This window comes from Lentzea sp. HUAS TT2 (assembly GCF_051853195.1).
Lineage (GTDB): Bacteria > Actinomycetota > Actinomycetes > Mycobacteriales > Pseudonocardiaceae > Lentzea.
In genome coordinates this window covers 5752360-5810030 of record NZ_CP196667.1, presented here as the reverse complement: position 1 = coordinate 5810030, position 57671 = coordinate 5752360, and the positions used below count along the sequence as shown (strand labels likewise).

The 57671-nt window shown below is 69.0% G+C and carries 47 protein-coding genes (2 of these 47 only partly in view); 24 read left to right on the top strand and 23 right to left on the bottom strand.

The genetic code is table 11. The annotated features are described in order from the left end of the window. On the bottom strand, positions 1–132 hold the 5' end (the start) of the coding sequence (locus tag ACSHWB_RS28355) for a glycosyltransferase family 4 protein (RefSeq protein WP_439656338.1). It extends 1200 nt beyond the left edge of the window; the window shows 132 of its 1332 coding nt (coding positions 1–132); it begins with the start codon at positions 130–132; the stop codon falls past the left edge of the window. Between the two features lie 277 nt (positions 133–409). Here ACSHWB_RS28355 and ACSHWB_RS28350 point away from each other — a divergent pair, with 277 nt between their 5' ends. From ACSHWB_RS28350 to ACSHWB_RS28340, 3 genes are read left to right on the top strand one after another with little or no spacing between them, the layout of a single operon-like run. After that, positions 410–2425, top strand: coding sequence for a glycosyltransferase (locus ACSHWB_RS28350; protein WP_439656337.1), 2016 nt, complete (start codon positions 410–412; stop codon positions 2423–2425). A 2-nt stretch (positions 2426–2427) separates the two neighbouring features. Further along, positions 2428–4251, top strand: a complete 1824-nt coding sequence (gene asnB, locus ACSHWB_RS28345; protein WP_439656336.1) for an asparagine synthase (glutamine-hydrolyzing) — start codon at positions 2428–2430, stop codon at positions 4249–4251. 48 nt (positions 4252–4299) lie between these two features. Next, positions 4300–5550 (top strand): MFS transporter, encoded by a 1251-nt coding sequence (locus tag ACSHWB_RS28340; RefSeq protein ID WP_439656335.1) that lies wholly within the window; start codon positions 4300–4302, stop codon positions 5548–5550. A 15-nt stretch (positions 5551–5565) separates the two neighbouring features. Here the strand turns inward: ACSHWB_RS28340 and ACSHWB_RS28335 are convergent, their stop codons facing one another. Further along, complete coding sequence (locus ACSHWB_RS28335; RefSeq protein WP_439656334.1) at positions 5566–6432, bottom strand: glycosyltransferase; 867 nt, start codon at positions 6430–6432, stop codon at positions 5566–5568. An 89-nt stretch (positions 6433–6521) separates the two neighbouring features. On the opposite strand from ACSHWB_RS28335, the gene ACSHWB_RS28330 reads away from it, so the two are divergent. From ACSHWB_RS28330 to ACSHWB_RS28320, 3 genes are read left to right on the top strand one after another with little or no spacing between them, the layout of a single operon-like run. Beyond that, positions 6522–7547, top strand: a complete 1026-nt coding sequence (locus ACSHWB_RS28330) for a glycosyltransferase (RefSeq protein WP_439656333.1) — start codon at positions 6522–6524, stop codon at positions 7545–7547. Beyond that, positions 7544–8998, top strand: a complete 1455-nt coding sequence (locus ACSHWB_RS28325; RefSeq protein WP_439656332.1) for a lipopolysaccharide biosynthesis protein — start codon at positions 7544–7546, stop codon at positions 8996–8998. Before ACSHWB_RS28330 ends, ACSHWB_RS28325 begins: the two co-directional genes overlap by 4 nt. Further along, positions 8995–10188, top strand: a complete 1194-nt coding sequence (locus tag ACSHWB_RS28320) for a rhamnosyltransferase WsaF family glycosyltransferase (protein WP_439656331.1) — start codon at positions 8995–8997, stop codon at positions 10186–10188. The genes ACSHWB_RS28325 and ACSHWB_RS28320 overlap by 4 nt, the downstream gene beginning before the upstream one ends. Here ACSHWB_RS28320 and ACSHWB_RS28315 read toward each other — a convergent pair. After that, on the bottom strand, positions 10181–11146 hold the full coding sequence (locus tag ACSHWB_RS28315; RefSeq protein WP_439656330.1) for a TolB family protein: 966 nt from the start codon (positions 11144–11146) through the stop codon (positions 10181–10183). The genes ACSHWB_RS28320 and ACSHWB_RS28315 overlap by 8 nt on opposite strands. Positions 11147–11283: 137 nt before the next feature. On the opposite strand from ACSHWB_RS28315, the gene ACSHWB_RS28310 reads away from it, so the two are divergent. Both ACSHWB_RS28310 and ACSHWB_RS28305 read left to right on the top strand, forming a co-directional pair. Beyond that, positions 11284–12147, top strand: coding sequence for a hypothetical protein (locus ACSHWB_RS28310; protein ID WP_439656329.1), 864 nt, complete (start codon positions 11284–11286; stop codon positions 12145–12147). Continuing rightward, complete coding sequence (locus tag ACSHWB_RS28305) at positions 12126–13454, top strand: O-antigen ligase family protein (RefSeq protein WP_439656328.1); 1329 nt, start codon at positions 12126–12128, stop codon at positions 13452–13454. Before ACSHWB_RS28310 ends, ACSHWB_RS28305 begins: the two co-directional genes overlap by 22 nt. Here the strand turns inward: ACSHWB_RS28305 and ACSHWB_RS28300 are convergent. After that, a complete protein-coding gene (locus tag ACSHWB_RS28300; RefSeq protein WP_439656327.1) occupies positions 13438–13614 on the bottom strand; it encodes a DUF397 domain-containing protein in 177 nt (58 codons plus the stop codon). The two genes, ACSHWB_RS28305 and ACSHWB_RS28300, sit on opposite strands and share 17 nt — an antisense overlap. Further along, positions 13589–14440, bottom strand: a complete 852-nt coding sequence (locus tag ACSHWB_RS28295) for a helix-turn-helix domain-containing protein (RefSeq protein ID WP_439656326.1) — start codon at positions 14438–14440, stop codon at positions 13589–13591. Before ACSHWB_RS28295 ends, ACSHWB_RS28300 begins: the two co-directional genes overlap by 26 nt. 178 nt (positions 14441–14618) lie before the next feature. Between ACSHWB_RS28295 and ACSHWB_RS28290 the strand changes: the two genes are divergently transcribed. Further along, positions 14619–15800: a DUF222 domain-containing protein gene (locus tag ACSHWB_RS28290; protein ID WP_439656325.1), complete on the top strand. Its 1182-nt coding sequence runs from the start codon at positions 14619–14621 to the stop codon at positions 15798–15800. A gap of 53 nt (positions 15801–15853) precedes the next feature. Here the strand turns inward: ACSHWB_RS28290 and ACSHWB_RS28285 are convergent, their stop codons facing one another. Further along, a complete protein-coding gene (locus ACSHWB_RS28285) occupies positions 15854–16804 on the bottom strand; it encodes an NADP-dependent oxidoreductase (RefSeq protein WP_439656324.1) in 951 nt (316 codons plus the stop codon). A 131-nt stretch (positions 16805–16935) separates the two neighbouring features. On the opposite strand from ACSHWB_RS28285, the gene ACSHWB_RS28280 reads away from it, so the two are divergent. Both ACSHWB_RS28280 and ACSHWB_RS28275 read left to right on the top strand, forming a co-directional pair. Beyond that, positions 16936–17784: a helix-turn-helix domain-containing protein gene (locus ACSHWB_RS28280; RefSeq protein WP_439656323.1), complete on the top strand. Its 849-nt coding sequence runs from the start codon at positions 16936–16938 to the stop codon at positions 17782–17784. 12 nt (positions 17785–17796) lie between these two features. Continuing rightward, complete coding sequence (locus ACSHWB_RS28275) at positions 17797–18543, top strand: maleylpyruvate isomerase family mycothiol-dependent enzyme (RefSeq protein ID WP_439656322.1); 747 nt, start codon at positions 17797–17799, stop codon at positions 18541–18543. A 4-nt stretch (positions 18544–18547) separates the two neighbouring features. On the opposite strand, the gene ACSHWB_RS28270 is transcribed toward ACSHWB_RS28275, so the two are convergent. From ACSHWB_RS28270 to ACSHWB_RS28225, 10 genes are all read right to left on the bottom strand, one after another. Next, entirely contained in the window at positions 18548–19435 is an 888-nt protein-coding gene (locus tag ACSHWB_RS28270; protein ID WP_439656321.1) for a hypothetical protein, read from the bottom strand. Positions 19436–19525: 90 nt separating this feature from the next. After that, positions 19526–20086 carry an acyltransferase gene (locus tag ACSHWB_RS28265; RefSeq protein WP_439656320.1) on the bottom strand — a complete coding sequence of 187 codons (561 nt, stop codon included), beginning with the start codon at positions 20084–20086 and terminating at the stop codon, positions 19526–19528. Continuing rightward, positions 20086–21165: a DegT/DnrJ/EryC1/StrS family aminotransferase gene (locus ACSHWB_RS28260; RefSeq protein ID WP_439656319.1), complete on the bottom strand. Its 1080-nt coding sequence runs from the start codon at positions 21163–21165 to the stop codon at positions 20086–20088. Before ACSHWB_RS28260 ends, ACSHWB_RS28265 begins: the two co-directional genes overlap by 1 nt. Next, a complete protein-coding gene (locus tag ACSHWB_RS28255) occupies positions 21162–21809 on the bottom strand; it encodes an acetyltransferase (protein ID WP_439656318.1) in 648 nt (215 codons plus the stop codon). The genes ACSHWB_RS28260 and ACSHWB_RS28255 overlap by 4 nt, the downstream gene beginning before the upstream one ends. A gap of 13 nt (positions 21810–21822) precedes the next feature. Continuing rightward, the gene (locus ACSHWB_RS28250; protein WP_439656317.1) at positions 21823–26526 is read right to left on the bottom strand and encodes a DUF4082 domain-containing protein; all 4704 of its coding nucleotides are present in this window, start codon (positions 26524–26526) and stop codon (positions 21823–21825) included. 220 nt (positions 26527–26746) lie between these two features. After that, entirely contained in the window at positions 26747–27871 is a 1125-nt protein-coding gene (locus tag ACSHWB_RS28245; protein WP_439656316.1) for a DegT/DnrJ/EryC1/StrS family aminotransferase, read from the bottom strand. A 217-nt stretch (positions 27872–28088) separates the two neighbouring features. Beyond that, positions 28089–29078: an NAD-dependent epimerase/dehydratase family protein gene (locus ACSHWB_RS28240; protein WP_439656315.1), complete on the bottom strand. Its 990-nt coding sequence runs from the start codon at positions 29076–29078 to the stop codon at positions 28089–28091. Next, positions 29078–30100, bottom strand: coding sequence for a Gfo/Idh/MocA family protein (locus ACSHWB_RS28235; protein ID WP_439656314.1), 1023 nt, complete (start codon positions 30098–30100; stop codon positions 29078–29080). Before ACSHWB_RS28235 ends, ACSHWB_RS28240 begins: the two co-directional genes overlap by 1 nt. Before the next feature lie 14 nt (positions 30101–30114). Further along, positions 30115–31623, bottom strand: coding sequence for a sugar transferase (locus ACSHWB_RS28230; RefSeq protein WP_439656313.1), 1509 nt, complete (start codon positions 31621–31623; stop codon positions 30115–30117). 377 nt (positions 31624–32000) lie between these two features. Then, entirely contained in the window at positions 32001–32216 is a 216-nt protein-coding gene (locus ACSHWB_RS28225) for an RNA-binding S4 domain-containing protein (RefSeq protein ID WP_439656312.1), read from the bottom strand. A gap of 90 nt (positions 32217–32306) precedes the next feature. Between ACSHWB_RS28225 and ACSHWB_RS28220 the strand changes: the two genes are divergently transcribed. Continuing rightward, a complete protein-coding gene (locus ACSHWB_RS28220; RefSeq protein WP_439656311.1) occupies positions 32307–32990 on the top strand; it encodes a DUF2306 domain-containing protein in 684 nt (227 codons plus the stop codon). Positions 32991–33269: 279 nt separating this feature from the next. On the opposite strand, the gene ACSHWB_RS28215 is transcribed toward ACSHWB_RS28220, so the two are convergent. Genes ACSHWB_RS28215 through ACSHWB_RS28205 form a run of 3 tightly spaced genes read right to left on the bottom strand, consistent with a single transcriptional unit; the run spans position 33270 to position 35635 of the window. After that, a complete protein-coding gene (locus tag ACSHWB_RS28215; RefSeq protein ID WP_439656310.1) occupies positions 33270–33686 on the bottom strand; it encodes an SLATT domain-containing protein in 417 nt (138 codons plus the stop codon). Next, on the bottom strand, positions 33683–34885 hold the full coding sequence (locus tag ACSHWB_RS28210; protein WP_439656309.1) for a DUF4231 domain-containing protein: 1203 nt from the start codon (positions 34883–34885) through the stop codon (positions 33683–33685). Before ACSHWB_RS28210 ends, ACSHWB_RS28215 begins: the two co-directional genes overlap by 4 nt. Before the next feature lie 54 nt (positions 34886–34939). After that, on the bottom strand, positions 34940–35635 hold the full coding sequence (locus ACSHWB_RS28205; protein WP_439656308.1) for a haloacid dehalogenase-like hydrolase: 696 nt from the start codon (positions 35633–35635) through the stop codon (positions 34940–34942). Between the two features lie 35 nt (positions 35636–35670). On the opposite strand from ACSHWB_RS28205, the gene ACSHWB_RS28200 reads away from it, so the two are divergent. From ACSHWB_RS28200 to ACSHWB_RS28185, 4 genes are all read left to right on the top strand, one after another. Beyond that, positions 35671–37056 carry an SDR family NAD(P)-dependent oxidoreductase gene (locus tag ACSHWB_RS28200; protein ID WP_439656307.1) on the top strand — a complete coding sequence of 462 codons (1386 nt, stop codon included), beginning with the start codon at positions 35671–35673 and terminating at the stop codon, positions 37054–37056. A 118-nt stretch (positions 37057–37174) separates the two neighbouring features. Continuing rightward, the gene (locus tag ACSHWB_RS28195; protein WP_439656306.1) at positions 37175–37837 is read left to right on the top strand and encodes a Ku protein; all 663 of its coding nucleotides are present in this window, start codon (positions 37175–37177) and stop codon (positions 37835–37837) included. A gap of 126 nt (positions 37838–37963) precedes the next feature. Then, positions 37964–40834 carry an AAA domain-containing protein gene (locus ACSHWB_RS28190; RefSeq protein ID WP_439656305.1) on the top strand — a complete coding sequence of 957 codons (2871 nt, stop codon included), beginning with the start codon at positions 37964–37966 and terminating at the stop codon, positions 40832–40834. A gap of 134 nt (positions 40835–40968) precedes the next feature. Beyond that, the gene (locus tag ACSHWB_RS28185) at positions 40969–41589 is read left to right on the top strand and encodes an LPXTG cell wall anchor domain-containing protein (RefSeq protein WP_439656304.1); all 621 of its coding nucleotides are present in this window, start codon (positions 40969–40971) and stop codon (positions 41587–41589) included. Between the two features lie 60 nt (positions 41590–41649). On the opposite strand, the gene ACSHWB_RS28180 is transcribed toward ACSHWB_RS28185, so the two are convergent. Further along, on the bottom strand, positions 41650–42399 hold the full coding sequence (locus ACSHWB_RS28180; protein WP_439656303.1) for a PIG-L family deacetylase: 750 nt from the start codon (positions 42397–42399) through the stop codon (positions 41650–41652). A 97-nt stretch (positions 42400–42496) separates the two neighbouring features. Here ACSHWB_RS28180 and ACSHWB_RS28175 point away from each other — a divergent pair, with 97 nt between their 5' ends. Beyond that, positions 42497–43729: a glycosyltransferase gene (locus tag ACSHWB_RS28175; protein ID WP_439656302.1), complete on the top strand. Its 1233-nt coding sequence runs from the start codon at positions 42497–42499 to the stop codon at positions 43727–43729. A 60-nt stretch (positions 43730–43789) separates the two neighbouring features. On the opposite strand, the gene ACSHWB_RS28170 is transcribed toward ACSHWB_RS28175, so the two are convergent. Beyond that, on the bottom strand, positions 43790–45583 hold the full coding sequence (locus ACSHWB_RS28170; protein ID WP_439656301.1) for a S8 family serine peptidase: 1794 nt from the start codon (positions 45581–45583) through the stop codon (positions 43790–43792). A gap of 182 nt (positions 45584–45765) precedes the next feature. Here ACSHWB_RS28170 and ACSHWB_RS28165 point away from each other — a divergent pair, with 182 nt between their 5' ends. Both ACSHWB_RS28165 and ACSHWB_RS28160 read left to right on the top strand, forming a co-directional pair. After that, on the top strand, positions 45766–46692 hold the full coding sequence (locus ACSHWB_RS28165) for a LuxR C-terminal-related transcriptional regulator (protein ID WP_439656300.1): 927 nt from the start codon (positions 45766–45768) through the stop codon (positions 46690–46692). Positions 46693–46768: 76 nt separating this feature from the next. Beyond that, on the top strand, positions 46769–47344 hold the full coding sequence (locus tag ACSHWB_RS28160; protein ID WP_439656299.1) for a hypothetical protein: 576 nt from the start codon (positions 46769–46771) through the stop codon (positions 47342–47344). A 55-nt stretch (positions 47345–47399) separates the two neighbouring features. On the opposite strand, the gene ACSHWB_RS28155 is transcribed toward ACSHWB_RS28160, so the two are convergent. Next, on the bottom strand, positions 47400–49277 hold the full coding sequence (locus ACSHWB_RS28155) for a S41 family peptidase (RefSeq protein ID WP_439656298.1): 1878 nt from the start codon (positions 49275–49277) through the stop codon (positions 47400–47402). 120 nt (positions 49278–49397) lie between these two features. On the opposite strand from ACSHWB_RS28155, the gene ACSHWB_RS28150 reads away from it, so the two are divergent. Both ACSHWB_RS28150 and ACSHWB_RS28145 read left to right on the top strand, forming a co-directional pair. Beyond that, the gene (locus ACSHWB_RS28150) at positions 49398–51791 is read left to right on the top strand and encodes a hypothetical protein (protein ID WP_439656297.1); all 2394 of its coding nucleotides are present in this window, start codon (positions 49398–49400) and stop codon (positions 51789–51791) included. 13 nt (positions 51792–51804) lie between these two features. After that, the gene (locus ACSHWB_RS28145; RefSeq protein ID WP_439656296.1) at positions 51805–52383 is read left to right on the top strand and encodes a superoxide dismutase family protein; all 579 of its coding nucleotides are present in this window, start codon (positions 51805–51807) and stop codon (positions 52381–52383) included. Here the strand turns inward: ACSHWB_RS28145 and ACSHWB_RS28140 are convergent. Further along, on the bottom strand, positions 52380–53492 hold the full coding sequence (locus ACSHWB_RS28140; RefSeq protein WP_439656295.1) for a helix-turn-helix domain-containing protein: 1113 nt from the start codon (positions 53490–53492) through the stop codon (positions 52380–52382). The two genes, ACSHWB_RS28145 and ACSHWB_RS28140, sit on opposite strands and share 4 nt — an antisense overlap. Positions 53493–53634: 142 nt before the next feature. Between ACSHWB_RS28140 and ACSHWB_RS28135 the strand changes: the two genes are divergently transcribed. The 3 genes from ACSHWB_RS28135 to ACSHWB_RS28125 form a co-directional block, all read left to right on the top strand. Beyond that, positions 53635–56244 (top strand): type 2 lanthipeptide synthetase LanM family protein, encoded by a 2610-nt coding sequence (locus ACSHWB_RS28135; protein WP_439656294.1) that lies wholly within the window; start codon positions 53635–53637, stop codon positions 56242–56244. Continuing rightward, entirely contained in the window at positions 56241–56429 is a 189-nt protein-coding gene (locus ACSHWB_RS28130) for a hypothetical protein (RefSeq protein WP_439656293.1), read from the top strand. Before ACSHWB_RS28135 ends, ACSHWB_RS28130 begins: the two co-directional genes overlap by 4 nt. Before the next feature lie 68 nt (positions 56430–56497). Further along, positions 56498–57671 carry the 5' portion of an AAA family ATPase gene (locus ACSHWB_RS28125; protein ID WP_439656292.1) on the top strand. 1703 nt of this gene lie beyond the right edge of the window, so only the first 1174 of its 2877 coding nucleotides appear in the window; it begins with the start codon at positions 56498–56500; the stop codon falls past the right edge of the window.

Here is a 57671-nt window from a genome sequence, read left to right as displayed (position 1 = left end):
CGGACCCTTGGGGCAGATCACCGAAACCTCGTACCCGGCGTTGGTGAGGGCACGGCATTCCAGCCACACCCGGCGGTCCAGCGGTACGGGGAGGTTCTGCACGATGATCAACACGTGAGGCGATGACGTCACGCTCTGGTTCTCGTTTCTGAGGGCAAAACGGTTACACATGGCGCGAATGCGGCGGTGTGTCCGTCGGCGTTCGCCCCGCATTTCGTCGTTCAGACGGGTGCATCGTGGTGCCGGCCCCGCGTCCTCATATCGGGCATATGGGGGCGCGGGGCCGGCATCACGAGGTGCCCTGCTGAGCGATGAAAGGCGCGGTGAAGGCCGACGGACACGCCGCCACGTAACGGAGGTTGCAAAGCACTCGATGTAGCGCGCAGAGGCCCAAATGCGAGGAGCGGTTGTGGAGCGGTCACCTGTCGCGGTGGTCATCGTCACTTACCAGAGCGAACAGGTCATCGCCGGATGCCTGGACTCGTTGCCGGACGACGTGAGGGTGATCGTCGTCGACAACGCCTCCACCGACGGAACTGTGGCGGCCGCCACTCGACCCGGCGTGGAAATCCTGCGCAGTCCGGTGAACGGCGGATACGCCGCCGGGGTGAATTTGGGGATCAAAGCCGCGGAAGGCCACGACGTACTGATCCTCAACGCCGACATCCGGTTGCACCCGGGAGCCGTGGAATCACTCCGCGCCGCGGGCAAACCGATCGTCGTACCGCGGCTCGTGGACGAATCGGGCGCGCTGTCGCACTCGCTGCGCCGCAAGCCCCGAGCCGCGGGAGCCCTCGCGGAGGCCGTGATCGGCGGCACCAGGGCCGGGCGGATCGGCCTGGGCGAGACCGTCACGGACGACAAGGCCTACCAGGGCGCACACCACGCCGACTGGGCGACGGGCTGCGCGTGGCTGGTCCAGCGCGAGGTCATCGAGAAGCACGGCCTTTTGGACGAACGGTACTTCCTCTATTCGGAGGAGACCGAGTACATGCTGCGCGCCGGCGGCGTCTGGTTCGAGCCGCGCGCGACGGTCACCCACATCGGCGGCGAGGTCTCCACGAACGCCCGCCTGTGGTCGATGCTCACCTCGAACAAGGTCCGCCTGCACCGCGAGCTGCACGGACGTTTCGCCGCACTCCTCATGTGGCTCGCCATGGTCGTTAACGAAGGGCTTCGCGCACGTTCGCCGAAGCACCGCACCGCGTTGAAGGGGCTTTTCCGCATGCGCCGCTGGCCGGAGGAAGTGGCCTCAGAGGGCCCCAGCTACCTGTGCTTCTCCGCACAGGACTGGTGGTACCACAACCGCGCCCACTCGGACTTCCAGCTCCTGCGCCGCGTCGCGAAGCACCGCAAGGTCCTGCTGGTCAACAGCATCGGCCTGCGGATGCCGTCGCCCGGCAAGAGCACGCAGTTCCTGCGCCGGATCTTCCGCAAGGCCAAGAGCGTCGCGATGCTCGTGCGGCAGCCGATCCCCGAGACGCCGAACTTCTACGTGATGACGCCCGCTCCCCTGCCGTTCTACGGCAAGCCGTGGCTGCGCAAGCTGAACTCGGTGCTCGTCCGCACGCAGGTGAGAGCGGTCTGCTTCTTCCTGCGGATGGGCACGCCCGTCGTGGTCGCCACGATCCCGACCGCGTGGGACGTCGTGCGGCCCATGAAGACCAAGGGCCTGATCTTCAACCGCTCCGACCGGCACTCGGCGTTCCCCGAAGCCGACCAGGGCACCATCGCCGCGCTGGAGAACCAGCTGCTGTCCAATTCGGACTCGGTCCTCTACGTGTCCAGGGCCCTGCAGGAAGAAGAGTCGAAGCTGACCGGCGACCGGGCGCACTTCCTCGACCACGGCGTCGACGTCGACCACTTCACCCGCCGCACCGAACTGCCCGCGGACATCGCGAGCGTGCCCGGCCCGCGCATCGGGTTCTTCGGCAGCCTCGACGACTACCTGGTGGACTTCGACCTGATCGAGAAGGTCGCGCAGGAGTTCCCCGACGCGTCGGTCGTGCTGATCGGCGACGCGACCTGCTCGATGGAGCGCTACGACTCCTACCCCAACGTGCACTGGCTGGACTTCCGGTCCTACGACCAGATCCCCGGCTACGGCTCGGGCTTCGACGTGGCGCTGATGCCGTGGCTGGACAACGACTGGATCAAGCACGCGAACCCGATCAAGATGAAGGAGTACCTGGCCCTGGGCCTGGCCGTCGTGTCGACGGACTTCCCCGAGGTCGAGCGCTACGGCGACGTCATCCGGATCGCCAAGGGCGAGGCCGACTTCATCGACCAGATCCGGCTCACGCTCAAGGACGGCGGCCTGAAGACCCCGGCCGAACGCCGCGCGGCCGTGCTGACCTCCTCCTGGGACTCCCGCGCCCGTGAGCTCATGCAGATCTCTGAAAAATCTTCTTCTGGGGAGCGCTAGACGTGTGCGGCATCGCAGGCATCAGGCGGTTCGACGGCGCACCCGTCGACCGTGAGCTGCTCGCCGAGATGGCGAAGCGGCTGCACCACCGCGGTCCCGACGACAGCGGGTTCTGGTCGGACGGCCCGATCGGCTTCGCTCACACCCGGCTGTCGATCATCGACCTGGCCGGGTCGCCGCAGCCGATGGCGGGAGCGTCCGGCACCACGCAGATCGCGTTCAACGGCGAGATCCTGAACTACCGGCAGCTACGCGAAGAGCTCAGCTACCCGTTCCGCACGAACGGCGACACCGAGGTCCTGCTGGCGCTGTACGAACAGCACGGGCCATCCGCGGTCGCCAAGCTGCGCGGCCAGTTCGCCTACGCGATCCACGACGCCCACACCGGCGAGACGCACCTGTTCCGCGACCGGCTCGGCATCCTGCCGCTCTACTACTACGCGGACTCGAAGATGTTCGCGTTCGCGTCCGAGATCAAGGCGTTGCTGCCCGCGATCGGGGCCGCCGAGGTCGACACCGAGTCGCTGCACGACTACCTGGCGCACCGGTCCGTCCCGGCGCCCCACACGCTCGTCCGAGGCGTCCACAAGGTGCCGCAGGGCCACCACCTGGTCGTCACCGCGAAGGGCGAGGTGCGCACCGAGGCGTACTGGGAGCTGCCGCGCGAGTCCGAGATCCGTCAGGTCACGCCCGAGGAGGCGGTCCGGCTCGTCGACGAGGCGCTCACCGCGTCCGTGCGCGACGCCCTGGTCGCGGACGTGCCGGTCGGTGCCTACCTGTCCGGCGGCGTCGACTCGTCGCTCATCACGGCCCTGGTGGCCCGCGAGCGCAACGGCGCCGAGCTGCACACGTTCTCCGCCGGCTTCGGCGACCCGCGCGTGGACGAGATCCACCACGCCGAGAAGGTCGCGAAGCTCGTCGGCAGCCACCACCACAACGTGATCGTCACGGCCGACGACTTCCGCGACAGCTGGGCCAAGCTCTCCTGGCACCGCGACGCGCCGCTGTCAGAACCCGCCGACGTGGCCGTGTTCCGCCTGGCGGAGCTCGCCCGCAGGGACGTGAAGGTCGTGCTGTCCGGCGAGGGTAGCGACGAGCTGTTCGGCGGCTACCCGAAGTACCGCTTCGCCCAGGCCACCCGCCTGGCCGGTGCCGCGCCCTCGTTCGCGCTCAAGCGCCTGGAGAAGGCCCTGCCCGCCTCCAAGGCACGGCTGGGCGTCGCTCTGCGGGCGATCTCCGAACCGTCCTACGCCGAACGCATGCGCGGCTGGTTCGCGCCCTTCACGGTGTCCGAACGGGCAACGCTGCTGGGCGGCCCCGCCACCCGGTCCGTGCTGGCCCCGTACGAGAACGGGCGCGGGGACGCGTTGCGGCGCATGCTCTACGCCGACTCGCACACCTGGCTCGCCGACAACCTCCTCGAACGCGGCGACCGCATGTCGATGGCCGCCTCGCTGGAACTGCGGCCGCCGTTCCTCGACCACCGCGTCGCCGAGCTGGCGTTCTCGTTGCCCAGCAACGTGAAGGTGCGCGGCGGCACGACGAAGTGGGTCGTGAAGGAGGTGGCGCGCCAGCACCTGCCGGCCGACATCGTCGACCGGCCGAAGTCGGGCTTCAAGGTGCCGCTCGACGCCTGGTTCCGCGACGGCCTGCGCGACATGGCCTACGACCTGCTGACAGGGCCCACGTCGTTCGTGGGCAAGACCTTCGACCGGGCGGCAGTGCGCTCGTTGCTCGACGACCACGATTCCGGTGACCGCAACGAGCAGCCGCGCATCTGGACGCTGCTGTCGCTTGAAGTGTGGCACCAAACGCTCAGCTGGTAGGACGGTCCATGAACAGGGATTTCCTCCCCGGGGCAGGTGGGTGACCGGATGTACGTCGCCTCCTCGCGCCCGGCCAAGACCGACTTCCGCAAGCGGTTGCCCGGCACCGTGTTCGCGCTCGGCACGGTCAGCCTGCTGACCGACGTCTCCGCCGAGATGATCACCGCGTTCCTCCCGGTGTACCTGCTCTTCACGCTGAACCTGGGCTACGCGCAGTTCGGCCTGCTCGACGGCATCTACACCGGCGCCACGGCGGTGCTGCGGCTGGTCGGCGGCACGGTCTCGGACAAGTTCCGCAGGCCCAAGGCCGTCGCCGCGGCCGGCTACGGGCTCTCGGCGCTCACCAAGGTGTTCTTCCCGCTGGTCGGGGCCTCCCCGTTCGGCATCGGCGCGCTGATGGCGGCGGACCGGGCAGGCAAGGGCATCCGGACGGCGCCACGCGACGCGATGATCTCCCTGGCCACGCCGGAGGATCGGCTCGGCGCCGCGTTCGGCGTGCACCGGACCATGGACACGTTCGGCGCGCTGCTGGGCCCGCTCATCACGTTCGCGCTGCTCATGCAGATCGGGACCGTGCCGGGGCCGATCTTCGCGGTGTCGGCGGCGTTCGCGGTCATCGGCCTGATCGTGCTCATCGCGTTCGTGCGGGACACCCCGGCCGACAAGTTGCCGAAGGGGCCGCGGCCGTCGTTCCGGGCGGGGCTGAACCTGCTCACCGACCGGCAGTTCCGCCGCACGACCATCTCGGCGGGGCTGCTCGGGCTCGCGACGGTGTCGGACGCGTTCGTCTACGTGCTGGTGCAGAAGGCCACGAACATCTCGCTCGGCTACCTGCCGCTGCTGCCACTGTGCACGGCCGTGGTCTTCCTCGTCGCCGCCACGCCGCTGGGCAAGCTGTCGGACAAGGTGGGCCGCTGGCGGATGTTCCTCGCCGGCCACGCGCTGCTGCTCGGCGTGTACGGGCTGCTGTTCATCCCCGAGGGCGGGATGGGGGTCGCGATCGCGGCGCTGCTGCTGCACGGCCTGTTCTACGCGGCCACGGACGGCGTGCTGTCGGCCAAGGTGAGCGAGTCCGCGCCGGAGTCGCTGCGGGCGTCGGGGCTGAGCGTCGTGCAGACCGGTCAGGCGCTGGGCCGTCTCATTTCGTCCGTCGCGTTCGGACTGTTGCTGCAGTTCTCGAGCTTCACGATCAGCGTCACGGTGGCGCTGGCAGCACTCACCGTGACGCTGATCATGGCTGCGCATCTAGGAGGATCTGAAGAACGGGGCCTGTCTCTCTCACGAGAAAAGCGCTCGTGAGAGAGACAGGCGGCATCAACCGCGAGACGCCAGCTTCTGTTTGATCTTCTCGAAGCCGCCCTTGCCGAGGACCTTCATGGCGGCGTTCTTCGCGGCCACCCGGCCGGAGTCGCGCATGAACCGGATCGGCTGGTCCACCAGCCGGTCCTGCGCCACGGCGAGCGTGCCCGGCGCGGAGACGTCGTCCAGCGAGTCCCCGAACGACGCCTTGTAGGCATCGGGCGAGACCAGCCGGCCGCGTGTGCGGTTAGACACGTTGCCGCCGTGCACGACCTGCAGCCAGCCCGGCGCGCCACCCAGTTCGACCACGGGGAAGTGCAGGTGCATGTGGTTGTGCCAGTGCGCCCAGCACGTCACCGGCTCGTCCCAGCTCTCCCTGACCGACACGAACGCGTTGTGCCGGTCGACCCGGTGGTAGAGGCCGCCCGGCGACTTGATCAGGCCGTTGACCAGGTAGTACGCGGCGGTCGTGGTGGGGCGGGGAGCGGCGCAGAGGCGTTCCACGAAGTCGGCGGCGAGACCGTCGTCGTTGTCGAGGTTCGTGGTGATCAGTTCGGAGCCGGTCCGGGAGAAGAGCGACCGGATGTCCGATCTCAGTTCTTCCCGCGACACTTCCGGACGGTAAACGGGCGTGTACGCGTCACCGTGTGAGGCGATTTTGTCCTTGAGCCATTGCGGTGATTCGGGGTCGAAATAGATGAGCCAACGCGTCCGTTTGTCCGTCTGCGCGAGCACCGATGGCAGGCAGTAGCGCTCGAACAGCGCAACGCGCTCGGTCAGCCATCCTTCCTTTGCCCGGACGTAACTTTCGGCGCCCTTTGAAGGCAGGTTGAAGCGCGTCAGGATGACGTGGTCGGCCATGACTCCCCTTACTCCGGTCATCGCCTACATCGTGCGACGGGCCCAAAACGTTGCGGGGCTAACGAATGCGCACCCACACCGATAGTGAGGTTGTGCCAACGCTTCCCACAGTGGACGTCGTGATCCCCTGTTACAACTACGCCCACTTCCTACCGGCCTGCGTCCGCAGCGTCCTCGACCAACCCGGTGTGGACGTGCGGGTGCTTGTGATCGACGACACGTCTTCGGACAACACTCCCGAGGTGATGGCCGAGCTGATGGCCGCCGACAAGCGCGTCGAGGGCTACCGGCACGAGGTGAACAAGGGCCACATCGCCACTTACAACGAGGGCCTGCTGGACTGGGCGAGCGCCGACTACACGGTGCTGCTGTCCGCGGACGACCTGCTGGCGCCGGGAGCACTCCAGCGTGCCGCCGAGGTCTTCGAGCAGAACCCCGAAGTGGGCATGGTCTACGGCCGCGTCGTCTACTACAGCGACCACAACGCGTTGCCGAGGGTCACTCAGCTTCCGACCACGTCGAAGGTCTGGCGCGGCGAGGACTGGATCGAGAACCGCTTCCGCAGCAGCCGCAACGTGATCTCCTCGCCGGAGGTCGTGGTGCGCACCAAGATCCAGCAGAAGGTCGGCGGCTACCGCTCGGACCTCCCCCACGCGGGTGACCTGGAGATGTGGCTGCGCATCGCCGCCGTGTCCGACATCGGCTACGTCAGCGGCAAGCCCGGCGCCTATTACCGGGTGCACGAGAACTCGATGATGCGCACGACGTTCAAGTCGGTGTTCGCCGACCTGGAGCAGCGCCGTGACGTGTTCGACCTGGTGCTGGAGCAGAACCCGAGCCTGCCCGCGCGGCTGAAGACGCTGGCGCACAAGGCGATCGCGGGTGACGCGTTGTGGCGCGCGGTCCGGCTGCACGACCGCGACCAGCTCGACGGCACCGAGCAGGAGCTCCTCGACTTCGCCCGCGAGACGTACCCGCAACTGGAGCACCTGCCCGAGTACAGGGCTCTGCAGCGGCGCAAGAAGTTCAGCCCCCGTTTCCTGAGCCGCACGCAACTCTTCCTCGCCCCGCACGCCCTCAAGAGGGCGAAGTTGTGGATCGGGACCCAGCGGTGGAAGTGGCGGGGCGAGTGGTGACCACCCAGGACCAGCAGGACACCGGCCAGCTCGAAGGCAAGGTCTCTTCGGCGATTCGCTGGAGCGCCATCAACTCACTCCTGCAACGACTCTCCGCGGTCGGCATCAGCATCCTGCTCGCGCGCCTGATCGCGCCAGAGCAGTTCGGCGTCTTCGCGGTCGCCCTGGTCGTGCTCAACATCGTGCTGAGCGTGTCCGAGCTCGGCGTCAGCGCTGCCCTGGTCCGGCACAACGGACCGATCGACGAGATGGCACCGACCGTCACGACGCTGTCACTCGCGTCCGGCACGGTGCTGGCGTTGATCTGCGCGGTCGGCGCGCCCTGGTTCTCCAACGCCATGGACGCCCCTGAGGCCGCCGGCGTCATCCAGCTCATGTCGGTCGCCCTCGTCATCGCGGGCGCGACCGCCGTGCCCGGCGCCATGATGCAGCGGAACTTCCGGCAGGACCACAAGTTCTACGCCGACACGGCCGCGTTCGTGGCGGGCACCGCCGTCGCGGTCGTGCTGGCGCTCATGGGCTTCGGCGCGTGGAGCCTCGCGTGGCAGCGGATCGCGCAGAACCTCTCCGCCGCGGTGATCATGTTCTGGCTCACCAAGGACAGGTTCCGGCCGGGCTGGAATCCCGTCCAGGCCAAGGAACTGCTCGCGTTCGGCCTGCCGCTGGCCGGGTCGAGCCTGCTGATCTTCGGCGTGATGAACGTCGACTACATCGTCGTCGGCGCGATGCTCGGCACCATCCCGCTGGGCTTCTACCTGCTGGCGTTCAACCTCGCGAGCTGGCCGGTGGCGGCGTTCAGCGCCCCGGTCCGCAGCGTGTCGCTGGCCGCGTTCTCCAAGGTCCGCGAGGATCCCGAGCTGTTCCAGAAGGCGTTCGGACGTGCCCTGGGCCTGCTGGCGCTCGTCACGGTGCCCGCGTGCGTGCTGCTGGCCGCGCTGGCCGACCCGCTCATCCGCGTCGTCTACGGCGAACGCTGGGCCCCCGCCGCGGCCGCACTGGCGTTGCTGGTGCTGCTCGGCGCGGTCAGGGTCGCGCTCGAGCTGGGCTACGACTTCCTCGCCTCGGCCGGCCGGTCGCGGGCGATCCTCGTGATCCACCTGGTGTGGCTCGGCGCGCTGGTGCCGTTGCTGGCGCTCGGCGCGCACCTCGACGGCATCCGGGGTGTCGCGGCGGCACACGTGGTCGTCGGGGTGCTGATCATCACGCCCGCGTACCTGATCACGTTCAAGCCCTACGGCATCCGCGCCGGGGCACTCGGCGCGCGTCTGCTCAGGCCGGTGCTCGGCGGCGTCGTGATGGTCGCCGTCGTGCTGGCGGTCCGCAACGTGATCGACAGCCAGCTGTTGCAGATCCTCGTCGGCGGCGCGCTGTCGTGCCTGGCCTACGCGGCCGTGGTGTTCCCGATGAGACACGAAATCCTTGCCGTGCTGAAGAAGAGGGCCACCGCGTGAGACGGCTGAGGCAGGTCACGAAGATCGTCCGCGAGCAGGGCGCGAAGCAGCTGGGCGTCCGGCTGCTGACCGCGGCGACCCGCAGGCTCGGTGCCGAGGGCGAGGAACTGCCCGTGCGGCTGGAGGACGTCCGCAAGGCGGACGTCGAGTCGCGCAAGCCCGTGGTGATCCCGCCGATCCCGCAGGACGGCAAGCTCAGGATCAACTGGGTCACCACTCCCCCGTCGCGGGGATCCGGTGGCCACACCACGATGTTCCGGCTCATCCGGCACCTGGAGTCGCTCGGCCACGAGTGCGACCTCTACCTGTACGACACGTTCGGCAACACGGTCGCCGACGTCGAAGCGGGCATCCGCGCGGCGTTCCCGTTCTTCAAGGGCGGGATCCACGACGTGACGGACGGCATGGCGGACGCCCACGCGGTCTTCTCGACGGCGTGGATCACCGCGTACCCGGCGTTCAACGACCCGTGCGCGGGCAAGAGGTTCTACCTCGTGCAGGACTACGAGCCGTGGTTCTACCCGTCCGGCGGCCTCTACGCGCTGGCGGAGAACACGTACCGGATGGGCATGCACGGCTTCACCGCCGGCCGGTTCCTCGCCGACAAGGTCCGCGACGAGCACGGCATGCCCGCGGACCACTTCGACTTCGGCTGCGACGCCGACAGGTACAAGCTCGGCGACGAGAAGCGCGACGGCATCGTCTTCTACGCGCGGCGCAAGGCCCCGCGCAGGGCGTTCGAGCTCGGTGTGCTGGCGCTGGAGGTCTTCGCCGAGAAGCACCCCGACCTCAAGATCCACGTCTACGGCGAGAAGATCGGCGACCTCGGGCCGCAGTTCCTCGACCACGGCCTGGTCACGCCCGACGACCTCAACGCCATCTACAACCGCTGCTTCGCCGGGTTGTCACTGTCGATGACCAACGTCTCCCTGGTGCCGCACGAGATGCTCGCGGCCGGATGCGTCCCCGTGGTGAACGATGCGCACTTCAACCGCGTAGTCCTGGACAACGACCACGTCCGGTACGCGACACCCACCCCGCACTCACTGGCGCGTGCTTTGTCCGAAGTGGTCACATCGCCGGACTTCGACGCGGTCGCCCGTGCGGCCGCGTCCAGTGTGGAGGGACGTTCTTGGGATGCGGCAGGACATGAGCTGGAAAAGGTGCTCCGCCGCGAACTCGCTACATGACCGGGGACGGCGACGTGGCGTCGGCGATCAGCACCCTCGCGTCCTGCGCACCGTCGGCGGGCACCACGTGAACGGCCGGGAGCTTGGCGTCCTTCGGCACCGCGGCGAACGCGAGCTCGTCCGGGGTGAGCCAGGTCGCCTGGTCGTCGACGCCTGCCGTGCCGGGCAGCCGCTTCTCGGTGTTGGTCGCGAGGTCGAGCACCGCGAGGTCCCACGGTCCGAGACGGCCGATGCGCTTCTTGTAGGCGACCTTCGTGCCGTCCGGCGAGAGCGACGGGCATTCCGCGTCACGGCGCAACGTCGTCACCGACTTCGTCACCAGATCACCCTTCACCAGCCAGGTGAACCCACCGCTCGCAAGCGTCGCGTAGAAGGTCTTGTCATCGGAAGCCACGGTCAGGCCCCAGTAGTTGACGTCACTGGCTGTGTGCGGGACACCCTCCACAGTGGCGGCGAAGTGTTCGAGCGACTCGACCACCTCACCCGTGCGCAGGTCGTAGAAACCGGTGCGGGTGGAGAAGCCACCGGGCACCGAGTACGAGTCGCCGGTGACGAAACTGGTCCAGGACACCACGTTCCCGGACTGCGAGACCTTCGCGCGACTCGGGATCCCCGGCAGCGGAACACTCTTGACCGGCTTGCCGTCACGGCTCACCTCGGCCGCGTACGTGGGCCCGGGGCCGGAGAGCTTGAGGCACACGCTGGTGCCTCCGGCGGCGTAGAACCGCTGGCAGACCAGCTCCGTCGGGGTGCGCGCACCTCCGTCGGCGAGCTTCTCGACCCGGTTCTGGCCACCCGCGAGATCGACGAAGAGGAGATCGCCGGTCTTGGCCTGGGACACCTTCTCGGCGCCGGCAGGCTGGTTCGCTTCAGTGGCCGCCGTGACGACGTAAGCCGTTGTCCCACCGATGACCACGAGAATGGCCGCGATGGTCACGGTCAGTCGTCCTGCACGCATGCTGCCTCCTGGATTCCTTTCCTTCATCGCTCGTCAGCTACGGCCTGTAACAGTTGGCAGCTCACCCCGATTTTCAAAGCAGGCGATACCCTACGAACATTGCGTTCGCAAGACCGAGCCGCGGATCGGGGATTTTGATGGACTTCTGGGGAACCGTACGAGTGCTGCGGCGGCGCTGGTACATCGCCCTGCCCGCGGTGCTGCTCACGGGTGTCCTCGCGCTGTTCGTCTTCGTCTCCGTGCCCACGCGGTACGAGTCGAGTGGTGTGCTGGTCCTCACGTCCCCCGCGGCAGGCGGCCGGTACACCGCGAACACCAAGCCCGAGGACGTCGTCAGGGTCAACCCGCTGCTGCAGTTCGACGGCAGCCTGACCACCACCGCGCAGATCCTCACCCAGATCCTCGGCGACCCGAAGACGGCGGAGGAGCTGGCGGGCAAGGGCTCGACGTCCGTCTACACCGCGAACACCGGCCCCGTCGGCGGCCCACTGCTGTTCATCACGACCGAGTCGGACTCGGCCGAGTCGGCGGAAGGCCTTGTCGGCAAGGTGCTCGAGAAGACCGTCGCCGAGCTCGCGGCGCAGCAGAAGGCGCTCGCCGCGCCCGAGCAGACGTTCATCACCGCGCAGGTCCTGGTGAAACCGACGACGGCCTCGGCCAAGATCGGCGGCAAGGTCCGGTACGTCGGCGCGGCGACCGTCGTTCTGCTGCTGCTGACGCTCGCCTCGACGTTCGCGGCCGACTCGATCCTGCTCAGGGCCAAGCGCCGCAAGGACAAAGACGCCAAGGACGGCATCGCGGGCAAGGACCCCGAACCGTCCGAGAAGGACACCACCCCGGCACCCGTGCCGCCGGTCCGGCCGAACCCGCCGGCCAACGGCAACGGCAACGGCGTCGCTCCTCAGCGGCCCGTGCCCCAGGGCGTGCCGAACGCGCACCAGAAGACCGTCATCATCGCCGCACCCAAGCCAGACCCAGCATGGCCGACGAAAGACGACTGACCGCCCAGCGAGCCGACGGCGCCACTCTGCTCATCTTCTACATGGTGGCGCTGCTCGTCGTCCCCGCCCGGTTCACCATCGCGTTCGTCCCGATCACGCTGCCGCCGGCGTTGTTCGTGGCGATGTGCCTGGCCGTGGTGTGGTTCGCCGCGCACCTCGTCGACCACCTGGGAATGGCCAAGGGCCGCAACTTCGTCCGCACGATCCTCGCGATCTACGTGATGCTGCACCTGATGACGTACGCGCTGGCGACGCGGCGCTACCTGCCGATCGACGAGCTGTCGGTGTCGGACTCGGCGCTGATCAGGGTCGTGTCGATGGCGGCGCTCGCGGTCTTCATCGTCGACGCGGTCCGCAGCGGTGAACGACTCAGCCGTGCGCTGCGGGTGATGGTGGCGTGCCTGACGGTCAGCGCGTTCGTGGGCCTGTTCCAGTTCGGACTGGGCCTCGACCTCGCCTCGTACATCACGCTGCCGGGCCTGCGCGTGCAGGACAACGGCTACTCGGCGCTGGAGTCGCGGTCGATCTTCTTCCGCCCGGCCGGCACCGTGAACCACCCGATCGAGTTCGGTCTGGTCTGCGTGCTGGGCGTGCCGTTCGCCGCGCACTTCGTGTTCCAGGCGAAGGACCGCGGCGAACCAGTCGGCCGCTGGTGGACGGCCCTGTCGTTGCTGGCGCTGATGGCGATCCTGTCGCTGTCCCGCACGGCGATCATCGGCCTCGTGGTGACCGGCATCGTCATGGCGATCCTGCTCCCCCGCGAACGCGGCCTGCCGCTGCTCGGCGTCGGCGCGGTGTTCCTGGGCGGCGCCTCGGTGGTCGTGCCGGGCCTGTTCGGCACCGTCACCTCGATGTTCTCGAACATCGAGGACGACCCGTCGTTCCAGGGCCGCACCAAGGACTACGACGGCGCGTGGCTGGAGATCGCCAAACATCCCTGGCTGGGCAGGGGCTTCGGCACGTTCCTGCCGTCCAAGTACACGATCCTCGACAACCAGTACCTGCTGACGATGATCGAGAACGGCTACCTGGGCCTGATCGCGTTCGCCCTGCTGTTCATCGGCGGCATCTTCGCGGCGCTGCGGGCCCGCGCGCTGTCCAGGGACGAGGGCGTGCGCGGGATCGCCATGTGCCTGGTCGCCGCCATGCTGACGTCCGCACTGGGCGCCGCCACGTTCGACGAGCTCGCGTTCAGCGTCGCGACCGGCATGACGTTCATGCTGATCGGCGTGTCCGGCGCTCTGCTGCGAATAGCCAGACAGGAGGCCGCCGAACGCAAGGCGGCCGAGGTCAGTCCAGCCAGTTGAGCAGGCTCTGCCAGGCGGGGGCGGAGAACGCGAGGACGTCACCGCTCGCGTTCTTCGAGTCCCGCACCAACGCGTCCTGGGCCAGGGAAACCTCCACGCAGTCGCTGTCGGTCGTCTCGGCGCTGTAGGAGCTCTTACGCCAGGTCCGTTCGCGGGTCATGAAGGTCCTCTCGAAGTCCGCTGATGTACTCAGTCAGCTTGGTCTTCGATTGTTCCTCATCCAACGCAACCGCATCCAGCCGCTCAAAGAGCGACCTGCTCCACGTGACGGCTGCCTCGTCCTGAGCGAACACCTTGGCCAGATCGGTCTCCGTGTAGGCCAGTGATGATGCCTTGGCGAACTCGAACAAGGTGCACTTCGAACGGAACGCTAGGCCTCTGATGTTCGCAGGTACGACTCGCAGGATGTGTGCGTTGAAGAGCAGGCGCAGGTACTGGTCTTCCATGACCTTCGCGTCGCCGACGCGCATCTGCAACGCCAGCTCGTGCACGTAGAAAACGCATTCAGGGCGGTACGGCCGTTGCCAGATGCTCTGCCGCCCCATGCGGCGTTCGACACCCCTCTCGATCTCTTCCGACGACTCGATGCCTGCCTCCGTGAACAGGGCACGCATGTAGGACTCCGTCTGCAGGAGGCCCGGGATCGACAGGATCTCGTAGACAAAGATCTTCTTAGCCATCGCCTCCACCATGGCGAGCGTGCGCAGATTGCTCGGTGCCTGGGCGAAGTAGAGGTCGAAGGCGTACCGATACCGGTTGGTGAAGTCCTGCAAGTAGTCGAGGTCCTTGCCGCACGTCGCCATGTACTGAGCGAGGTCCACCTCTGTGGCACGGGCTTTGCCGGTCTCGATGTTCGACACCTTGCTCGGGTCCCACCCGAGCTGGACGGCCATAGCCCGGCCTCCGAAACTCGTGTTGTTCTCCCGCAACCGGCGGAGTTCATCGCCCAAATCACGGCTGTACGCGGTGGAGAGGATCGCAGTCATGCTCCTGGACCGTAACCGTTGAAGAAACTCCAAAGAACGGCTCGTTCGGGTGAAAACGGAGCAGATGCGTCACGAATCCAGAGGGATACGGCACGCAAATTGAGCCATAGGGCCTGACCTGCTCTTTCACCTCATCGTGGAATGTAATTCGAACACATGTTCATGCCACGATGGACACATGTCAGCACTCGGTCTCGCCTCCCCGCTGGAGCTCCTCGACGAGCTCCGGCGGAAGGTCCGCGCGCTGCACCAGTTGCAGTTCCAGGTGCTCGAGATCGTCGGCGCGCTGGATCAGCAGGGTGCGGCGGAGTCGTTGGGCTACAAGGATCTGATCGAACTCTTCAAGCACTCGCTGCGCTGGGACCCCAAGCTCTCACGCCGCAAACTCGCCCAGGCCAAGGCTTTGTGCCCAACCGTCACCCCGAGCGGAGCGACGGTGGAGCCGATGCTCCCGCTGGCAGCGGCGGCGATGGCCACGGGAGATCTGTCCGAGGACCACATCGACGTGGTGGCAGAGGCGATGGCAGGCCTGCCCGCCATCGCCGAGGTCCACCTCGTCGGCTACGCCCAGCAGCACGAACCCCGATCGGCCAAGGCGTTCTGCAGGGAACTCGCCTACCGCCTGGATCAGGACGGCCCAGAACCGAAGGATCCCGAGCCGGCGCAGCCGCGCAACGTGGTCCGCCGCCAGTGGAAGGCCGGCCGCTACCACCTCTTCGCCGACGTGGATGCCGAGACCGGCGCGAAGCTGGACGCACTGATCACCCCGCTGGCCAAGCCCGCGCAGGCCGATCTCCGCTTCGCACCGGAGCGAGAAGGCGACGCGTTCTGCGAGGTGATCGACCTGGCAATGCGCGCAAGCCACCACCACATCACCGGCGGCGAACGCGTCCAGCTGACCGTCACCCTCGACTACGACAAGCTCCGAGCCGGCATCGGCACCGCCCGCCTGGACAACGGCGAGCAGATCCCGATGCACCAGGTCCGCAAGATCGCCTGCGACGCCGCCGTGATCCCGATGCTGCTGGGCACCCGCTCCCAGGTCCACGACGTGGGCCGCAGGACCAGGACCATCAACGCGGGCCTGCGCCGAATCCTGGTGGCCAGGGACAAGGGCTGCACCTTCCCGGGCTGCGACCGCCCGCCGAGTCAGTGCGAAGCCCACCACGTCCAGCACTGGTCGAACGGCGGCGAGACCAACCTCGGCAACCTGACCCTGCTCTGCCGCCGCCACCACGACCTGGTTCACCACTCCGACTGGCAGCTCCACATGGCCAGCGGCATACCGACCTACCGACCACCGGCCTACGTAGACCCTCACCGCACACCGCGCCACAACCAGATCCACGCAGTCGCCTGACCCACACGCAGCCCGCCCAGCCGAGCTGTGCCGCCGAACCGTCCCCGCCTACCTCAGCTGGAAACGGAGATGACGTGCTTGCCCAGTACGCCGCCGCGTTCGAAGGCCTCGTGCGCCGTCGCGATGTCGGTCAGCGGATACACGCCGTGCACCACCGGGCGGAGCGCGCCGGACGTGACGTGGTCGGCCAAGTCGTCCAGCACCGCGTAACCGGGGTTGGCGCTGAACGTGCGGATGCGCCGGGAGCCGTGGACGCTCGACACCGCGATCGCGGCCAGTGCGGGACCGGAGAGCGCGATGGTGACCATCCGGCCGCCCTTGGCGAGCCTGCCGCGGTACCGGTGCAGCTCGGAGCCGACCGTGTCGACGATGACGTCGAACGGTCCGATCTGGTCCGGGGTGGTGGCGCCGTGATCGAGGACCACGTCGGCTCCCAGAGCGCTGAGGGCCTCGGCGTGGCGGTCGCGGGCCAGTGCGGTGACGTGGCCACCCATCGCGTGGGCCAGCTGCACGGCCGCGGTGCCCACGCCGCCGGCCGCGCCACGGATCAGGACCCGCTCCCCTTCCGCCAGCCCCACGCTGTCCCGCAACGCGATCAGCGCCGTGCTGCCCGCCACGACCAAGGACGCCGCCTCGGCCGCCGACACACCTGCCGGAGCGGGACTGATGCGGCCGGTGGCGACCACGACGTACTCGGCCGCCCCCGCGACGGCGTGCTTCTGGCGGGGGTGCACCATGCCCCACACCCGGTCTCCCGCGCGGTAGTCCTCGACGCCGGAGCCTGTCGTGACGACGACGCCGGTGAAGTCCAGGCCGACGCCGATCGGGAACGTGCGGCCCGACACCATCTTCAGCCCACCGGCCCGCACGATCGTGTCGTGCCCGTTCACGCTGGCGGCCTCGACCCGCACCAGGACCTCACCGGCCTTGGGAGCGGGCCGGTCGACCTCGACGACCTGAAGGACGTCCGGTGCTCCGAAGCTCGTGATCTGTGCGGCCTTCATGTCGTTGGTCCTCCTGTGATCGGCTGGTGTGCCACCGATCCTGGGCTCCCCTCGCGTGATCTCGGTCGTTCGTCTTGTCCTGGGTCTGCGAGACCCACCTTCGTCGATCACGCCGCGCGCATACTGGGCTCATGACCGACGACCCCCGCCGTGAACTGGCCGAGTTCCTGAGGACCCGGCGAACCAGGGTGCGGCCGCAGGACGTCGGGCTGGAGCCGGGTCCGCGGCGGCGCGTCGCGGGGCTGCGCCGGGAGGAGCTGGCCCTGCTGGCCGGAGTGAGCCCGGACTACTACCAGCGCGTGGAGCAGGGTCGCGATGTGCGGCCGTCCGACCAGGTCCTCGACGCCATCGCCGGCGCGTTGAACTTCTCAGCGGAGGAGTCCCGGCACCTGCACAGCCTCGCGGCCGCCGCGCGCACCCCCGTCCGGGCCCGCCGGTACCAGCCGGAGGAGGTGCCTCCGACCACGCTGCGGCTGATGAACGCGACGACCTCTCCCGCGCTGGTCGTGGGCCGCTTCCTGGACGTGCTGGCCTGGAACTCGCTGGCCGGCGCCCTGCTGGGCGCGTTCTCCGAGGTGCCTCGACGGAACCTGCTCGCCCTGCTGCTGCACCCGGAGGCCGACCAGGCGTGCCCCGACCGGGCGGCCACGGTCGCCGAGCTGACCGGGATGCTGCGGGCCCAGGTCTCCGCAGAGCCGGGGCACCCGCGCGCGACGGAGCTGGTGGAGGACCTGAAGGCGCGCAGCGGCGAGTTCGCGACGCTGTGGTCCCGCCACGACGTCGAGGGCACGACCCGCGGCCGGATGCGCGTCGACCACCCGCTGGTCGGCGAGCTGAACCTGGACTGGGACGCCTACCCGATCCCCGGCGCGCCCGGCCCCGTGCTCATCGTCTACACCGCCGAGCCGGGCAGTCAGGACGACGCACGCCTCCGCCTGCTCGCCGCGGAAAATGAGGGTGCGCCCACCCCGGCACGGTGATAGACAGCGGCCGTGCACAACAACCTGGCGTTCCCCGACCTCCTGCGACTGATCGAGGAGCGGACCGCCGCCTTCACCGCCGCCATCGCCGCCGCCCCCGACCTCGACGCACCGGTGCCGAGCTGCCCCGGCTGGACCCTGTACGACCTGGTCCAGCACCTGGGCGACGGCCGCCGCAAGTGGGCGGAGATCGTCGCCGCGGGCCCTGCCGACGCTCCCCCGGTCCGCACGCCGGTAGAGGCACCGCGCGAGGACCTGGTGGCGTGGATGACCGAGTCGTCGCGGCTGCTGGTCGACGCGCTGAAGGAGTCCGGCCCCGACCGCGACTGCTGGGCGTGGTGGAGCGACTTCCAGTCGCCCAGGAACACCGGCACCGCCGCCCGGCACCAGCTCCAGGAGATCGCGGTCCACACCTACGACGCCCAGCTCACCATCGGCGCCCCGCAGCCGTTGCCGACCGAGGTGGCGCTCGACGGCGTGGAGGAGTTCCAGACGACCTGCGTCGCGACGAGGTCACGGTGGCCGCACGAGCCCGTGCTCGTCGACTACCACGCCACCGAGGGCCGTTCCTGGCGCGTGACGCTCGACGGCGAGGGCGCCCGGCTCGGTGACGTCCCGGGCACGGCCGATGCGTCGTTCAGCGGCACGGCGAGCGACCTGGTGCTGTCCTTCTACGGCCGCAAGACCGCAGACGACCTGAAGGGCGAAGGTGACTACCTGCGCACCTTCGACCGGCTCGTGGCCTGGGAGCCCGAATAACCGCTCAAGCGGTTCCGCACTCCAGCCCCACGGTGAAGAGCATGTCCTCGAAGTCGTTGGAGTAGTAGGTTTCCATGCCCGCGCCGTTGTGGTGGCCGACGGTTTCGAGGCCACCCACGGGCATGGGACGCCACCAGTACACCCGTGAGCTGAGCTGGTAGGCGCTGTTCGCGTGGCACTCGGCGGTGAGCCGCCCGACCTCGTCCAGCGCCGCCAGCACGCCCGCGGTGTCCTGGTCCCGGATGACGGAGAAGACGAACTGGTCGCGGGCGGGCATCGCGACCAGCGCGCCGTGCGGCGCGTCGGCCACCCCGGTCACCGCCTCGATCACCCACGGGATGATCAGCACCAGGGAGCCGACGTGGTCCGACCCCTGCAGGTAGTAGACGCCGTCGGCCTCGAGGAACCGGTCCGGCAGCTCCCCGGCCAGGTTCTGCGCGCCGGCGTCGTAGAGCTGGTCGTACCCGTGCCGGTGCACGTCCTGGTCCCTCATGACCACGATGGAGTCAGGCCGGTCTAGGGCGAACACCTGGAGCAGGCCGGGCGTGACCTCGCCCGCGTAGGACGCGACCTCCGACACCCCGCTGTCGGAAGGGGCCAGGCGCAGGTAGGTGTGCTGGAGCACGACGTCGGACGGTCCTTCGAGGTCGGAACCGTCCCTCGAACCGAGATCGACGGCCCGCCGGAAGTGTTCGTCGACCAGGTCCGGCCACTCGTCCGCCGGAACGCCCGCCAGGGTCGCCGAAAGCGACTCGAACCCGAGCTCCAGCGGCTCCGGGTGGATGATCTCGACGTGGTCGTCGTGGACGGCGATCCGCATGCCGATGAACGCCGGACTGCGGCGGGCCAGGTGGCGCAACCGGTCCTGCTGCGCGGTGGTGAGCAAATGCACCGCCGGGACGTTACAAGTCCCGCGGCGACACGTCCGGGTTTCGCGCGAAAGGCCGCCGGAGCACTCGCTCCGGCGGCCTTGAACGCTTGCTCAGACGGCTTTCAGGCCGTCCGGGGTCTCCTCGTGCCGGATACCGCACTCAGGACACGAGAAATCGTCTGAGAGCCGGACTCCACACGCGCAGACCCAGCCCTTCACCACGGCCGGGTTGCCCGCCACGAACGCGTGCGCGGGGACCGAGCGCGTGATCACCGCACCGGCCGCCGCGAACGCGTGCTCACCGATCTCCGTGCCACACACGACAATCGCACCGGCGCCAAGCGTCGCACCCCGGCGGACCAGGGTGGTCTCCAGCGCGTCACCGGTCTTCTTGACGTGCGCCCGAGGCCGCAGGTCGTTGGTGAACAACACGTTCGGCCCGAGGAACACGTCGTCCTCGCACGTGACGCCGTCGAAGACCAGCGTGCCGTTCTTGACCGTCACGTTGTTGCCCAGCACCGCGCGTGACTCGACGAACGCACCGTCGCAGATGTTGCAGTCACGGCCGATGCGCGCGCCCGGCAGCACGTGCGCGAAAGCCCACACGCGCGTGCCGTCGCCGACGTCCTCCGACTCGCACAGGCCGCGGGGGTGCACGCGGACGCCGGTCATCAGAGCGCTGCCTTCAGCGCCTCGACCACGCGGGCCTGCTGCGCCTCGGTGATCTCCGGGAACAGCGGCAGCGACAGGATCTCCGCGGCCGAGGACTCCGCCACCGGGAACGAGCCGTCGAGGTGGGCGAACGCGCCGGTCTTGTGCAGCGGCGTCGGGTAGTGGATGCCGGCGCCGATCCCGGCCTCGTGCAACGACTTCAGCACGCGGTCGCGCTCGGCCACCCGCACGACGTAGAGGTGCCAGACGGGCAGGTTGCCGTCCAGGACGACCGGGGTGCGGACACCGGCGACGTCCGCGAGCATCTCGGTGTAGCGCTGGGCCGCCGCGCGGCGGGCCTGGTTCCAGCCCTCCAGGCGACGCAGCTTCGCGGACAGCACCACGGCCTGCAGCGTGTCGAGGCGGCTGTTGAAGCCGAGCACCGGGTGCTCGTACTTGCGCGGGGAACCGTGCTCCCGCAGCAGCTTCACCGACTCGGCGATCGCGTCGGACGTCGTCAGCACCGCGCCGCCGTCGCCGTACGCGCCGAGGTTCTTGCCGGGGTAGAACGAGGTCGCGGCGGCGACACCGAGGCCACCGACGGCGACACCGTTGCGGCGCGCGCCCTGGGCCTGCGCGGCGTCCTCGACGACCGGCACGCCGAGCGGCAGCAGTTCGACGGGCGCGGCCTGGCCGTAGAGGTGCACGGGCACGATCGCCTTGGTGCGCGAGGTGACCACGGAGGACACCTGCGAGACGTCGATCAGCAGCGTGTCGTCCACGCAGTCCACGAGCACGGGTGTCGCGCCGGCGCGGGCGACGGCCTCCGCGGTGGCGATGAAGGTGTTGGCGGGCAGCACGACCTCGTCACCGTGGCCGACGCCCAGCGCGCGCAACGCCAGTTCGATGGCGTCGGTGCCGTTGGCGACACCGACCGCGTGCGCGACTTCCTGATATGCGGCGAACTCCGACTCGAACCGGGCGACCTGGGGGCCGTTGATGAAGGCCGTCGTCTTGAGCACCTCGGCCCAGCCGTCCGCCACCTCGTCGGCCACCTGCTCGTGCTGGGCACGCAGGTCCACCAGTGGAATCTCGATCACGCGCTCTCCCCACGCAACGGGCGGGCCGGCACACCGGCCCACGTCTCTCCTGCCGGAACGTCCTGCAGGACAACGGCTCCCATGCCGATCACGGCACCGGCGCCGATCTTCAACCCCTCGCGCACCATGGCTCCCTGTCCCAGGTACGCGGACTCCCCCACGTGCACGGACCCCGCGAGCGACGCGCGGCCGGCGAACGTGACGCCGTCCGAGACCTCGTCGTCGTGGGTGATCAGCACCTGGGGCATGGCCACCACGTGCCGTCCGATCGACAGCGGGGTCGTGATGACGACACCCGCCAGCAGAATCGTGCCGGCGCCGACAGAAGCTCCGGACGTAACAGCCGCCGGGTGCACGATGGTCGCCCATCGTTCGTCCGGCAGATCCAGCTCCCTGGCCACCTTCAGCCGGACGAGCGACCGTCGTGCGCTTGCGATGCACAACACGACGGCCGCCTCCGGGTGATCGGCCAGGGTGTCGAGCCCGCCCAGCACGGGCACCCCGTCGATCAGGGTGCCGTGCAGGGCGGTGGAGTCGTCGAGAGCCCCGACGGGCTCCCACGTCTCCGGGAGGAGGCGGACCGCCGCGAGAGTCTCGCGGGTGAGTCCGCCTGCCCCGACGAACAGCAGTGGCCTTGCGGTCACAGGCACATCACCATCACTGGAACACCACGTCCACCCAGTAGTTGCCACCGTTGTAGGTCGAGGTCGGGAACCCGGACCCCGCGGTGAACACACCGGCGGACGGCGAGGCGGTCAGCGGCGGCGAGGTCACCGTGCCGAAGTAGCCCGCGTTGACCGCGTAGTGGCCCGTGGTGGTCGTGTACGACGCCGTGTACTCGGTGTTCGCCGTGATCGACACCGGCGAGCTGAACGTCAGCGTCTGCCAGCCGGACTCGGTCTCGTTCGAGAACGTTCCGGTGGCCAGGCGCTGGCCGTCAGCGGACCAGAGCGATCCGGTGTGAGTACCCGTGTTGCCCGCTCCCTTGTAGAACTTCACGCCGGTGATCTGGCCGGCCGTGCCCGACGTGAACTTCACGCCCAGCTCGTACGCGCCACCGTCATCAGCCGAAGTCACCGTCGGAACGGTCGCCGCGCTGAACAACGAGCACGGACAGGTCTGCGTCGTCGCCGTCGTGAACGACCACGTGACCGGGTTGGCCATCATGTTGCCGAACGTGTCCGCGGCCTTGGCGCTCACCGAGTACACAGTGGACGCCGCGAACCTGGCAGCGGGCGTGAACGTGATCATCCTGCTGTCCGGCGAGAGCGACCTCGTGCCGGCGATCTTCGCGCCACCGGGGTCGGTGACGTCGAACTGCGCCGAGTTGAGGTCCACCGGCTCGTCGAACGACACGGTGACCGTGGAGTTCAGCGCCACACCACTGGCACCGGTCAGCGGCGTGTGCGACTGCGCCACCGGGGCGGTGTTGTCGGCGTTGGGCTGGTACATCACGTCGACCCAGTAGTTGCCGGAGCCGTACGTCATGGTCGGGAACCCGCTGCCGGGCACGAACACGCCGTTGGTCTCCTGCGGTGCCGACAGCGGACCGGAGTTGACCGGACCCGTCCCGAAGTACCCGGCGTTCACCGAGTAGTTCCCGGTGGTCGTCGTGTACGAGGCGGTGTAGGTCTGGCCGGAACTGACGATCACCGGCTGCGCGAACGTGAGCGTCTGCCAGCCCGTCGCGGTCTCACCCGTGAAGGTGCCCGTGGCGAGGCGTTGACCGTTGGCGTTCCAGAGACTGCCGGTGTGCGTGCCGGTGTTGCCGGATCCCTTGTAGAAGCGGACACCGGTGATCTGGCCCGACTGGGTCGGGGTGATCCTGACACCCAGCTCGTACGCGCCCGAGTCGTCCGCGGACGTCACGTCCGGCACCGTCGCCGTGCTGAAGAGCGAACACGGGCAGGTCGGCGTCGTCGTGGTCGTGAAGTTCCACTCCGCGGCCGCCGTCATCGCGATGCCGTTGACGTCCGCGATGCCCACGTGCGCCTGGTACTGCGTACCCGACACGAGCTTGGCGGACGGCGTCCAGGTGACCGTCTTCTGGTCGCCGGACAGCGACACCGAGCCGGACAGCTTGGCGCCCTTGGGGTCCTTCAGCCAGATCTGCGCCGACGCGGGGTCGACCGGCTCGCTGAACGTCGCCGTGAGAGCGCTCTGCAGACCCACGTTCGTCGCGTTCACGGCCGGCGTGCGGCTCGTGATCGTCGGCGGCGTGGTGTCACCGTTGAGGCCGTTGCGGTAGATGACGTCTACCCAGTAGTTCGTGGCGTTGTAGGAGTTGTTCGGGAAACCGGCGCCGTACTTGTAGACGCCGTTGCCGCCGTCCGCGCCGTTCTGCAACGCGTGCAGCGACTGGTAGCTCGCCTCCTGGCCGTTGAAGTAGCCGGAGGAGACCGAGTAACGGCCGTTCGGTGCGTTGTAGGACACCACGTACGTCGTGTTCGCCTGCACCTGGACCGGCGAGGTGAACATCAGCTTCTGCCAGCCGGACGTGGTCTCCGCGGTGAACGTGCCGGTCGCGAGCAGCAGACCCGTGGAGGTCCACAGCGAGCCGGTGTGCGTGCCGGTGTTGCCCGATCCCTTGTAGAAGCGGACGCCGAGCACCTCGCCCTTGCCGTCGAAGCGGACCTTGGTGCCCACCTCGACCTGGCTCGTGTCACCGGCGTCGATCACCGCCGGTGCCGCGAAGTCGTCCCAGACGGTGCACGGGCAGGTCGCCGGGCGCGGCGATCCTGTCGTGAACGTCCAGTTCGTCTGCGAGGACAGGTTTCCGGCTGCGTCCGCGGCCCTCATCGTGACGGTGTAGGCCGTGGCCGCCGCCAGTGGTGCCGAGGGCGTGAACGTGATCGTGCGGGCGTCGTTGGAGATCGACTTGGTGCCCGTGACAGCACCCGACGGACCGGTCACCGTGACCTGGGCCGACGCGAGGGTCACGTTCTCGTCGAACGTGCCGGACACCGTGGTGTTCAGCGCGACCGAACCGGCGTTGCTGACCGGCGAGTTCGCGCTCTGGATCGGCGCGCGGGTGTCGGGACCGGGGTCCGTCGCCCACACCACGTCGACCCAGTAGTTGGTGTTGTCGAACGTCTGGTTCGGGAAGCCGCTGCCGAAGCGGAACACGCCGTTCGGACCGTCCACACCGGACCTCAGGCCGGTGATGGGTTCCATGTACGCCTGTTGCTGGTAGAACCCGCCGGTGTCGTAGGCGAAGTGACCGGTCGGCGTGTAGTACGACACGATGTAGGTCGTGTTGGCGTTCACCGCGACGGGCTGCGGGAAGAGCAGTGTCTGCCAGCCCGTCGGGCTCTCGTTGGTGAACGTGCCGGTGGCGAGCAGGTCACCGTTGCTCGACCACAGGCTGCCGGTGTGCGTGCCGGTGTTGCCGGTGCCCTTGTAGAACTTGACACCGCGGACGTAGCCGGCGCTGGCGGCCCTCCACTTCACTCCGAGCTCGAGCTGCGAGGTGTCGTTCGCGGAGGTGACCTTCGGGACTTCGGTGCCGGAGAACATGCCGCAGGGGCAGGTCTTGGCGGTGACGCTCGGCGTGGCGCTCACCGGCGTGGACAGGTTCAGCGAGTCGTCGACCGCGCGGACCCTGATCTGCGCCGTGCCGGACTGGTTCGGCGTGTAGGTGTAGCTCCACGACGTCTGACCGGCTTGCCAGTTCGCGTAGTGCCAGCGGTTGCCACCGTCGGTCGAGACCTCGACGCCCGCGACCTTGCCGGCGGCGTCGATCACGGTGCCGCCGAAGGTGTAGGCCTGGCCCACCGTCGACTGCGCCGGCAGCGTCGTGATCTGCACGCCGGGTGCCGCGTTGTCGTTGATGGCACCGGAGATCGTCAGCTGGTCGGCTGCCCACAGCTGGTAGGGCTGCACGCCCATGTCAGCGAGGAAGTTGACCGTCGCCTGCTTCATCCGCTTGTCCGACGTCGGCGTGTTGGTCGGGAACGCGTGCTCGTCGTCGACGCCCCACGCCCACTGCACCGTGCCGGCACCGAACACCAGCGCACCGGAGGGCGCGCGGTAGTACGTGATCGCGTGCGTCTCGGGACCCGAGCCGTACTCGTCGCCGTAGTTCTTCAGGCCGTAGTAGCCGTCGAGGTTGACCGTCGTGCGGGACATCTGCGCGACGCCGGCGGGCTGGAAGCCGTTGTCGTAGACGGTGTTCCACTCGTAGCCCAGCGTGCCGGGCTGGAAGGTGTACGTGCTGCCCGCGGCGAGGTTCACCAGGTCGGTGTTGCGCCAGAGCCGCATCTTGCCGTACGCGGCCGGGACCTGCAGCGCGTCGTCACGCCGGCCGTTGACCGTGAACATGTTGCCGAGCAACGCGTTCTCGGGTCTGCCGCCGTCCTGCGGTGGGCTGTAGCGCGGGTCTCGCCACGTGCCGGTCCAGTCGTTCAGGCCGTCGTTCTGGGCGCCCTTGGTCTCCTTGAAGCAGGCGATCGTGCGCCAGTCCGTCTGGGACGAGTCAATGCTCTTCTCGTAGCGGGTCTTCCAGAAGATCTCGTTACCCGTCAGGAACGCCATGTGCACACCCGCGTCGCGGGCGGACATCACGTTGTTCCACTGCTCGTTCGACCAGTACTCGTCGTGTCCGACGGCCATGAACACCTTGTGGTTCTTGATCAGGTGTCCGCGCCGCGCGGAGTCCACGTCGGTGGTGTAGCTCATGTCGTACCCGTTGCGTTCCAGGAACCTCAGCATCGGGTACTCGGCGTTGAAGATGAAGTTCTCGTCGCCGTCGCCGCCGGTGTACGGGCGGTTGTAGCTGACCTTGTACGAGCTGCCGCCCTGGCCGGGGCCGTCACCGAAGTAGAGGCTGTTGCCGCCGTAGCGGTTGTAGGCGACCCAGGTGGCGTCGGAGGTCTGGAAGAAGATCTTCGACTGGGAGCTGTCGTCGCGGACGACGAACGCCATCTCGTTCTCGGCACCGGTGTCGTTGCGCGTCATGCGCACGTAGTAGATGCCGGAGACCGCGGTGGACGGGATGTTCCAGGTGACCGACACGGCCCAGTTGCCGCAGTCGATGAGCGCGGTCGGCGCGTCCCGCAGACATGGTGGCTGGTTCTGCGGTGTGTTGCGGTTGACCGTGCCCATGTACCGGGCGCCCTTGCCGCCGTACCAGCCCATCCGGTAGATGTCGAGCTTGTACGAGGAGGCCGACGTCAGCATCTTGAAGCTGACGGTCTGGCCGACGTTGTAGCTGATGTCCGTTGTGTACCCCAGGATCGTGTCGTCCCGGTACTGGGCCTGCCAGTTGTCCGCACCGGCCTGCGTGTTCTCACACGCGACCTTGTTGGTGACGGGGATGTCACACGGAGCTGCGTTTGCATTGGGGGCGTTGAAGACCCCCATCACGAACATCGTCGATGCGATTAATGCCGTGATCACAAGCACCCGCACGAGACGCGACTGCTGAGCCACCATTGGGTTTCACCTCTCGGACGGAGTTACCGTGTGTGATCCGCGCACTACGCTGGACAGCACAGGGCTGCTACTCCGAACGTCGGCGATCTCGTTAAAACTGTTACGTGTCAACACAAAAATGTTCCGGTGCTGGCTCAATCTTTATCTTTCAACCACGTACGGTCATTTGGAGTGTGTGGAGAGTTTCCGACAACGCTGACACGACCGTGTCCTGTTCGGACTCCGTCATGTCGTGGAACAGCGGAAGGATCAGCGTCCTGGCCGTGAAGGCCTCCGTCACCGGCAGCGCGACGCTGGGGTGACCCTCGTAGGCGGGTTCGAGGTGTGACGCCATGATTCCGCGCCGTGCACTGACACCGCGTTCGGCAAGGCCCGCAAGGACTTCCTGGCGGTCGGCGCCCTCGGGCAGCCAGACCCAGAACGACTGGTAGTTCGTCGTTCCGTACTCAGGGTCACGAACGGTCTCGACGACGCCCTCGAGCAACTCGTGGTAGCGGGCGGCCAACTCACGGCGACGGGCGATGATCGCGTCCAGTTTGGACAGCTGCACCAGGCCGACGGCGGCCTGGATGTCGGTCATCCGGTAGTTGAACGCCGTCTCCAGGTACTGCTCGATGACGGCACTTCCGCCGTTGTGGCGGTCTGCCGCCGAGACGCTCATGCCGTGCTCGCGCAGGCGCTTGAGCCGGACGGCCCACTCGGGGTCGTCGGTGGTGACCATGCCGCCCTCACCGGTGGTGAGGAGCTTGCGCGGGTGGAACGACCAGGCGGCCAGCAGCGCGTCCGTGCCGACCGGCTTGCCCTTGTAGGTGGAGCCCGCAGCGCACGCCGCGTCCTCGATGACCGCGATGCCACGCGGTTCGCACAACGCCTTGAGCGCGTCGACGTCCGCGGGCACGCCGGCCTGGTGCACGACCATGACCGCGCGTGTCCGCTCGGTCAGCACCGGCTCCACTGTGGACGCGCTCAGGTTGCCGGTCGCGATCTCGACGTCGGCGAAAACGGGGGTGGCACCGGTGTAGCGCACGGCGTTCGCGGTCGCGATGAACGACAGCGATGGCACGACGACCTCGTCACCAGGCCCGATGCCGAGCACGTGCACGGCGAGGTGCAGGCCGGTGGTGCACGACGACACGGCGACACCGTGCTGCGCGCCGACCGACGCGGCGAACGACTCTTCGAACTCCCGGACTCGGGGACCCTGCGCCACCCAGCCGGACCGGACGGCCTCGGCGGCGGCGAGCGCTTCTTCCTCACCGAGCAACGGCCGCATAACCGGAATCAAGGTGCTACCTCTTCGCTGGCGGTTCTGGCATCTGCAAGTACCACCAACTGCGAGTTGGTGGTACTTGCAGATGCCTCACAGGTGTGGATTTGGGGTCCGCGGCCGTCGCTCTGCTCGACGGCGGGTGGAACAGAGCGACGACCGCGGAAAGGGGTGCGGACGCGGCGGACCTGGGGGTGTCGGCCGCGCCCGCGGTCTGGGTGGGTCAGGCGTTCTCGGCGGCGGCCTTCTCGGCACGCCACCACGCGACGAGGTCGCGCAGTCCGCCGTCCATCCCGATCTCGGGCTTCCACCCGAGTTCGGTGGCCGCGAGGCTGATGTCGGCGAGCCGGCGCGTCACGCCGTTCACCTTGCGCTCGGGGCCGTGCTCCAGCGGCAGGTCGGAGTCCATCGCGGCAAGCAACGCGAGGGCGAGCTCCTTGAGCGAGGTCTCCTGGGAGGACGCGATGTTGTACACCGTGTCCGTGACCGGCGCCTTGGCCGCGAGGATGTTGGCGCGTGCGATGTCGTGCACGTGCACGAAGTCCATCGTCTGGGCGCCGTCGCCGAAGATGAGCGGCGACTTGCCGTCGACGATGCGCTCCATCCAGCGGATGAGCACCTCGGTGTACAGACCGTGGACGTCCATCCGCGGGCCGTACACGTTGAAGTAGCGCAGCGCCACGTAGTCGAGGTCGTACATGGCCTTGAAGCTGCGCAGCATGCCCTCGTTGAACGCCTTCGCGGCGCCGTAGAAGGTGTCGTTGTTGTACGGGTGGTGCCGTTCGTTGGTGGGGAACGACTCCGCGAGACCGTAGATCGACGCCGACGACGAGGCGATGACCTTCTTCACCCCGGCGGCCGCGGCGGCCTCGAGGATCGTGAACGTGCCGTCGACCAGGCACTCCAGCGCGAGCCGCGGTTCCTCCGCGCACTGGGTGATGCGGATGGCGGCGAGGTGGAAGACGAGGTCCATGCCCTCGGTCAGCTCGCGCACCAGGGCCTTGTCGTTGATGTCGCCCTCGACGATGCGGACGACACCGGACTCCAGTGCGGACGCCAGGTTCTCGCGGCGGCCGCGCACGAAGTTGTCCAGCACGACGACCTCTGCGGCGCCGGCCTCGACGAGCTGGTCCACCACCGAGGAGCCGATCGTGCCCGCGCCGCCCGTGACGAGCGCGCGCTGGCCCGTGATCGGCTGACCCAGGTCGGTCATCAGGACACCTTGCCTTCGACTTGTTGAACGGGAACGAAAAGCCCGCCGGAGCGCAGCGACTCCGACGCCGCCTCCAGCACCGCCAGCACGCGCAGACCCGCGCGGCCGTCGGTCAGCGGTGCGCGCTTCTCGGTGATGGACGCGGCGAACTCCGCCATCATCGTGCGCAACGCCTCGCGTTCCACCAGCGCCGGCGCGACCATGTCGCCGGTGCGGTAGGAGATCTTCTGCTGCTCCGGGGACTTGTCGACGCCCCGGTCGTAAATGGACAGTCGCTGCGCCGGATTGTTGTCGTCCCACACGACCGTGCGCTGCGAACCGCCGATGACCATCGTGCGAATCTTCGTCGGCGACAGCCAGTTCACGTGCACGTGCGTGATCGCCCCGTTGGACAGCCGCACCGTGAGGTGGCCGACGCACGCGACGCCCGCGCCGATCGGGTCGGAGCCGTGGGCCGCGACCTCCACCGGGTGCACGTCGTCGGGCAGGATCGCCTCGAAGATCGACAGGTCGTGCGGCGCGAGGTCCCACAGCACGTCGACGTCCGGCTGCACCAGACCGAGGTTGATGCGCACCGAGTCGATGTACTGGATGTCGCCGAGCTCGCCGCCGCGGATGATCTTGCGCAGGTGCTGCACCGACGACGTGTACGCGAAGGTGTGGTCCAGCATCAGCGTGAGGCCGCGCTGCTCCGCGGTCTCGACGAGCTTGAGGCCGTCCTCGAAGTTGGCCGCGAGCGGCTTCTCCACGAGGACGTGCTTGCCGGCCTCCAGCGCCGCGAGGGCGACGGGCAGGTGCGTGGCAGCGGGTGTGGCGATGGCGACCGCGTGCACTTCGGGGTCGGCGAGGACCTCGTCCAGCGAAGCGGTGGCGCGCACCGTCGAGTACTGGCCCAGCACGCGCTGAGCCTTCTCGACGTCGAGGTCGCACAGGTAACGCAGGTGGAGCTCGGGGGTGGCCTGGGCGTTGCGAACGAGGTTCGGCCCCCAGTACCCGGCTCCGATGACAGCAAGGCCAATCACGTCTTGGTTCCCCATCAGTAGGCCCCCTGGCCGCCGAAGACGGCGCGGAAGGTCTTCCACATGATCACGAGGTCGAGGGCCAGCGACCAGTCCTCGACATAGCGCAGGTCGAGACGGATCGACTCCTCCCACGAGAGATCGCTCCGTCCGCTCACCTGCCACAGGCCGGTCAGGCCGGGCTTCACCAGGAGGCGGCGCCGCACGTCCGAGGAGTACTTCGCGGTCTCCTCCGGCAGCGGCGGGCGCGGGCCGACGAGCGACATGCTGCCCGCGAGGACGTTGAACAGCTGCGGCAGCTCGTCGATCGAGTAGCGGCGCAGGAACGTGCCGACCTTGGTGATGCGCGGGTCCTTCTTCATCTTGAACAGCACGCCGTTGCCTTCGTCGACACTGGCGAGCCTGGCGCGCAACGCGTCGGCGTTGGTCACCATCGTGCGGAACTTGATGATCGTGAACGGCACACCGGTCTTGCCGACCCGCTTCTGGCGGTAGAAGACGGGACCACGGCTGTCGATCATCACGAACGCGGCGACGGCGAACATGAGCGGCGCCAGCAGGAAGAGGAGGAGGAACGCTCCGACGCGGTCCACGACCTCCTTGACCAGACGGCGGAATCCGCTCAGTGCCGGTTCGCTCACGCGCAGCAGCGGCATGCCCAGCACGGCGCTCATGTGCAGTCGCGGGCCGGCGACCTCCATGAGACCGGGCGACACGACCATCTCGGCACCGGAGCCTTCGAGTGCCCACGCGAGCTGCTGGAGACGGCGAGGTGTCCAGTAGGCGTCGGGCGTGACGGCGACGATGCGGTATCCACCACGTCGGACGTGCTCGGCGAGCTCGCGCAGCTGGCCGACGACGGGTACGCCGTCGACGTCCGTGCCGGAGCGTCCGCGGCCGTCGATCGTGCAGATCGCGTCCACGCGCCAGCCCAGGTGGGCGACGCGCTTGGTGCGGAGGATGAGGTCCTCAACGGTGTCCAGGTTTCCCGCGGCGAGGACCGAGAGCAGGAAACGTCCTTCACTGCGGCCGCGGTGCAGCGGGCGGCGCAGGAGGTAGCGCATGGGAAACGCGACCAGGGCGATCGCGGGAACTACGACGAAGATCCACAGGCGAGCGCCGGGGATGTCGACGGCGAGCGCTCCGAGGCCGAGCGCCACAACGGCACCGAACAAACCCCGGCCGAGTCTTCGGAACTCTTCAGCCCCTTGACCCAGAACTGTGGGGGTCCACACGCGGTTGATCGCGAGCGAACCGACGACGAGGACTACTGTGAGTATGTCCAGCAATGCGAGGGAAAGCGGGCCGAACGCGGTGTGACGCATGCTCATGACCGCACCGACGGCGATGACGACCAGGGCAACGGTCAGCACGTCGGCGGTGATCACGGCATAGCGGTAGCGGCTTTCCCAGCGGGCAACGGGTGGGTGCGTCTGTCTGTGTTCCGACAGAGGATTGAGCGTGGAGCGCAACCCTTCGACGTCACGGGCAGCGACGTCACGGGCAGCGCGGACCTGCTCACTCATCGTTCTGATCTCCCCGGCTCAGCGGCGATTTTGGACGTGCACAGGCACAGGTCACCCCGAGGACCTTGATTCTTGTTCGGTTCCGCGAGCTTCGGACACGCAGGCAAACTGGATCGGCGACCGAAGCTCGCTACCGGTGATTCGCGCGTACCGGGATCCGCGTTACAGACCCTGGAAAAAAGTTTCCCGAAGTCCGAATACCGGACGTGACGCGCGTCTCACCACCTGGAAACCGTGGCGACGTAACACGTTTCCAGATGTCCACAAGGGACATAAAGGATACGGATGTCGCGAGGTAATCGTTCAGAACAGGTCTTCAGGCCCTAGTCTGATCGACTGCGATTGTGCATCCTCTTACCGCTGAACGGAGTAATGCGTTACGGCCGAACGGAAATGCGGACTTCGTCACCCTGGACGGCCACAACGTCACCCTGCCGCAACTGTGCTCCACGTCGCAGCTCCACAGAGCCGTTGACGTGGACTTCCCCGTCCTCGATGAGCTCCTTGGCGCGCCCGCCGTCGTCTGCCAGCTGAGCCAGCTTGAGGAACTGTCCTAGCCTGATCGGCTCTTCGGAGATCTCGACCGTACGCATGAGTCACATCATCCCAGTAGGGCGGTCCCCACTGCTCGCTCGGGGGCGCACACCAGCGCGTTCGAGTGAAGGCGTTGACAACCTCGAAGCATGAAAACTTCGTGGGGGTACACCGCCTGGTTGGCGGTATCAGGGTTCGTCTGCGTCGCGATAACGATCTTCGCCGCGAGCGCGTACGTCACCCTCGACATGGATCAGGCGCGGCCGCCGCTGCACGGGGCGGTCCACTACGGGCTTCTGGTCGCCCACATCTTCACCGGAACGGTCGCGGTCCTGGCGGGTGTATCGCAGTTCTGGCCGGGCCTGCGCCGCCGGCACCCGCGCGTGCACCGGGTGATGGGCCGCGTCTACTTCGCGGCCGTCCTGCCGTCCTCGTTGCTCGGCATCGTGTGCGCCCAGCTGTCGCTGGCCGGGCTGGCGTCGTCCGGGCCGCTGACGGTGCTGTCGGTGCTGTGGTTCGTGACCGCGGTGTACGGCCTGAGAACGGCACGGCGGCGCCAGTTCGGCGAGCACCGCATCTGGATGATCCGCGGTTTCGCACTCACTGGCGCCGCCGTGACGGGTCGCCTTTGGGGCCTTGCGCTCGGCGCACTCCTGCCCGACGGGGACGGGCTGCTGGTCTTCGCCACCGCGAACTGGCTGTCGTTCGTGGTGAACCTGCTGGTGGCCGAGTGGTGGATCCAGTCGCGGGGTTACACCCGGACCTTGCCCTCCGTGGCGCTCAAGCCCAGCATTTCCAGCAGGTCAGCGCAGTCGAGCGCGTCCGTGGCGTGACAGGCCACGGTGCGTGCCGCCTTGCTGTTCTGAATCGTGCTGTGCTCCTTCTCCAGAGCCTTGGCCTCGGCGAAGGTGCCGGTTTCGGGCTCGGCGATCGCGGGACGCGCCCAAGTCATCTCGTGCCTGCTTCCGCATCGGGGGATGAGGTCATCATGGCAACTGGGTGACGGAAACACCAGAACCTGTGCTTACCGTAATCGATCACCCACGCTGCGTGCAAAACCGTGGAAGCGATTTCTTGAAACGGCCCCGCGTCATTGTTACCGGATTTCTGCCCTACCTGCCGTACCTCAGCACAGACTCCACTTCGGTCACAAAGGCGACCAGCCGCTCGTCGTCCACGTCGTCCGGCGTGGGACCGTCCACCGCGAGTCGTTGCAGCGCAACGGAAGTGGTGGCGCTCTCCCGCGCCAGCCGGCGGAACCCGAAGGTCGCCTCGTACAACGACAGGGCGGTGCCCAGAGCGGCCAAAGTCGTTGCGGCGAAACCCCACATGGCCCTGCGCGGCCCGTCCGCCATCCCCACGGCGGCGGCAGCGGCGGCGGCGATGAAGAAGGCGGCGGCGAGCGCGACCGTCCACGTGCGAGCACGGGAGTAGCGCTTGCGGGCGCGTTCGAAGTGGTCGAGCCGGTCCTGGAAGCGGTGGCGCAGATAGGCCTCCACGAACTGGGCCTGGCGCTGCTTGTCGCTCATGTCCGCACCACCTCGTGCTTGCGGTTGCTGACCGCGGCTTCCAGGTCCGCCACCTTGTCCAGACGCTCCTCCTCCGTGGCGGGCGCCACGGACGCGAGGTGCGCGAAGTACAGCGCCCGCAGGCGTTCCGCGCGCGACCGCGCGGTGAGGTACTTGTCGAGGGACTCCCGCTTGCGCGCCACGATCGTGATGGCGGCCGCGAACGCGCCACCCGCCACGACGAGCACTCCCGGCCACGGCGTGTCCTTGAGCCACGTCTGCAGCGCGGCGAACACCGTCGTCGTCAGGCCGCCCGCGATCGCGAGCACGGCCATGAGCCGGTAGCGGTTCTGCTCGACCTCCGCCTCGGCGTCGAGCTCCTGGAACGCCGGCGCGACGACCTGGTTCGCGTCGTGGATGGCGTCGGCGAGCGTCGGGTAGGCCACGACGAAGCCGGGGTCGACGAGCGGGCGCGGTTCCGGTGCCCGGTACCGGACCTTGGGCAGGATCCTCGGCGGCTTGACGGGCTTCTCCTTGCCCAGCAAGCGTTCCAGCGCGGTGACCGCCTTGCCGGCGCCCTCGTCCACGTGGATGATGAAGATCTTGCCGCTGCGCACGAGCACCGCGAGGTCGCCCTTGAGGTCGCCGGTCGCGATGCGGTCCGCGAGCCCACCGGTGCCGGCGAGCACCAGCAGCGGGTTGTCACCGCTGAGGTGGTCGACGACCTCCTGCTCGTTCTCGCCTCCTACGACGAGAGCGACCACGGGCTTCTTGTTGCGCACCGCGTCGATCGTGCGGAACAGCACCGGCGTCGAGTCCGTCCACTCCGAACCGGGCACGATGACGGCGATGCTGTGGTTGGGTTCCAGCGGGACCTGACCGTTGGTGGAGGTCTCGGTGAGGTCGTGCACCTTGCTGCTCGGCGCGACACCGATCACGACGGGCCAGCGCTGCTCGCACGCCTGCAAAGCCATGCCCAGCAAGTGGACAACGCCTCGGTCGGTGCCTTCCGTGACGAACACGGCACCGTTGCGCGCCGCGGTCGCCACGACGGATCTGAGCACCGGCAACAACTTCGCCGCGAGATCCGTCTCGATGTCTTGTGTGGAGCCGAAGACCGAGATCACCGTGCGGCCTCGGGGCAGACCGAGGGCCTTCGGTTTGATGTCGGCGTCCGGCTGGGACAGCCGTTTGACTGTCGGGCCGCCTGCTGTGGGCATGCCGGGCACCATAACGCCGTGATCGACCAGTGGCCAGGGCCGTTCAGACCCGTCTCAGGTGGCCCACACGCTGCTGGTCAGCACTTTCAGGTCGCTCAGGTCGTCGATCACGATCTGGGCTCCAGCTTGGTGGAGATCCTGTCTCGAACTGCGCCCGGTGGCCACGGCGACCAGCCGCACGCCCGACCTGGTCGCCGCGTGGACGTCGTGCGGGGTGTCGCCGATGAGCACGACCTCGTCATGTGTGAACGGCCGGATGTGCCGAGCGCGTTCACGGGCGAACGTCACCAGCTCGGCGCGGTCCGCGTGCTCGTCGCCGAACGCGCTCACGTCCCAGTCGACGAGGTGCGCCAGGCCGAACTCCTCCAGCTTGATCAGCGCCACGCTGCGGAGGTTCGCGGTCAGCACGCCCTGGTGCACGCGCGGGTCGGCGGCGAAGTGCTCGAGAGCCTCGAGCGCACCCGGCAGCACCTCGCCGTGGCCGGGCAGTTCCGCGCGCCTGGTCTCGAAGGAGGCCGCCAGCGCGTCGGCCAGGAGCCTCGACGTCTCCTCCGTGTGCTCGATGCCGTGCTGACGCAGCGTCTCCTCGATGATGTCCGCCTCGGTGCGCCCGCCGAGATCGACAGGCCCCTGCAGCTGCCTGCCGAACGCCGTGCGGAACGCCTCGCGGTACATCAGCCCGCCGAACCCGCGCGCCGAGATCAGCGTGTTGTCGATGTCCCACAGCACCAGCAGCTCCGGCCCGGTCACCGGACCACCCCCCACTCCCCGTAAAATGCCTGTTCATGACCTCGATCGACCCCGCAGAGCTGGAAGTCTGCCTGCGCGTGCTTGCCCAGGTCGAGGACCTGCCGGCGGAACACGACGACGCCGTGCGCGTCCGCCGGGCCACCGCGAAGATCTTCAAGGCCGCGAAGAAGTTCCGTAAGTCCGAGCGCAAGGCCGCCATCACGGCCAACGACCGGGCTGTCACCGCGCTGACGGCCACCGGGTCGCCGGACCGCATCGACGACGAGACGCAGGGCCTCCCCCTCGTGTCGAACGCCCAGGGTGCTGTGGCGGGCACGCTGCTGCGCGCGCGTTCCTGCTACACGTGCCGCAAGAGGTTCGTCGAGGTAGACGCCTTCTACCACAACCTCTGCCCGGACTGCGCCGCGTTCAACCACGGCAAGCGCGACGCCCGCACGGACCTCACCGGCCGCAACGCGCTGCTGACCGGTGGCCGCGCGAAGATCGGCATGTACATCGCGCTGCGGCTGCTGCGTGACGGTGCGCACACCACGATCACCACCCGGTTCCCCAAGGACGCGGCGCGGCGGTTCGCCTCGATGCCGGACGCCGCCGAGTGGATCGACCGGCTCAAGATCGTCGGGATCGACCTGCGCGACCCGTCCCAGGTGCTCGCGCTGGCCGACGAGGTGGCAGCGCGCGGCCCGCTGGACGTGCTGATCAACAACGCCGCGCAGACCGTGCGCCGTTCCGCCGGTGCGTACACGCCGCTGGCGCAGGCCGAGCACGAGGCGCTGACCGGGGACGCCCGTCGTCCCGAGCTGATCTCGTTCGGCGGGCACGGGCAGCTGGCGTTGCCGGGTACCGCCGTGCCCGAGGCGCACTCGGTGACGACGCTGGCGTTGATGGCGGGGTCCAAGGACATCGACGCGGGCGGCCTCGTGCCCGACACCGCGCCGGTCAACTCGTGGATCCAGAACGTCGACGAGGTCGACCCGGTGGAGCTGCTGGAAGTGCAGCTGTGCAACTCGACGGCGCCGTTCCTGCTGATCTCGCGGCTGCGGGCGTCGATGGCGAAGTCGTCGTACCGCCGCAAGTACGTGGTGAACGTGTCGGCGATGGAGGGGCAGTTCTCCCGCGCCTACAAGGGTTCCGGGCACCCGCACACGAACATGGCGAAGGCCGCGCTGAACATGTTGACGCGCACCAGCGCCGAGGAGATGCTGCAGGCCGACGGCATCCTGATGACCGCCGTCGACACGGGCTGGATCACCGACGAACGGCCGCACCCGATGAAGATGCGGCTCGCCGAGGAGGGCTTCCACGCCCCGCTGGACCTGGTCGACGGCGCGGCGCGGGTGTACGACCCGATCGTACGCGGCGAGCTGGGCGAGGACCTTTACGGCTGCTTCCTGAAGGACTACGCGCCTTCTCCTTGGTGAGCCTTTTGAGTGACTTTCGTCGGAAACACGCGTCCGAGGTACCTGTCGGACGCGCCCGAACGAGGCCTTTCATCAGGCCTTATGCTTAGTTGAACACCTGTTCGAGTACTCATTTGTCATGAGAACTGTGTGGCGGGGAGCACTTCGGTTCGGGATGACGACGATGACGGTGCGGCTGGTGTCGGCCGCCACCGAACATCGCAGCAAGGTGCACCTCGTGCACCGCGAGGACAGCGGCCGCGTGCGCCATCAACAGGTGTGCGGCGAGTGCTCGCTGCGGCTGACGCCGGAGGACATCGGGCGGGGCTACGAGCTCGACGACGGCCGCATCGTGCAGATCGACCCCGGCGACCTGCCGGCGCCCGAGGACGGCGTGATCGACGTGCAGCAGTTCGCGCCGCAGGTCGATCTGGACCCGGTGGCGTTGCACCGCAGCTACTACCTGGAGCCGGACGACCTGTTCGTGCGGTCCTACGTGCTGCTGCGGGAGACGCTGGAGCGCACGAAGGCCGCGGCGATCGTGAAGTTCGCCTTGCGCGGCAAGGAGACGCTGGCGGCGATCAGGCCGCAGCAGGGTGTCCTGGTGCTGCACACGCTGCTGTGGCCGGAGGAGGTGCGGGAGCCGCACTTCGCGTTCCTGCACCGCGACACCGAGGTGCGGACCGGGGAACTGGCTGCCGCGGCGGCGTTGGTGCGAGCGCAGACGCGTCCGTTCCGGCCGCACGACTACCCGAACACGCACCACGAGGCCCTGCTGCACCTGGTGGAGGCGAACGTCTAGGACCGCACCTGGTGAAGGCGAACGTCTGGGACCGCACCTGATGGTGCGGGTGCGCGACCCGCGAGTCGGGGATGAACGCGGGTCGCGCGCCCGTTCTGTCAGGGGGCGCCGCTAGCATCGGCAGCCATGCTCGCCAGCCCGTCCGATCTCGTCGATCTGCTCGAATGCGAGCACCGCAGCTTCCTCGCTCGTGACGAACGCCGTGGCGACCCCTCCGAACTGCACGTTGCCGCAGCCAGGACGGCTGCGGAGATGCGGTCCGGCGCGGACCTGGTCGAGAACGCCGTGTTCTTCGACGGCGTGTTCCACTGCACGGCTCAGACCCTCGTGCGCACGGCCGACGGGTACGAACCGTGCGAAGAGGCCTCGGACGCCACTCCCCTGGCCGTGTTGTCGCTGGTCGCGGCGGCGCAGGCGCTCGGCTCCGAGCGCGCGCACCTGATCGTCGACGGCCGCCGCACGACGTTCCGGATCGCCGACTTCACTCCCCTGCTGGGGCGGTTGCGCACGCGGCTCGCCAAGCCCGCCCCCGCGCCGCAGCGGTCGTGGGGTGACGTGCGGGCGGCCTGCACCGGGTGCCGGTTCGCCCGTCACTGCGCTTCCGGTCGTGAGGAGGCGCGGGACCTGTCGCTCGTGGCGGGTCTGCGGACCGACCAGCGGCGGAAGCTGGTCTCGGCCGGCATCGACACGATCGACGCGCTCGCGGCGACCGACGAGCGGCCCGCGACGCTGTCTCCGGCGAGCTTCACCGCGTTGACGGCGCAGGCCCGGCTTCAGGTGCAGCAGGAACGTACGGGCGTCATCACGTACGAGGTCGTGGCGCCGGAGGCGTTGGCGAACCTGCCGGAGCCCGCCGAGGACGACGTGTTCCTGGAGGTGGACGGCGACACATTCCGCACTCCCGGCTGGGAGGGGACGTTCGAGGAGTTCGTCGACCGCACGCCCGCCGGCACGGTCTACCACTTCGCTCCGCACGACCTCGCCGGGCGGGCCGCGCGGACGGCGACCAAGGAGTCCGAAGTGGACGAGCTGGTGCGGCGGTGCGTCGATCTCGGGGCGCTGACGCGGCGGGTGCTGCGGGTGTCCACCCGGGAGTACACGCTGCCGGCGCTGAAGCCGTTGCTGGACGACGAGATTCCCACTCGCGGTCTGCGGGATCTGTTGCACGACATCAAGGTCGAGCGCGAGATCGAGACCGCGCCGCCGCAGGAACGCGACGAGGCGGCGCTGGAGAAAGCCGCCGAACGGGCGCGCCGGATGGCCGCGCTGACCGAGCCGTTGCTCGCCGAGGGGTACGCGTTGTTCGCGGCGACGGTCGGCTACCACCGGCGGGAGTCGAGCCCGGCGTGGGGCGACTTCTTCCGGCAGGCCCTCGCGCCGATCTCCGACCTCGAGACCGACTCGCACTGCGCGGTGCCGATCACGCTGAAGGCCGAGGACTGGGTGCCGCCCAGCGGCCGGGTCCGGACGCACAAACGGCAGGTGCACGCGCGCATCGACCCCGAACGCCCGCACCCGTTCGGTTCGGGCGAGCAGGTCCGGCTGCTCTACCCCGGCAACATGACGCGCAACGCCGTGGTGGCCGACGACAACCCGTACGAACTGGTGCTGACCGAGAGCAACGCGGTCGAGCACGGCGAGATGCCGATCGCCGTGCTGCCGGGCAGTCCGGTGCCCGCGTCGCCGAAGGACGAGGCCGTCGCGGAACTGGCGGAGCAGGCAGTCGGACTGCTGCCGCTGCTCCCCCGCAACCCCGGCATCGACCTGCTGCTGCGCACCCCGCCCGCGCAACCGTTGCCGCAGCACGACGACGTGGTGCAGGCCGTGATCAAGGCCGTCGACCAGCTCGACGGCGGCACGCTGGCCGTGCAGGGCCCGCCCGGCGCCGGCAAGACGTATCTCGCGACCAAGCTGGTGCGGCACCTGATCGACCAGGGCAAGACCGTCGCGGTGACCTCGACGTCGCACAAGGCCGTGGAGAACGTGCTGTCGTCAGTGGATCCCGACATCCCGATGGCCAAGCGCCCCAAGGAGAAGAAGCCCGAGGAGGGCCTGCCGTGGGACCAGCCGAAGACCAACGGCGCGCTGGCGGCGTGGCGTGAGGAGCACCCGCAGGGCCACCTGGTCGGCGGCACGGCCTGGACCTTCTCCAACACCGTGATCAAGGCGCAGCCGTTCGACGTGATGATCATCGACGAGGCCGGCCAGTTCGCGCTGGCCGACGCGGTGGCGGTGGCGGTGGCGGCGCGCAACCTCGTGCTGCTGGGCGATCCGCAACAGCTGCCCCAGGTCGTCCAGGGCGTGCACCCGCCCGGTTCGGACGCGTCGGCGTTGGGCCATCTACTCGGCGACGCGGACGTGATCCCCGCGCATCTGGGCTATTTCCTGGCCGAGACCCGCCGAATGCACCCGGCCGTGTGCCGTCCGGTGTCCGAACTTTCTTATGCCGGTCTGCTCCATTCGCACGAATCCGCCGCGCACCGGTCGATCTCCGGCGTCGAGCCGGGGATCTACCTGCGCGAGGTCGACCACCGGCACAACATCACGTCGTCTGCCGAGGAAGCCGACGCCGTGGTGGACACGGTGCGCGCGATCGTCGGTCGAACTTGGACGGACAACGGTAAAACGCGCGAACTTACCGATGCGGACATCCTCGTGGTCGCGCCCTACAACCTGCAGGTGCGGGTGATCCGGCGGCGGCTGGCCGATGCGGGATTCACCGAAACTCGGGTGGGCACAGTGGACCGCTTCCAGGGCCAGGAGGCACCCGCCGTCATCATGTCCATGACGTCGTCGTCCACCGTGGACCTGCCCCGTGGCCTGGACTTTCTTTTGTCACGCAACAGATTGAACGTGGCACTCTCCCGTGCCCAGGTGCTCGCCGTGATGATCTGCTCGCCCCGGCTGCTGGACGCCGACGTGCGCGGCGTGGAGCAGATGCGGCTCATCGCGGGCACGATCGGCCTAACAGAAAACATGAGAATCTATCCGTGGTGACACCAAGGCGTTGTCATACGGTGACCTTCTGACCCCTCTGTGTTGTTAGCGTGGCGCGGTTCACCCGGTCGGGTGATTCAGATCATGAATGTGTGCTCGATCCGCCACGCATCAACCAGAGCAGGAGAGATTCGTTGGCAAGGAGAGTTCTTGGCGCGTTCGCGGTGACCGTCACCGCTGCGCTGGCCACGCTGGCACTGGCCGGCACGGCACAGGCGCACACCCCCGTCGTGAACAAGGGATGTGACGCGAAGGCTGGGAAGTCCTGGTTCACCGTGTCCCTGAAGGACTACGGCAAGGACAAGGACAACACGCTGGTCGTCAAGATCGACGGCGTCGAGGCGTTCAAGACCACCTTCAAGGGCAAGCTCGAAGAGCAGAAGTGGGAGCGCGGCGGCGACGCCAAGCACACCTACGAGGCGACGATCACGGCCTACGACGACCCCAATTTCCAGAAGGGGTGGAGCAAGGTCGAGACCCGCACGACCGAAGAGTGCGTGAAGACGCCGCCGACCACGACCACCACCAAGCCGACGACGACCACGAAGCCGGCCTCGTCGACTCCGGAGGTGCCCTCGTCCTCCGCTGAGGTCCCGCCGCCGTCCACGACCCCGGTCGCTCCCGGTGGCAGCGCTCCGGAACCGCCCCTCGCGGCGACCGGTGCGTCCCCGCTGTGGCTGCTGCTCTCGGGTCTGGGCCTGGTGGGAGCCGGTGCCGGCACCCTGCTGTTCCTGCGCCGCCGTCAGAGCGCCTGAACCAGCTGAACCAACAAGGAGCGGGGCGGTCCGAAGTGGACCGCCCCGCTTTTCGCATTTCTAGAGGTCCAGTTCGGTCGCCGGCCCGTGGCCCTCGCGGATGAACCACTCAGTGCCGAACGCGTGCGCGAACGTCGGTTCGTCGAGCGCCAGGAAGAACGACTCCTCGGTGATCTGCGAGGCGTGCGCGCGCATCGCCTTGCGCTTCACCTCCAGGTACTTCGTGACGTCGACGCCGACGTTGATCTCCGACTCCGGCACCGCGTCCTCGCCCAGCGGCGGCGGCTCCTCGATGCCCGCCATCCTGAACGCCTCGCGGAACTCCGACTCCCGCACCATTCCCTGGTAGACGGCCGGGGTGCCGGCGATCTCCGCGGCACGCATGCCGACCCGGTGGGCCTGGATGTGGTCCGGATGGCCGTAGCCGCCGAAGCTGTCGTACGTCGTGAACACCTTCGCGTCCTCTTCGACGAGGATCGCCGCGAGCTTCTGGGCCGCCTCCTCGACGTCGGCCGTCCAGAACGACCCCGGCTGGTCGTTGAGCTCGTCGCCCATCATCCCGGAGTCGCGGTACCCCAGAAACTCCACGCGCGCGACCCCCAGCAGGTCCGCCGACGCCTGCGTCTCCACGACGCGGCGCTGCCAGAGCTCCTCGCCCTCCTGCAGGAAGTCCGGGACCAAGCCGGCCTCCCCGCGCGTCGCGACGACCAGGACGACCCGGTGTCCCTCCTCGAACGCCTTGCGCATCACGCCACCCGTGACGATGCACTCGTCGTCTGGGTGGGCGTGGAACGTCACCAATGTCGCCATGTCCGCGACGTTACCCGCGAGTGGAACTTCGCCATTCCCCCGCGGGCCCGCGACTCTCTAAGGTGGGGAACAGACCCTTGTCCGCGGGGAGGATGCCGTGCGCGTGCTGTGCACAGTCGCGTTCTCGGCCGCTCACGCGAGGGCCACCCTGCCGCTGGTCGCGATGCTCGCCTCGCTCGGCCACGAGGTGCTGGTCGCGGGTCCCGCGTCGGTGCTGCGCGGTTTCGCCGGCGAGCCGGTGCGCGTGGCCGCGGCGCTGCCCGAGGTCGCGGACCAGCTCGCGGAGTTGTTGCAGGGCGAGGTCCTGACGCTGCCGCCGGACTACGACCCGTTCTCCGACGAGATGGTCGTCGAGTTCGCGGCGGGCCCGCACATCACCGCGGCCGTCGAGGGGCTGCTGCCCGTCGCCGTCGACTTCCGGCCCGATCTGGTGCTGCGCGGGGGCATCGAGTTCGCGGGCCTGCTCGTCGCCGAACGCCTGGGCGTGCCCCATGTGACCGCGCCGACAGGTGTCGGCCAGTACATGGACCGCCTGACCTTGTTGAACGCCCTGAACGAACGCCGCGGGGAACTGCGCCAGCCGGTGCACGAGTCTCTCGACTCTGCGCACCGGTACGGCCGGTTGGACGCGGTCCCGCCGGGCTACTCGTTCGCCCGCCAGCCGATGCCACCGGCGTTCACCTACCAGCAGCCCACCCATCACAGCACCGGGGAACGGCTGCCGCAGTGGCTGGCCGACCTGGACCCGTCCCGGCCGCTGGTGGTGGCGTCGACCTCCACGTCGGGCGGGGTGTTCGAGTCGGAGTCGTCGCTGGACCTGTTCGACTTCGACGCACTCCCGGCGCAGGCGCTGGACCGGTCGCCGCTGGCGCACCTGGAGACGATGGTCGCCGGACTGTCCTCTGTGGACTGCGAGGCCGTGGTGCTGACGGGCGGGCTGCCGGTGGAGGCCTCCGCCTCGCACGTGCACCTGGTCGAGTCGCTGCCGCAGGCGTTGTTGTTGCAGAGCGCGGACCTGCTGGTGTCGCACGGCGGGTACAACTCGGTCCGCGAGGCCATGCGGGCCGGGGTGCCGGCGGCCGTGCTGCCGGTGCTGCACGACCAGATGCACAACGCCCACCGGGTCGGTGAACTGCGGCTCGGCGTGCGGGTGCACGACTTCTGCGCCGACGCGGTCACCGAGGCCTGCCAGCGCGCGCTGTCGGACCCGAAGATCCGGGCGGGGGTGCGGCGGGCGCAACGGCACATGCTCGGCCTGCCGTCGATCCGCGACGCCGCCGAGTACCTGGAACGGATCGTGCAGCGCAACAAGAAGCTCGTGAGCATGTGAAAGGGCGGCGCACCCCCAGTGACAGGCTGGGAGGCGCCGCCCCTCGGCGAACTCGTGGAGCTATCGCAGGGTCAGGTTCCAGGAGTTGATGTACCCGGTGTCACCGGAGTACACGTCCTGGACCCGCAGCTTCCACGTGCCCGCCGCGACCTCGGACGAGGCGTTGACCGTGTAGGTCGCCACCACGTTGTCGGCACTGTCCGAAGTGGACGAGTTCTTCAGCCGGTAGGCGGTGCCGTCCGGCGCGACCAGGTCGATCACCAGGTCGCCGCGGTAGGTGTGGACGATGTCCACGCCGACCTTGGTGGAGGAGGAGGCGTTGCCCGTCACCGTGGAGGTGATGGACGACGTGATCGCGGCACCGCGGTCCGGGATGGCGACGTCGGTCGTGTTCTCCAGGCCACCGGAGGGCGGCGGAGTCGTGTCGACGGCGTTCACGGTCTTGGTGGCGTCCGCGAGGCCCGCGCCACACCCGCCGGAGCAGGTGCCGGGCAGCGGCCGGGAGTTCGTCTTGATCAGGTCCTTGACCTGGGCCGGGGTCAGCGACGGCTTCTTCGCCACCAGCAGTGCCGCGAGGCCCGCGATGTGCGGGGCGGCCATCGACGTGCCCTGGTAGGGCTTGTAGTTCTCGGCACCGGGGGTGGTGGCACCGGCGTTCAGCGTCGACCAGATGCCGTTCTCCGGCGTGGTGATGGTGCCTGGGGTGTCGGTGCCGCGACGGGTCTCGCCGCCGGGCGCCGCGATGTCGATGCGGGTGCCGAAGTTCGAGTAGAACGCCTTGTTGCCCTCACGGCCGGTCGCCGCGACGGTGATGACACCGGAGCAGTTGGCCGGGGTGAAGTTGGCGACGTTCGCGTTCGAGTTGCCGGCCGCGACGACGACCGTGGTGCCGCGGTTGATGGCGCCGTTGATCGCGTTCTGGTAGGTCGTCGAGCAGGACGACTGACCGCCCAGCGACATGTTGATGACCTTGGCGACGTTCTGGTTCGCGGGAACGCCGCTCACCGTGCCGCCGGACGCCCAGGTGATCGCGTCGGCGATGTCCGAGGTGGCGCCACCGCACTTGGCGAGCACGCGCAACGGCTGGATCTTGGCGTCGTAGGCGATGCCCGCGATGCCCTTGCCGTTGTTGGTGGCCGCGGCGATCGTGCCCGCGACGTGCGTGCCGTGCCAGGACGAACCCTGGTCGGACGGCGGGACCGGCTGGCCATTGGCGTCCGTGCCGCACTCACCGCGTGCGGTCCAGTCGCCCTCGTCGGCCGGGTTGGAGTCGCGGCCGTTGTTGTCACGGGCACGAGCGGAATCGGACACAAAGTCGTACCCCGCGACGACTTTGGACGCCAGATCGCTGTGCGCGACGTAGCCGGTGTCGATGACCGCGACGGTCACACCGGAGCCGGTGCTCGACGACCACGCGCCGGGCACGTTCATGCCCGCGGTGGCCTCGAAGAGGTCCCACTGCCGGGAGTACTCGGTGTCGTTCGGGTCGGCGAGCGGCTGCATCAGCAGGTCCGGCTCGACGTAGGCGACCTTCGGGTCGTTCTTGAACGCCTGGATGGTGTTGTCGGCGTTCGTGGTCTTCGCACCGAGGTCGACGACGACCGCGCCACTCGCCGTGCGGCGGTGCAGCGACTTGCCCTTCTTGCGGGCGTCGTCCGAGGCAGCGGTGTCGGACGAGGCCTCGGCGGTGCCGGGCTTGTAGCCGACGATCAGCCGCTCGAACGGGCGGTTCACCTGGGTCGAGTCCGGCTGGGACTGGATCTGGCTTGGAGCGGCGTTGACGGGTGAGACAACGCTGAACACGGCGGCGGAAACTGCCGCGGCGCACAGACTCGTGCGTCGCAATCCGTTCACGTGAGGTCCTTCCACGCAGGGCCTTCGCGTGCCGTTGAGGGCGTCAGTGTTCTGAACCGGCTGCGGAGGTGTGGGGACCGTAAGCCGGGTCACAGCTGCGAAAACAGGTCTAGCGGAGGCCGTTTGACGACACTGGCGTGTTCACGACAGGGGTGTTGCGCTGAATGGCGCACAATGTGGCCGTGTTCGGACACCTGGGCGTCGCGCCGGAGCTAACGGCCGTTTACGAGCTTCTGGTAACAGGCGGAAGCCGCACGACGGAAGAAATCGGCGTCGCGGCACCGCTGCTGGAGCAGATGCGCGAGCTCGGGCTGGTCCGGCACCTGCCCGGTGACGTGTGGCAGGCCGTCGCACCCGATCTCGCCGTCGAGGCGCTGATCGCGGCCCGCGAGGAGCAGAACCGGCGGGCGCGCGCGGACGTCGGCCCGTTGATGGAGCTGTACCTGCGCAACCGCGACGAGGAGCTGGCCGACAACGCGTTCGTCGAGGTGGTGTCCGGTGTGGACGCGGTCCGCGAGCTGTGGCACGCCCTGCTGCGCGGTGCCCGTGAAGAGGTCTGCGTGCTCGACCAGCCGCCGTACGTGACGCCGCTGGGCCAGCACGTCGCGCTGGAGGACGAGACCCGCGAGCGGGACGTGCAGTGGCGCGTCGTCTACGACCGCTCCGCCGTAGACATCCCCGGCCGCGTCACGGAGATCATCGACCTGGTCGCGGCCGGCGAACGCGCCCGCGTCACGCCGACGCTGCCGTTCAAGCTCGCCGTGATCGACACGCACGCGGCGGTGCTCCCCGTGGTGAACGGCGATGTCGTCGACAAGGTGCTGCTGATCCGGCCGTCGGCGCTGCTGGACGTGCTGCGCTCGACGTTCGAGCTCTACTGGGACAAGGGGATCCCGTTCAGTCCCGGTGGGATCTACGCGGCGGCGGCCGATGTGGACCCGAACCTGCTCGGACTGCTCGCGGCCGGCCTCACCGACGAGTCGATCGCGCGGCAGCTCGGGCTCGCGCCGCGGACCGTGCAGCGGCGGGTGCGGCAGCTGATGGACCGGTGCGGGGCGCAGACGCGCTTCCAGGCGGGCGTGCAGGCGATGCGGCGGGGCTGGCTGTAGAAAACGATCTTGCGTGCAACCCCCGGTGATCCTCCGGCGTCCTCCCTTCGCAAGCGAACGATCACCAGGGGGATTCATGCGCATGCGCAACGTGATGGCGGCTGCCCTGACGGGCTTGGCACTTCTCGGTCTCGCGGGCACGGCGTCCGCTCAGACCGAGCTGACGTGGCCGCCGAAGGACGTCACGCCGGTCCACAAGACCAAGGCGGAACTGGAGAAGCAGGCGGCCGGGTTCAGCGCCCGTCAGCAGCAGACCTACCCGTTGGTGTTCCGCGGCGCGCAGAACGTCGCGCCCGGCAACTGGGGTGGCGAGGCCGAGGGCGTGTTCGACGACATGCAGTACATGGGCAACTTCGCGTCGTTCACCCACAACGGCCAGCGCGTCCAGACGTACACGCAGGTCAACGCGCCGGGCCAGCACGAGTGGTCGCCGAAGGAGTACTGCGAGCAGGAGTGGGCCAAGTGCACCGGCCAGGTCAGCGACCACCGGGGCGGGGTGACCGTCTTCTCGAAGAACGAGGCGTCTGGCATCACGGCGGCCCGGAACTTCCGCCGCAACGGTGAGGTCGTGTGGGTCCAGAGCTGGACGGCCGGCACCGAGGCGCAGCTGGCGGTGCTGGCCGCCGACCGCGCACTGACGTTCACGCGCTGAGGGCAAGAGTGAGCGGGCGCTTCCGGTCATGGAGTCACCGGAAGCGCCCGCTCGATCAACTGGCGACCTTGCGCGCGGCCACCAGCTGTCCGTCCGCGAACCCCTCGACGCGCACCTCGCGCCCGGTCGCGGTCAACGTCGCGGTGTGCGCGCCGTCTGCCACGTCCAGCGAGGTCATCGGGCGGCCATCGACGTAGATGTCCACCCGGTCGAGGTTCACGGTGTCCAGGGAGACGGTCGTGCCCGCGACCGCCACTCCGAGCCGCCGCACCGGGAGTGCGGCCAGCAGCTCGCCCGCACGGGCGAGCAGGTCCACGTTGCCCTGCAACAGGTCCGCGCGCGTGACCTTGTGCTGGTGCGACGGCCGCACGCCCAGGTCCTCCACCGGCGTGCCGGCGAGCTTGCCGACGCGCAGCGTGCGGCGGATCGACACGCGCATGTTCGCCTTGTTGGGCAACGCCTTGTACGGCGACTCGCCGTCGCTCGGCGCCGGGATCTTCAGCAGTGTCATCAGAAGTCCGTGCGTCCACACGTTCGCGCCGCCCGCACCGGTGTTGTCGTCCACGCCGAGGATCGGGCCCAGGTCGTGGTCGGCCCAGCCCGCGGCGAAGATGTCCGTGGCCGAGTAGCACCGCGCGTCGGTGACCAGCAGCACCGGGCCGTGGTAGGTCTGGCCCACGGCGTTCGCGCCGTCGACCGGCGTGATCGTGTGCGAGCAGGAGAACGCCTGGCCCGTCTCGGTCGAGCTGTCGAGCGACGGGAACCACGGGCCGAGGTCGATCTGGCCGGTCGGGTCCTCCGCGTGCCGGCGGCAGATCCGCAGGTTCAGCGGCGTGCTCAGGAACTGCACCGGCTCCGGCTGCACCGGCCGCGGCGTCATCGTCTGCAGCAGGAACTCCGAGGCGAAGATGTGGCCGCCGCCGTTGTCTCGCACGTCGACGATGAGTCCGTTCTGCGGCAACAAGGCCGCGAGCCGCACGAACTCCTTCAGGAACGCGTCCGGGTCGTCGACGCTGAACGTGAAGATCCGCAGGTGCCCGAACGTGCCGGACGGCGTGACGACCGGACGCGCGCGGAACACGCCGGGCATCGTCGTCGGGACGTCCTGAGCGGCCATCGCGACCGCGCCACCGGCGGCCTCGGCCTGCACGACCTTGGGCGCGTGCAACAACTTCTTGGCGCGTGCCTTCTCGTCGGAGTCCAGGTCGACGCCCTGCGCGGCCGCGGCGGGTGACAGCGCGTCGACGTCGGTCATCGGAGGGAGGTTCTCCGTGACCTGCCAGTCGACGCGGATCTCCTCGGCCGCGCCCGCCTCGGTGCGGTAGGTGACGACGACCCAGTCCTCGTCGGGCGGGAGCTGGATCACCAAGGGGCGCAACGTGAGCGACTCGACGCCGCGGGCGAGGTTCGCGGCGGGGTTGCTGCCGGCGAAGATCGCGCCGTTCAACGCGACCGCGCGGGCGATCGGCGTGCCGTTCCAGTGCGTCACCTCGGCGCCGGCCGCGAGCCCGCCGAAACCCGCGACCGTGCGCGAGACGAGGTACTGCTCGGTGCCGTCCTCGGCGAAGCAGCGTTCCAGCTGGAACGGCAGAAAGGCGATCTTGCCCGCGAACGGCGCGGGCAGCAGGTAGTTCGTGTGCAGGTCTCGCACCGAGTGGAAGGTGCTCGACAGCTCGCGGTGGAACTGCCACTCCGCCTCGGCGGTGGCATCGGTCTGCCGTTCGAGTCTGGCTCGGAGAACCCTGAGTCTTTGCACAGGGTTCACCGCGTGCATGGCGACCTTCAGCGGCAGGTGCGCGTAGTTCTGCTCCAGCAGGATCAGCGCCTGGTCGACGATGAGCTTGCGCTGCGCCAGGGTGAGGGTGCCCGCCGTCGCGAGGAACTCGGCGAGTCCGACGGAGCTTGCGACGTTCGGGTGAGCGGTTGCGGTCATGGTGGGGCCTCCTTGTTCAGTAGAGGCTTTCCAGGGCGCCCGGATACACCTGTTTCACCCGTTCGGCCGCTAACTGGAGCAGTTTTCTCGCCGACAACTGGAGTAAAGGGGAGGCCGGCGATGAGTCCACCCGTCTTGGAGCTCCGCATCCACGGGGTCAACAACACGCCCCCGGACGCGATGCTGGCTCTTCCCGACCACGCCGTCGAACAGTTCCGGGGCGACCGCTTCGGCAGCTTCTGGCGGCCCAAACCGGACAAACTCGCCGAGCTGCCACCGGATCACGCCGGGCAGGTGCCCGCGGACGTGCGGCGCGAGGCGTACTCGTGGGGCGGCATGGCGCGCAGCAGCCCCGGCCTGCCGGGCAGCGGGGTGCCGTCGGTGCTCGCGAACGTGCTGGGGCGCATCGGATGGGCGTTGCTGCTGCCGTTCGGGCTGGCGAACGTCGCCTACTGGTCCCGGAAACTCCCCGACGACTCGGTTCCGACGACCAAGCACATGGTGTGGTGGAACGCCGGGCGCGGCGCGGCCAGCACCCGGTTGTTCGGACTGGGGCTCACGGTGTTGCTGGTGCTCGCGGTGTGCGAGGTGGCGATCGACCTCTACGCGATCCAGTGCTCGCTGCCCGGCGCGGCCTGCAAGCGGTTGCCGGACTTCCTGGACGTGCTCGGGGATCCCGCGCGGCACGTCCGGGTGCTCGCCGCGTCCGCCGTGCCGGTGCTGCTGTTGCTCGGGCTGATGGCGCTGACGTCGTTGTCGCGCAGCAGGTACGAGATGACGACGATGCGGCGCGAACCGGTGCGCAGGCCGGGCGTGATGCTCAGCAGGGCGTCGATGTGGGAGGGCAGCCCGCGGATCCGCCGGCTGACCCGGCTGCACCTCTCGGCCGGCTGCTGCGTGGTGGTGCTGGCGACGAGCGCGCAGTTGGTGCAGCACGCGTTCTTCCTGGTGCTGACCGTGCTCGCGGGCGGCGTGCTGGCGGTCGTGATGGCACGGGTGGTGGTGACGGCCACCGACTGCCCGGACGTGCCGTCGACCGAGAAGGGCGGCCTGTGGTCGTGGCTGCTGATGATCTCGGCCGTGGTCGTGCTGGTGGCGCACGGGTTCGGGCTGTACGCGATCGCGCCGGTCTTCGACGGGCCGCTGTGGCTGACGTCGTGGGGGCCGCCGGTCGTCGCGGTGGCGCTGCTCGGGTCGGTGCTGGCGGCGTGGTCGTGGCGGCGCAACGACGCCAGGGGTCCGCTGGTCCTGCTCGTGCTGTTCGTGGCGTTCATGGTTGCCACGTACTGGTTTCCGCTCGCCTGGATCGGCGCCGCGGTGGCCGGCGGGGTGCTGGCGTGGCGGGCCCGGCCGCGTGCCGGTGACCAGTGGCAGGCCTGGCGGGGAGCGGGCCCCGGGGTGCTGCTGGGGTTGTCGCTGGCGTCGTCGGTGATGCTCTCGACCGTGCTGGTGCTGACGTTCCGGGGCTGGGTCGGCACGGGGCTGCGGGCGCCGTCGTTCTACTCGTGGTTCAGCGCGGCGTTCGCGGTGGCGCTGGTTCCGTTGGTGCTGCTGGTGATCGCGCAGGCCGTCGTGCTGCTCTCGCGGCTGACCGCGCCCGCCGTGCTCGACGGTGAGGCCGAGGTGCTGGTCGTGCGGGTGCGGCACGTGGTCGCGGTGACGCACCGGGCGGAGAACGTGGCCGGCGCGCTGTCGTTGTCCGGTGTGCTCGCGCTGCTGCTGACCTGCTACCTGACGTTCGCCTCGCCGGGATGGGCGCAGTGGTCCGGTGTGGCGTGGGTGGTGGGCAAGGGCGACTGGGTCACCGGGCTCGCCGGGGTCGCGGTGGTCGGGTCGTTCGTCGGCGCCGGGATGCTCACCAACCGGCGGCCCCTCGGATTGGTGTGGGACCTGATGTGCTTCCTTCCGCGCACGGCCCACCCGTTCGCGCCGCCCTGCTACGCCGAGCGCGCGGTGCCGGAGATCGCGGACCGTTCCCGTGAGTTCCTGGACGAGTCGCCGGATCATCGCGTCGTGCTGTCCGCGCACAGCCTGGGTGCCGTGCTGGCCGTGGCGGCGTTGTTCGCGTTGCCCGCCGGGTATCTGCGGCGGGTCCAGCTGCTGACGTACGGCGTGCAGCTGCGGCCGTACTTCGGGCGGATCTTCCCGGAACTGCTGGGTCCCGCCGTGCTGGGCACGCCGCCGGTGCGCGCGGGCGCGTTGTTCTCGTGCGATCCGTGGCGCCGGGAGCCCGGTGAGGCACCGGGGCGGGGACTCACGTCGTTGCTGGGGCCGAGCTGGGTCAACCTGTGGCGGCGCACCGACTACCTGGGTTTCCCGGTGCACGGCTGGGAGGACAACGACCTGGACCGCCGCGCGGGCGAGACGAACGGGTCACCGGACAAAGTGGAGACTCACGGCGACTACCACCTGTGCGCCGCCTACCGAGACGCGTTCAGGCACCTCGTCGCCATCGATCTGAACCAGTCACCCGATCGTGGACGTGAAGGGGATGGGAACCTGGAACGCAGCTGACTCAAGGAGAAACATGCGCACGACCGTGGCGACCCTCGTGGGTGCCGTACTGCTCGGCGGAGGGCTGGCCGCCTGTTCGAGCGAGCCCCCGCCCTCCGCACCGGCCGTCAAGCCCGTGGCCGAGACCGACGTGGTGGCCCCCGCGGCCTCCGGTGACCAGCCGAAGGGCATCACCTACGACGTGAACCGGATTCCGCTGGGAGCCAAGCTCTCCACCGGCTCGTCCGTCTCTAATGGACAGACGACGGTCGAGCTGAAGGTGTCCGGGCTGCTGCCGAACACGAAGTACGGCTCGCACGTGCACACCAAGCCGTGCGGCGCCAAGCCGGCCGACTCCGGGCCGCACTACCAGAACACCAAGGACCCGGTGTCGCCGAGCGTCGACCCGGCGTTCGCCAACGCGGAGAACGAGATCTGGCTCGACTTCACCACCGACGCGCAGGGCGCAGCCACCGGCCGTGCGACGGTGAAGTGGGAGTTCCGCAAGGGCGAGGCGAACGCGGTCATCGTGCACGCCACGCACTCCAGCACAGAGCACGGCAAGGCGGGCACGGCCGGTGACCGCCTTGCATGCCTGACTGCTGCTTTCTAACAAGGTCCGGTCAGGGCCACCCCTCCGGCGAGATGTGGTCCTGACACCGGCTCCAGCACCGCCGCGCGCACGAGGCTGAGCACCTCGTACCGCGTCCCGGCGCGGCGGACCAGCCCGCGCACGCACAGCTCCCGCAGGTACCGGCCGGGCTCGGGGTCGTCACCCTCGGCCATCCGCACCAGCAGGTCCTGTCCCTGCGAGTCCAATGTGGACAGCGAGCGGCGCAGCGAGTCGCGCAGGTGCGCCGACGTCGGGTCGAGCGGGTTGGTCCGCAGCCGCTCCAGCAGGTGCTGCGGCGAGTAGACCATGAACCACCCCGCCGCGAACTCCAGCGCCGACGGCAGCCCGTCCAGTTCGTGGACGAGGCCCATCAGCGCGGCCTGGTTCGCGGGCTCCGGCCTGAACGCGGGCCGCACCCTGTGCACGTGCGTGAGCAGCAACCGCACCGCGGCCTCGTCGCCCAGCGCGCCCAGCGGGAACACGTGCTCGCCGGGCAGGCCGGTCGGGGCCAGTGCCGTGACGACGATCCGCAGGCGCGGGTGGGCCTCCAGCAGGCGCGGGTCCGGCCGGTGGTCGGTGACGAGCACGGTGTCCTGGTCGTCGTCGACCGACGGGGTCGTCTGCGACGGGTGCCACAGCACCGACCAGCCGTGCCGGAAGTGCAGCTCGCCGGCGACCTCCAGGGCGAGCCTGGTCTTGCCGACGCCGCTGACGCCCGTGACGGTGACGAGCCGCCCGGCCGTCGCGCGTCCCTCGGGCGCGGCACCGAACCCGATCTCCCGCGACCCCTCCGTCAGCAACGCCGCCAGCGCCGCAGCCTCCGCCTCCCTGCCCACGATCAGGCCGGACGGCCCGGCAGGCGCCGGTGGTGCCACGGCGGCACGGCCCGCGGTACGGCCTCCCGCCTGCTGCAGGTCCGCGCGGCTCTCGTCGTCGAGCCGCAGCCCCTCCGCGAGCAGACGCACCGTCTCGGCCCGCGGTGAGCGGGTGCGGCCGCATTCCAGGTCGCGGATGGCCCGCACGCTCACCATCGCGAAGTCAGCCAGCTGTTGCTGGGTGAGGCCAGCGCCGATGCGGTGCGTGCGCAGCAGTTCTCCGAACTCCCTCATCCCGTTCCCCTCCCTCGGACACCGAGTCTCGGGGCGATCGGGCGGCGAAACATGGGTGGCGGTCCCCCATATTCACGACCGCGCGCAAATCTGGGGGGCAGGTCCCCATGTGCCGCGCGCTCGCGCGTGCGAGATTGGCCGGGTGACCTCAGCGGCCGAAACGAGCACCGGCGAGAGCTGGACAGCGGCTTTCGCGCACGCTCTGCGCCCGCTGGTCGACGCGTCCCGCACGGAGGTCGCGCCGCCGTTCGACGCGGCGTTCGCCGAGCAGCTCGGACGCCGGCTGGTGGCGATCGCGGCGCGCACGCTCGTGCTGGAGCTGCACACCGTGCGCGACACGCTGACCGCGCCGACGAGCGAGGAGCGGTTCGTCGAGTTCACCAGGACGCTGAACCTGTCGTCGATCTTCAACCGCTACCCGGTGCTGGCGCGACTGCTCGCGCAGGCCTGTGAGCAGGCAGTTTCCACGCACCACGAGCTGTCGTCGCGGTTCACCCGCGACCGTGCGCGGATCGTCCAGACGATCTTCGAGAACCAGGACCCCGGCGCGCTGATCTCCATCGAGACGGGCCAGGGAGACGCGCACCAGCAGGGCCGGACCGTGGCGATCCTGACCTTCGAGTCCGGCGAGCGGCTCGTCTACCGGCCGCGCCCGGCCGGGCTGCACGAGCGGTTCACCGACCAGCTCGACTGGCTTTCCCGCCGAACCGGAATCACCTTCCGCACGCCCCGGCTGCTGTCCCGCGACGGCTACGGCTGGCTCGAGCACATCCCGCACGAGCCGTGCGCCGACGTGGCCGGGGTCGCCGAGTTCTACCGGCGGCTCGGCGCGCTGCTGGCGTTGCTCTACGCGCTCGACGGCACGGACATGCACTACGAGAACCTCATCGCGTGCGGCGACCAGCCGGTGCTCGTGGACATCGAGACGCTGTTCCACCCGACGCTCACGCACGACTCGGACCCCGCCGTATTGGCACTGGTGCGTTCGGTGCACCGCACGGCCCTGCTCCCCCACGTGCTGATGGGCGACAACGGGGTCGCGGACGTGTCCGGGGTCGGTGGCGACCACGGCGTGCTGTCGCCGTTGAACGCGGTCGACTGGGCAGACCCTGGTACCGACCGGATGCGGCTGGTCCGGCGGCCCAAGACGTCGCCGGGGGCGTTGAACAGGCCGATGCTCGGCGGCGTCCCGGCCGAACCCGCCGACTACCAGGACTCGCTGCTGGCAGGGTTCCGCGCGGGCTACGACGCGATCGTGGCGCACCGGGACGAGCTGCTGCAGCTCGCGCGGTCGTGCGTCAACGAAGAGGTGCGGTTCGTTGCGCGCGCGACGCGGCAGTACGCGCGGTTGCTGGACGAGTCGACGCATCCGTCCGTGCTGGCCGACGCGCTGGACCGCGACCTGGCGTTCGGTGTGCTCGTGGTGGACGACCCGCTGCTCGACCGGCTGGTGCCGTTCGAGGTCTCCGACCTGTGGCGCGGCGACGTGCCGCTGTTCACGTGCCGGCCCGGGTCGACCGACCTGTGGACCGCGTCCGGGCTCCGGCTGCCGGGGATGCTGCCGGAGCCCGGACTGCACGCCGTGACGCGCAAGATCCTGGCGATGAGCGAGGTCGACCGGCACGACCAGCAGTGGGTGATCACGGCCCTGCTGGCGTCGCGGCCGCGGCCGGTGTCGCACCACAGCGGTGTCGCGGTGTCCGGGCACGTCGCGCCGGTCGACCCTGACCCGGCCCGGCTGCTGGTCGCCGCGTGCGGGATCGCGGACCAGATCCTCGCGCACGCCTTCACCGGCGGGGACCGCGTCAACTGGCTCGGCATCGAACTCGTCGACGACCGGCACTGGACGGTGCAGCCGCTCGGGGCCGGCCTGTCCAACGGGTACACGGGTGTGGCGCTGTTCCTGGCCGAGCTGGGCTCGCTGACCGGTGCCGCGCGGTACGTCGACTTCGCACGCGACGCGTTGCGGCCGTTGCCGTCGCTGCTGGAGCTGTTCGCCGAGGAACCGGAACTGGTCACGGCCGCGGGTGGCGGGATCCACGGCCTGGGCGGCATCTGTTACGGGCTGGCCCACCTGACCCCGTTGCTGGGTCTGGACCCCGCGCTGCTGACCCAGGCCGTTCGGTTGATGCCGAAAGAAGACGCGTCCCTCACCGTCGTGGACGGCATGGCAGGCTCACTGGCCGCGATGCTCGCCGTCGGCACGCCCGAGTCGCTCGCGCTGGCCGACCACTACGCATCTACTCTGCGTGGCACTATTTGCCATTCGAATGGCTTCGCCCGCGGTCATGCGGGAATCGGATGGGCTTTGCGGCGTTACGCCGCAACGGTTCGTGACGACCTATCGGATGTGGCCGCACGAACGTTCCTGGAGAGCGACTCCATCGACCCGACCGACACCGGCTGGTGCTCCGGTCTGGCCGGTGGCGCGCTCGCCCGTGACGACGAGCGGCTGGCCGGTCTGCTGGCGACCAGGGAACCGTTGCGGGACATGAGTCTCTGCCACGGCGAGCTGGGCGTCGTCGAGGCACTGGCCGCGCACCACCCCAGCGCCGCGACCCGCCGCACGGCGTTGTTGCTGGGAGCACTGGACGAACACGGCGCACGGTGCGCCACCCCGGGCGGAGTTCCGTCGCCCGGCCTGCTCACGGGCCTGGCCGGCATCGGTCACGGCCTGCTGCGGCAAGGGTTCTCCGTCCCCTCAGTCCTGCAACTGCAGTCACCACCCGAACAAGAGGAGTCCTCCCGATGAACGAGTCCCTGCACCGCACGGCCGACCAGCCCGGAACGGCCGAGCACGCGATCGGGGAGATGGAGCTCGCGCCGAAGACCTTCGCGGGTGCGCGGGCACGCGCGTTGATGGGTGTCACCATGGCGATGAGCGCGTTCGTGGCGGTCACGCCGCTGCTCACGGACACGACCGTCAGCGCGAAGTAGAAACTTTCACCCCGAATACGTCTGGGCGGTCGATACAGCGACCGTACCGGGACCGTTAGGGTCCAGACATGCAGACCCGAGCGCCTCACGTGGTCGGCCGTGATCGTGAGGTCACGGCCGTCACGGGGGCACTCGCACGGACGCGGGAGTCCCGTGGCGGCGCCGTCTTCCTGATCGGCGAGGCCGGGATCGGCAAGTCCCGCCTCGCCCGGTACGCGGCGGGCCAGGCGTACGACGAGGGCATGCGGGTGCTCAAAGGCCGCGGCACGACCATCGGCCCGATGGTGCCGTTTCGTCCAATCGCGGAGGCACTTCTGAGCCTGTTCCGCGGTGAACCGCCGGACGACTCCGCGCTGGGTCCCTACAAACCCGTGCTGGGCACGCTGATCCCGGAGTGGCACGACCACCGGTCCACCAAGGAATCCGTCGTGGTCCTGGCAGAAGCGGTGCTGCGGCTGCTCGCGTCCGTCGCGCGCAAGACGCCGTGCCTGCTCGTGCTCGAAGACCTGCACGAGGCGGACGCGGAGACGCTCGCGGTCGTGGAGTACCTGGCGGACAACCTGGAGGACCAGCCGGTCCTGCTGCTCGCCACGATCCGCACCGAACCCGGCCACGCGCTGGAACTCGTGCATCGTCTGGTGCGACGCGGTTCCGGTGGACTGGTCGAGCTGCACCGGCTCTCGCAGGACGAGGTCGGCCAGATGACGGCCGCCTGCCTGGAGAGCCCGCACGTGCCGGCGGAGCTCGTCGATCGCTTGTGGACGGACAGCGCCGGAAACCCGTTCGTCGTCGAGGAACTGCTGCACGGCATGGTGAGCAGCGGCCTGCTCGTGGCGGGGGCGCAGGGCTGGCAGGTGCTGGGAGAGCTCAAACTGCCGGTGCCGGCGGCGTTCGTGCGCAGCGTCGCGCACCGCACGGACAGGCTGGGGCCGCAGGGCCGTGAGGTGCTGTCCATCTCCGCCGTGCTGGGTCACAGGTTCCCGCTCTCCGTGGTGCAGAAGGTGACCGGCATCGACGACCGCGAGCTGCTGAGCCACCTGCACGCCGGGGTGGCCGCGCAGCTCGTGACGCCGGACGAGCCCGCGCCGGACTGGTACGCGTTCCGGCACCCGCTCACCGCGGACGCGTTGCTGGCCCAGCTGACCCCGGCCGAACGCGTCGACCTCTCGTCGCGCACGGCCGACGCGATCGAGGACCTGCACCCCGGCCTGTCCGGTGACTGGTGCCCGCTCGTCGCGAAGC

What these genes read in the sequence shown, in the direction of transcription:
- ACSHWB_RS28315 (WP_439656330.1), bottom strand. Translation starts at nt 11,146, where the DNA reads ATGCGTGCAGGACGACTGACCGTGACCATCGCGGCCATTCTCGTGGTC.
- ACSHWB_RS28145 (WP_439656296.1), top strand. Translation starts at nt 51,805, where the DNA reads ATGCGCACGACCGTGGCGACCCTCGTGGGTGCCGTACTGCTCGGCGGA.
- ACSHWB_RS28335 (WP_439656334.1), bottom strand. Translation starts at nt 6,432, where the DNA reads ATGACCGGAGTAAGGGGAGTCATGGCCGACCACGTCATCCTGACGCGC.
- ACSHWB_RS28210 (WP_439656309.1), bottom strand. Translation starts at nt 34,885, where the DNA reads ATGCCCACAGCAGGCGGCCCGACAGTCAAACGGCTGTCCCAGCCGGAC.
- ACSHWB_RS28295 (WP_439656326.1), bottom strand. Translation starts at nt 14,440, where the DNA reads ATGACTGCGATCCTCTCCACCGCGTACAGCCGTGATTTGGGCGATGAA.
- ACSHWB_RS28265 (WP_439656320.1), bottom strand. Translation starts at nt 20,086, where the DNA reads ATGACCGGCGTCCGCGTGCACCCCCGCGGCCTGTGCGAGTCGGAGGAC.
- ACSHWB_RS28195 (WP_439656306.1), top strand. Translation starts at nt 37,175, where the DNA reads ATGAGAACTGTGTGGCGGGGAGCACTTCGGTTCGGGATGACGACGATG.
- ACSHWB_RS28245 (WP_439656316.1), bottom strand. Translation starts at nt 27,871, where the DNA reads ATGCGGCCGTTGCTCGGTGAGGAAGAAGCGCTCGCCGCCGCCGAGGCC.
- ACSHWB_RS28290 (WP_439656325.1), top strand. Translation starts at nt 14,619, where the DNA reads ATGTCAGCACTCGGTCTCGCCTCCCCGCTGGAGCTCCTCGACGAGCTC.
- ACSHWB_RS28225 (WP_439656312.1), bottom strand. Translation starts at nt 32,216, where the DNA reads ATGCGTACGGTCGAGATCTCCGAAGAGCCGATCAGGCTAGGACAGTTC.
- ACSHWB_RS28130 (WP_439656293.1), top strand. Translation starts at nt 56,241, where the DNA reads ATGAACGAGTCCCTGCACCGCACGGCCGACCAGCCCGGAACGGCCGAG.
- ACSHWB_RS28190 (WP_439656305.1), top strand. Translation starts at nt 37,964, where the DNA reads ATGCTCGCCAGCCCGTCCGATCTCGTCGATCTGCTCGAATGCGAGCAC.
- ACSHWB_RS28160 (WP_439656299.1), top strand. Translation starts at nt 46,769, where the DNA reads ATGCGCATGCGCAACGTGATGGCGGCTGCCCTGACGGGCTTGGCACTT.
- ACSHWB_RS28220 (WP_439656311.1), top strand. Translation starts at nt 32,307, where the DNA reads ATGAAAACTTCGTGGGGGTACACCGCCTGGTTGGCGGTATCAGGGTTC.
- ACSHWB_RS28180 (WP_439656303.1), bottom strand. Translation starts at nt 42,399, where the DNA reads ATGGCGACATTGGTGACGTTCCACGCCCACCCAGACGACGAGTGCATC.
- ACSHWB_RS28200 (WP_439656307.1), top strand. Translation starts at nt 35,671, where the DNA reads ATGACCTCGATCGACCCCGCAGAGCTGGAAGTCTGCCTGCGCGTGCTT.
- ACSHWB_RS28240 (WP_439656315.1), bottom strand. Translation starts at nt 29,078, where the DNA reads ATGACCGACCTGGGTCAGCCGATCACGGGCCAGCGCGCGCTCGTCACG.
- ACSHWB_RS28285 (WP_439656324.1), bottom strand. Translation starts at nt 16,804, where the DNA reads ATGAAGGCCGCACAGATCACGAGCTTCGGAGCACCGGACGTCCTTCAG.
- ACSHWB_RS28305 (WP_439656328.1), top strand. Translation starts at nt 12,126, where the DNA reads ATGGCCGACGAAAGACGACTGACCGCCCAGCGAGCCGACGGCGCCACT.
- ACSHWB_RS28280 (WP_439656323.1), top strand. Translation starts at nt 16,936, where the DNA reads ATGACCGACGACCCCCGCCGTGAACTGGCCGAGTTCCTGAGGACCCGG.
- ACSHWB_RS28300 (WP_439656327.1), bottom strand. Translation starts at nt 13,614, where the DNA reads ATGACCCGCGAACGGACCTGGCGTAAGAGCTCCTACAGCGCCGAGACG.
- ACSHWB_RS28250 (WP_439656317.1), bottom strand. Translation starts at nt 26,526, where the DNA reads ATGGGGGTCTTCAACGCCCCCAATGCAAACGCAGCTCCGTGTGACATC.
- ACSHWB_RS28155 (WP_439656298.1), bottom strand. Translation starts at nt 49,277, where the DNA reads ATGACCGCAACCGCTCACCCGAACGTCGCAAGCTCCGTCGGACTCGCC.
- ACSHWB_RS28230 (WP_439656313.1), bottom strand. Translation starts at nt 31,623, where the DNA reads ATGAGTGAGCAGGTCCGCGCTGCCCGTGACGTCGCTGCCCGTGACGTC.
- ACSHWB_RS28140 (WP_439656295.1), bottom strand. Translation starts at nt 53,492, where the DNA reads ATGAGGGAGTTCGGAGAACTGCTGCGCACGCACCGCATCGGCGCTGGC.
- ACSHWB_RS28310 (WP_439656329.1), top strand. Translation starts at nt 11,284, where the DNA reads ATGGACTTCTGGGGAACCGTACGAGTGCTGCGGCGGCGCTGGTACATC.
- ACSHWB_RS28150 (WP_439656297.1), top strand. Translation starts at nt 49,398, where the DNA reads ATGAGTCCACCCGTCTTGGAGCTCCGCATCCACGGGGTCAACAACACG.
- ACSHWB_RS28215 (WP_439656310.1), bottom strand. Translation starts at nt 33,686, where the DNA reads ATGAGCGACAAGCAGCGCCAGGCCCAGTTCGTGGAGGCCTATCTGCGC.
- ACSHWB_RS28340 (WP_439656335.1), top strand. Translation starts at nt 4,300, where the DNA reads ATGTACGTCGCCTCCTCGCGCCCGGCCAAGACCGACTTCCGCAAGCGG.